Annotated in this window: 24 protein-coding genes (2 of these 24 cut by a window edge); 8 read left to right on the top strand and 16 right to left on the bottom strand. The window is 71.7% G+C overall.

What is annotated here, in order from left to right; all coding sequences use genetic code 11:
* Positions 1-279: the final stretch of a dihydropteroate synthase gene (folP, locus tag ACQVFL_RS03395; protein WP_396692289.1), read on the top strand. It extends 591 nt beyond the left edge of the window; the window shows 279 of its 870 coding nt (coding positions 592-870); the start codon falls outside the window, past its left edge; the stop codon is at positions 277-279.
* Positions 280-310: 31 nt separating this feature from the next.
* Here folP and ACQVFL_RS03390 read toward each other — a convergent pair whose 3' ends face one another.
* Entirely contained in the window at positions 311-688 is a 378-nt protein-coding gene (locus ACQVFL_RS03390; protein WP_431728671.1) for an NADH-quinone oxidoreductase subunit A, read from the bottom strand.
* Positions 689-1,017: 329 nt separating this feature from the next.
* Between ACQVFL_RS03390 and ACQVFL_RS03385 the strand changes: the two genes are divergently transcribed.
* A complete protein-coding gene (locus ACQVFL_RS03385) occupies positions 1,018-2,865 on the top strand; it encodes a 2-oxoacid:acceptor oxidoreductase subunit alpha (RefSeq protein ID WP_396692287.1) in 1,848 nt (615 codons plus the stop codon).
* Positions 2,858-3,892 carry a 2-oxoacid:ferredoxin oxidoreductase subunit beta gene (locus ACQVFL_RS03380; protein WP_396692286.1) on the top strand — a complete coding sequence of 345 codons (1,035 nt, stop codon included), beginning with the start codon at positions 2,858-2,860 and terminating at the stop codon, positions 3,890-3,892. The genes ACQVFL_RS03385 and ACQVFL_RS03380 overlap by 8 nt, the downstream gene beginning before the upstream one ends.
* Before the next feature lie 68 nt (positions 3,893-3,960).
* Here the strand turns inward: ACQVFL_RS03380 and ACQVFL_RS03375 are convergent, their stop codons facing one another.
* Positions 3,961-4,602, bottom strand: a complete 642-nt coding sequence (locus ACQVFL_RS03375) for an FMN-dependent NADH-azoreductase (RefSeq protein WP_396692285.1) — start codon at positions 4,600-4,602, stop codon at positions 3,961-3,963.
* A gap of 83 nt (positions 4,603-4,685) precedes the next feature.
* Between ACQVFL_RS03375 and ACQVFL_RS03370 the strand changes: the two genes are divergently transcribed.
* On the top strand, positions 4,686-5,168 hold the full coding sequence (locus tag ACQVFL_RS03370; protein WP_396692284.1) for a MarR family winged helix-turn-helix transcriptional regulator: 483 nt from the start codon (positions 4,686-4,688) through the stop codon (positions 5,166-5,168).
* Positions 5,169-5,181: 13 nt separating this feature from the next.
* Here the strand turns inward: ACQVFL_RS03370 and ACQVFL_RS03365 are convergent, their stop codons facing one another.
* Entirely contained in the window at positions 5,182-6,195 is a 1,014-nt protein-coding gene (locus ACQVFL_RS03365) for a potassium channel family protein (RefSeq protein ID WP_396692733.1), read from the bottom strand.
* A 157-nt stretch (positions 6,196-6,352) separates the two neighbouring features.
* Between ACQVFL_RS03365 and ACQVFL_RS03360 the strand changes: the two genes are divergently transcribed.
* Together ACQVFL_RS03360 and ACQVFL_RS03355 are read left to right on the top strand one after the other, a co-directional pair.
* Positions 6,353-7,000 carry a helix-turn-helix domain-containing protein gene (locus ACQVFL_RS03360; protein ID WP_396692283.1) on the top strand — a complete coding sequence of 216 codons (648 nt, stop codon included), beginning with the start codon at positions 6,353-6,355 and terminating at the stop codon, positions 6,998-7,000.
* A 210-nt stretch (positions 7,001-7,210) separates the two neighbouring features.
* Entirely contained in the window at positions 7,211-7,810 is a 600-nt protein-coding gene (locus tag ACQVFL_RS03355) for a ClpP family protease (protein WP_396692282.1), read from the top strand.
* 63 nt (positions 7,811-7,873) lie between these two features.
* Here the strand turns inward: ACQVFL_RS03355 and ACQVFL_RS03350 are convergent, their stop codons facing one another.
* Positions 7,874-8,251 (bottom strand): winged helix-turn-helix transcriptional regulator, encoded by a 378-nt coding sequence (locus ACQVFL_RS03350; protein WP_431728670.1) that lies wholly within the window; start codon positions 8,249-8,251, stop codon positions 7,874-7,876.
* Positions 8,252-8,356: 105 nt separating this feature from the next.
* Between ACQVFL_RS03350 and ACQVFL_RS03345 the strand changes: the two genes are divergently transcribed.
* On the top strand, positions 8,357-9,205 hold the full coding sequence (locus tag ACQVFL_RS03345) for an SDR family oxidoreductase (RefSeq protein WP_396692280.1): 849 nt from the start codon (positions 8,357-8,359) through the stop codon (positions 9,203-9,205).
* 245 nt (positions 9,206-9,450) lie between these two features.
* Here the strand turns inward: ACQVFL_RS03345 and ACQVFL_RS03340 are convergent, their stop codons facing one another.
* From ACQVFL_RS03340 to ACQVFL_RS03315, 6 genes are all read right to left on the bottom strand, one after another.
* A complete protein-coding gene (locus tag ACQVFL_RS03340) occupies positions 9,451-35,235 on the bottom strand; it encodes a hypothetical protein (RefSeq protein WP_431728669.1) in 25,785 nt (8,594 codons plus the stop codon).
* A gap of 164 nt (positions 35,236-35,399) precedes the next feature.
* On the bottom strand, positions 35,400-36,779 hold the full coding sequence (locus ACQVFL_RS03335) for an EsaB/YukD family protein (RefSeq protein ID WP_396692278.1): 1,380 nt from the start codon (positions 36,777-36,779) through the stop codon (positions 35,400-35,402).
* A gap of 25 nt (positions 36,780-36,804) precedes the next feature.
* Positions 36,805-39,546 (bottom strand): right-handed parallel beta-helix repeat-containing protein, encoded by a 2,742-nt coding sequence (locus tag ACQVFL_RS03330; RefSeq protein ID WP_431728668.1) that lies wholly within the window; start codon positions 39,544-39,546, stop codon positions 36,805-36,807.
* Positions 39,547-39,553: 7 nt separating this feature from the next.
* Entirely contained in the window at positions 39,554-41,194 is a 1,641-nt protein-coding gene (locus ACQVFL_RS03325) for a S8 family serine peptidase (protein ID WP_431728667.1), read from the bottom strand.
* 57 nt (positions 41,195-41,251) lie between these two features.
* Positions 41,252-41,806 carry a sigma-70 family RNA polymerase sigma factor gene (locus ACQVFL_RS03320; protein WP_396692275.1) on the bottom strand — a complete coding sequence of 185 codons (555 nt, stop codon included), beginning with the start codon at positions 41,804-41,806 and terminating at the stop codon, positions 41,252-41,254.
* Between the two features lie 93 nt (positions 41,807-41,899).
* Positions 41,900-44,860 carry a hypothetical protein gene (locus ACQVFL_RS03315; protein WP_431728666.1) on the bottom strand — a complete coding sequence of 987 codons (2,961 nt, stop codon included), beginning with the start codon at positions 44,858-44,860 and terminating at the stop codon, positions 41,900-41,902.
* 163 nt (positions 44,861-45,023) lie between these two features.
* Here ACQVFL_RS03315 and ACQVFL_RS03310 point away from each other — a divergent pair, with 163 nt between their 5' ends.
* Entirely contained in the window at positions 45,024-45,722 is a 699-nt protein-coding gene (locus ACQVFL_RS03310) for a LuxR C-terminal-related transcriptional regulator (protein WP_396692273.1), read from the top strand.
* 10 nt (positions 45,723-45,732) lie between these two features.
* On the opposite strand, the gene ACQVFL_RS03305 is transcribed toward ACQVFL_RS03310, so the two are convergent.
* From ACQVFL_RS03305 to ACQVFL_RS03280, 6 genes are all read right to left on the bottom strand, one after another.
* Positions 45,733-47,184: a hypothetical protein gene (locus ACQVFL_RS03305; RefSeq protein WP_431728665.1), complete on the bottom strand. Its 1,452-nt coding sequence runs from the start codon at positions 47,182-47,184 to the stop codon at positions 45,733-45,735.
* 41 nt (positions 47,185-47,225) lie between these two features.
* Entirely contained in the window at positions 47,226-47,927 is a 702-nt protein-coding gene (locus ACQVFL_RS03300) for a hypothetical protein (protein ID WP_396692271.1), read from the bottom strand.
* Positions 47,928-47,936: 9 nt separating this feature from the next.
* Positions 47,937-48,254, bottom strand: a complete 318-nt coding sequence (locus ACQVFL_RS03295) for a YbaB/EbfC family nucleoid-associated protein (protein WP_431728664.1) — start codon at positions 48,252-48,254, stop codon at positions 47,937-47,939.
* A 620-nt stretch (positions 48,255-48,874) separates the two neighbouring features.
* A complete protein-coding gene (gene eccCb / locus ACQVFL_RS03290) occupies positions 48,875-52,924 on the bottom strand; it encodes a type VII secretion protein EccCb (protein WP_431728663.1) in 4,050 nt (1,349 codons plus the stop codon).
* Positions 52,925-52,997: 73 nt separating this feature from the next.
* The gene (locus ACQVFL_RS03285; protein ID WP_431728662.1) at positions 52,998-55,109 is read right to left on the bottom strand and encodes a hypothetical protein; all 2,112 of its coding nucleotides are present in this window, start codon (positions 55,107-55,109) and stop codon (positions 52,998-53,000) included.
* A 64-nt stretch (positions 55,110-55,173) separates the two neighbouring features.
* Positions 55,174-57,671, bottom strand: the 3' portion of a protein-coding gene (locus ACQVFL_RS03280) for a hypothetical protein (RefSeq protein WP_431728661.1). The gene runs 45,973 nt beyond the window's last position; only the last 2,498 of its 48,471 coding nucleotides appear in the window; its start codon lies off the right edge, out of view — the gene reads right to left on this strand; its stop codon occupies positions 55,174-55,176.

Here is a 57,671-nt window from a genome sequence, read left to right as displayed (position 1 = left end):
CGGCACTCGCTGGAGATCACCAGGCGGCTCGGTGAGCTGGCCGACACCGGGTGGCCGCTGCTGGTGGCCCTGTCGAACAAGGACTTCGTCGGCGAGACGCTGGACCTGCCGGTCGCCGAGCGGCTGGAGGGGACGCTCGCCGCCACGGCGGTCTCCGCCTGGCTGGGCGCGCGGGTCTTCCGGGCCCACCAGGTGCGTCAGACCCGCCGGGTGCTGGACATGGTGGCGTCGATCCGGGGCACCCGCCCGCCCACGGTCACCCGGCGCGGGTTGGCCTGACCCGACCGCGGCGGTGCGGGCCCGGCCGGGGTCAGGTCCAGTCGAGGATCCGGCGACGCCAGGCGTAGAGCAGGCCGAGCGCGAGGACCGCCACGAAGATCGCCATCTCGACGACCGTGACCAGGCCGAACCCGGGCCGGTCGAAGACCACCGCCCAGGGGAAGAGGAACACCGCCTCGACCGCGAACAGCACGTAGAGGTAGGCGTAGACGTAATAACGGATCTGCATCTGCGCCCAGTCGCCGCCGACCGGGTCGACACCGCATTCGTAGTTGGCCCGCTTGCCGGGCGGGTCCGCCGGGCGGGCCGGGCGCAGCACCCGGTTGGCGGCGAAGGCGACGACGAGGAAGAGGACGCCGACGAGCAGCAACAGCCCGAGCGTCGCGTACGAGCCCAGGTAACCGGTCACGATCGGTCAGCCTACCGGCGAGAGCCCTCGGCGGGCCGGGTCAATCCCTGGCGGTCCGCCCGGATTGGGCGGTGATCTGGATTACGGCGTGCCGGGCGAAACCCCCCAAGGGGCCGCATAAACCCCCACAATCCAGTCCCAGTCGGCGGACCTCCTGGGCAGGCGGAGCCTCGATCCGACGTAGGCTCTGGGTGAGGGATGACAGGCGGGCCGGACCTTTCGCGGACGGCCGGTGCAGCGGCGCGTCAAGGAGGTCTCGTGGCCGGGCAAGGCGAGGTCACCATCCAGTTCAGCCGAGCGGGCCACGCACGACGGAGCGGGGTGCGGCCGTGAGCAAGCAGATCCGCCAACTGGAGCGGGTGGTCATCCGGTTCGCCGGGGACTCCGGCGACGGCATGCAGCTGACCGGTGACCGGTTCACCTCCGAGACCGCGCAGTTGGGCAACGACATCTCCACGCTGCCCAACTTCCCGGCCGAGATCCGGGCACCCGCCGGCACCCTGCCGGGTGTGTCGAGCTTCCAGGTGCACTTCGCCGAGTACGACATCCTCACGCCCGGCGACGCGCCGAACGTGCTGGTGGCGATGAACCCGGCAGCGCTCAAGGCCAACCTCGCCGACCTGCCGCGCGGGGCCGACATCATCGTCAACACCGACGAGTTCACCAAGCGCAACCTGGCCAAGGTCGGGTACGCGAGCAACCCGCTCGACGACGACAGCCTCGACGGGTACGCGGTGCACCCGGTGGCACTGACCTCGATGACGATCGGTGCGCTGGCCGAGCAGGACGTGTCCAAGAAGGACGCCGAGCGGGCCAAGAACATGTTCGCCCTCGGGCTGCTGAGCTGGATGTACTCCCGCCCGTACTCCTCCACGCTGCGGTTCCTGGAGCGCAAGTTCGCCAAGCGCCCGGAGCTGGTCGCGGCCAACATCGCCGCGTTCAAGGCGGGCTGGAACTTCGGCGAGACCACCGAGGACTTCGCCGTCCGGTACGAGGTCAAGCCGGCCAAGATGCCCGCCGGGACGTACCGCAACATCACCGGCAACGCCGCGCTCTCGCTCGGCCTCGTCGCCGCCGGGGTCCGCTCCGGCCTGCCGGTGTTCCTCGGGGCGTACCCGATCACCCCGGCCTCGGACATCCTGCACGAGCTGAGCAAGCACAAGCGGTTCGGTGTCACCACCATGCAGGCCGAGGACGAGATCGCCGCGATCGGTGCGGCGCTGGGCGCCTCGTACGGCGGCGCGCTCGGGGTGACCACCACCAGCGGTCCCGGTGTCGCGCTGAAGGGTGAGACGATCTCGCTCGCGGTGGCGCTGGAGCTGCCGCTGGTCATCGTCGACGTGCAGCGGGCCGGGCCGTCGACCGGTATGCCGACCAAGACCGAGCAGGCCGACCTGAACATGGCCCTGTTCGGTCGGCACGGCGAGGCGCCGGTGGCGGTGATCGCCCCGAAGTCGCCGTCGGACTGCTTCCACGCCGCGCTGGAGGCGGCACGGATCGCGTTGACCTACCGGACGCCGGTGATCCTGCTGTCGGACAACTACGTCGCCAACGGCTCCGAGCCGTGGCTGCTGCCCGAGGTGGAGTCCCTGCCCGACCTGCGGGTCGAGTTCGCCACCGCGCCGAACGGCGAGGACGGCACCACCTTCCTGCCCTACCTCCGCGATCCGCAGACGCTGGCCCGGCCGTGGGCGGTGCCCGGCACCCCCGGCCTGGAGCACCGGATCGGCGGACTGGAGAAGGCCGACAAGACCGGCGACATCTCGTACGACCCGACGAACCACGACTTCATGGTGCGGACCCGGGCGGCCCGGATCGAGACCATCCCGGTGCCGGACGTCGAGGTCGAGGACCCGGACGGCGACGCCCGGGTGCTGGTGCTCGGCTGGGGCTCCACGTACGGTCCGATCGGTGCCGCCTGTCGGGCGCTGCGCCAGCGTGGGCTGCCGGTGGCCCAGGCCCACCTGCGGCACCTCGCGCCGATGCCGGCGAACCTCGGCACGGTGCTCGGCGCGTACGACCGGGTGGTCATCCCCGAGATGAACCTCGGCCAGCTCGCGCACGTGATCCGGGCCCGCTACCTGGTCGACGCGATCGGCTACAACCAGGTCCGCGGCCTGCCGTTCACCGCCGCCGAGCTGGAGTCGATGCTGGAAGAGGTCCTGAAGAATGTCTGAGCCCGTCGCTCTCAAGCTCACCGCCAAGGACTTCAAGTCCGACCAGGAGGTGCGCTGGTGCCCCGGCTGCGGTGACTACGCGATCCTCGCGGCCGTCCAGCAGTTCATGCCGGAGCTGAACATCCCCCGGGAGAACATCGTCTTCGTCTCGGGCATCGGCTGCTCGTCGCGCTTCCCGTACTACATGAACACCTACGGGATGCACTCGATCCACGGGCGTGCCCCGGCGATCGCCAGCGGCCTGTCGGTCTCCCGTCCGGACCTGTCGGTCTGGGTGGTCACCGGGGACGGTGACGCGCTCTCCATCGGCGGCAACCACCTGATCCACGCGCTGCGCCGCAACGTCAACCTCAAGATCCTGCTGTTCAACAACCGGATCTACGGTCTGACCAAGGGCCAGTACTCGCCGACCTCGGAGGTCGGCAAGATCACGAAGTCGACGCCGGTCGGATCGGCGGACGCGCCGTTCAACCCGCTGTCGCTGGCGCTGGGCGCGGAGGCCACCTTCGTCGGCCGCACCATCGACTCGGACCGCAAGCACCTCCAGTCGGTGCTGCGGGCGGCGGCCGAGCACGAGGGTTCGGCCTTCGTGGAGATCTACCAGAACTGCAACATCTTCAACGACGGCGCGTTCGAGCAGCTCAAGGACCCGGGTGTCCGGGACGACCACCTGATCCGGCTGGAGCACGGTCAGCCGATCACGTTCGGCAAGGACGGGCAGTTCTGCGTGGTGCACCCGCCGCGCGGCTTCGGCCTGGAGGTCCGCGAGACCACGTCCACCCCGGCGGAGGAGATCGTGGTGCACGACGCCACGGTCGACGACCCGGCGTACGCCTTCGCGCTGTCCCGGCTGCCCGGCTTCGACCTGCGCAACACTCCGATCGGGGTGTTCCGCTCGGTGCGTCGGCCGTCGTACGACAGCGTGGTCCAGGAGCAGGTGGCCGAGGCGCGGGCCACGGTCACCGAAACGCCGGAGCAGCAGCTCGCCGGTCTGCTGGGCAGCGGCGACACCTGGACGATCCTCTGACCCACCGAGTCACCGAAAACGGCCGGGCCGCTCCCTGAGGGGGCGGCCCGGCCGTTGTCCGGACCGGGTCAGACCGTGGCCGGCACCCAGAGCTCGTCGATGCTCCGCTGCGCCACCGTGAGGCTCTCCTCGTGCAGCGGGATCAGCTCGGACATCGCCGGGACGCTCGGCGCCAGGGTCAGCTCGCAGCCGATGAACCTCGGCTCCAGGCCGGTCATCGACAGGCCGTGCGGCAGCCAGGGCGCGGCGTGGTCCCAGCCCTCGCGCGGGGTGCCGGAGCCGTAGCCGCCGCCCCGGGAGGCCAGCACGACGAACTCCCGGCCGCCGAGCAGCCCGGCGCCGGTGGCCGGGTCGTACGACAGGCCGGGCGCGATCAGCAGGTCCACCCAGGTCTTCACGCTGCTCGGCGCGCCGTAGTTGTAGAGCGGCAGCCCGAGCAGCACGGTGTCGGCGGCCTGCACCTCGGCGACCACCTGCTCGGTCAGCTCCCAGATCCGGTGCTGGGCCGGGGTGCGCTGGTCGGCCGGCGTTCTGCGGGCCGTCTCGGCGGCCTCGTCGAGGTGCGGCAGCGGCTCCTTGCCGAGGTTGCGGTAGGTGATCGTGCCGCCGGGGTGCGCGGCCTGCCACGCGGCGGCGGCGCGGGCGGTGAGCCGGCGGCTGACCGACTGCTCTCCCCGGATGCTCGAGTCGATGTGCAACAGGTGCGGCATTGGCTAACCCCTCACAGATGGTTTGTGTAGCGCCAACCATTTATAGCAGGCCAATGTTTCGCGGTGAGGGTAAACTCGGTCACATGACTGCCGGGCCGACCGAGCACAGGGAGCGCCGTTCCGGTGCCCTGCTCGAGTTCCTGGCCCGCCGGATGCGCCTACGGTCCGAGTCGGTGCTGGCACCGCTCGGCCTGCGCCCCCGCCACCTGGTCGCGCTCACCGTGCTGCGGGAGGCCGGCGAGATGAGTCAGCAGGCGTTGGCGGGCAGCCTGCAACTCGACGGCACGAACGTGGTGGGGCTGCTCAACGACCTGGAGACGGCGGAGCTCGTCGAGCGTCGCCGCTCCCCCGAGGACCGCCGTCGACACGTGGTCAGCCTCACCGAGCACGGGACGAAACGGCTCAACGAGGCCGAGTGTGCCCTGGCCGGAGCCGAGGACGACGTGCTCGCCGCACTCGACCCCGCCGAGCGGGACACGCTCTACGACCTGCTGCGGCGGGCCAGCAGCGGCGGGCCGGCGACCTGCACGGAGGCCATCCAGGACAACCCCGACGTCCTCTGCTGACCCGGATCGGCGATCAGGGCAGGGTGTTGGCGGTGGGCCGGTCGTCGCGTACGTGGACCAGCATGTCGCCGGTCTCGACCACCGCGCCCGCCTGGTCGGCCAGGGTGACCACCTTGCCGCGCCGGACCAGGGCGATCACCAGGGATTCCAGTTCGCGCGGATTCCGGCCCACCTCGTTCCGCTCGGCCGAGCGCATGGCCAGCGCCATCCCCTGACCGGGGGTCAGCAGATCCTCCACCACGTCGATCAGCGGCGGCGCGGAGGTCGACAGACCCAGCAGCCGCCCGGCGGTCGCCGACGAGACGATCACGTGGTGGGCACCGCTCTGCTTGAGCAGCGGCGCGTTCTCCGCCTCCCGCGCGGCGGCGATGATCCGGACCTGACCGGCGGTGAGCTGCCGTACGGTCAGCGCCACCAGCACCGACGCGTCGTCGCTGTCGGTCGCGATGATCACTGCCTTGGCGGTCCGGACGTGCGCCTGGTTGAGCACCGAGGACCGGGTGGCGGAGCCCTCGATGGCGACCAGCCCGTTCGAGGTGGCCTGCCGCAGCGCCGCGCTGTTGCGCTCCACCACGACGATCCGGGACTTCTCGAACCCGTTCTCCAGCAGCGCCGAGACCGCGCTACGGCCCTTGGTGCCGTAGCCGCAGATGATGACGTGATCCTTCACTTTTCTCTCCCACCGGTGCAGGCGGCGGCCGGTCCGGTACTGCTCGGTCAGGACTTCCAGGGTGGTGCCGACCAGGATGATCAGGAACAGCACCCGGGCCGGTGTGATGAACAGGACGTTGATCAGCCGTGCCGAGTCGCTGACCGGGGTGATGTCGCCGTACCCGGTGGTGGAGAGCGAGACGACCACGTAGTAGAAGCAGTCGAGCAGCGTGAGGCCGTCCTCGTTGACGTCCCGGTATCCGTCGCGGTCGAGGTAGACCACCGCGACCACGGCGAGCACCAGCCCGACGGCGGCGGCCAGCCGCATGCTCAACGCGCTGAGCGGGCCGCGCCGCTGCGCGGGAAAGTGGATCACCGCGGGGCCCGGCCCGGCTCGGTCGACTGCACGCCCACAAGATAGCCCCTGCTCGCCGATCCGCACGGCCGGGTGGCGCAGCGAGGGGCGGCGCGACGGACGGCGGCCCGGCATGATGGGTACGGTCAGCGCAGACCGGCGAGAGTGAGGCCCCGGCATGACGTTGCTGCGACGGGTGATCGGTACTGTCCTGCGCCGCCAGCGCCAACGACAGCGCCGTACGCTGCGCGAGGTGGCCGAGGCCGCCGGCGTGTCGGTGCCCTACCTCTCCGAGGTCGAGCGGGGGCGCAAGGAAGCCTCCTCCGAGGTGCTCGGCGCCGTCTCCCGGGCGCTCGGCCTTGCGCTTTCGGACCTGCTCGGAGAGGTACGCGACGAGTTGCGCCGGGTCGAGCGACCGACCCCGACCACCCCCCAGGGCGGTTACGTCCCGGCCGTCCGGGGTGGCAACCCCACCGTCTCCGTCCCGCGCGGCACGGACGGCTCCGCCCACCCGGTCGCGCAGTTCGGCGGCATCGGGTTCGGCAGCAGCCTGGTCGACACCGCGTCACTCGGCAACGGCCTGGCCGGCGGGTTCCGGCACAGCGGCGGGACGACGACGATCGGTGGGTTCACGCACCTGGCCGACGAGGTCGGTGCCGGTGGCGCTGGTGGTGTCGTTGCCGGACCGAGCGGCGGATTCGGCTTCGGCGGCGGTCTCCGCATCATCGTCTTCGGCGACACCGCAGAGGTCGACGCGGGAGCCGACGGTCCCGACCAGGCCACATCCGAACCGGCCGGACGTCACCTGCAACCGCTGTCGAGCTGATCCGCCCACGCCCTCATGGGCGTCTGCGTGGCATCCACGAGATCGGCGAGGGTCCGCGCCGCATGCTCGCCAGGGCACGGTCGGTCCGTTCTGCCGTGGGCCGATCTGCCCGGGGCAGAAGTGCTGGGGACCGGCCACCCGACCGGCGCACGCTGGACGGGCCGGTTCCCGAGCGCGGACGTCGCCCACCGGCGGGTGGAGGTGGACGAGATGGTCACGATGCTGGACGACGGTCAGCGGTCCTTCGGCGACCAGGTGTACGAGCGGCTGTTGCGGGAGCGGATCGTCTTCCTCGGCAGCGAGGTGACCGACGAGGTCGCCAACCGGATCAACGCCCAGATGCTGCTGCTCGCGGCGGAGGACCCGGACCGGGACATCCACCTGTACATCAACTCGCCGGGTGGCTCGGTGAGTGCGGGACTGGCGATCTACGACACGATGCGCTTCGTCCGCAACGACGTGGCGACGCTGGCGCTGGGCCTGGCCGCCTCGATGGGCCAGTTCCTGCTCTGCGCGGGTGCCGCCGGCAAGCGGTACGCGCTGCCGCACACCCGGGTGGTGATGCACCAGCCGCACGGCGGCTTCGGCGGCACGGTCAGCGACATCACCATCCAGGCGGAGAACATGCTGCACGTCAAGCGGACCATGCTGGAGCTGATCGCCCGACACAGCGGACGCCCGTTGGAGGAGGTCCAACGCGACTGGGACCGGGACCGCTGGTTCACTGCCGACGAGGCCCGCGAGTACGGCCTGATCGACCAGGTGGTCCGCGCCGCCACCGACCTCCCGACGCCCCTGACCGCCGGCTAGCGCTGCGCCGTCGGCAGGGTCGAGAGCGCAGGGCCACGCGGACCGGCGGGCCGGAAAGGGTGGCTACGCCTGCTGGCGGGCGTCGTAACGGGCGCGGGCGGCCTCCACCTCGGCGAGGTGGTCGGTCGCCCAGGCTTCCAGGCCGGCGACCAGTGATCGCAGGTCGTGTCCCAGGTCGGTGAGCTCGTAGTCGACCCGGGGCGGGACGGTAGCGTGCACGGTACGGGTGACCAGGCCGTCGCGTTCCAGGCCACGCAGCGTCTGGGTGAGCATCTTCTGGCTCACGCCGTCGATCCGCTGGGCCAGCTCGCCGTACCTTTTGGGGCTTTTTGCGAGGGTCAGCACCACCAGGACGCTCCACCGGTCCCCGATCCGGTCGAGGACCTGTCGGCTGCCGCACTTCCGGTCGTACAGGTCGGGTTCCACCCTATTACTCTCCATCAGGATGTGGCGCACTTCAAGGTGCCTACTCTCCAACGGGAAGTGGTCAGGCGATCTTCCGGTTGCCTCCGACGTCAGGCAGTTTCCGTGGAAGGAGCAGTACCCATGTCCATCGTCGTCACCGGTGCCACCGGGCACCTCGGCCGGCTCATCGTCACCTCGCTGCTGGACCGGGGCGTACCGGCCGGGGAGATCGTGGCGCTCGGCCGGGACACCGCCCGCCTCGCCGACCTGGCCGGGCGTGGCGTCACCGTCCGGCAGGCCGACTACGACGATCCCGAGTCGCTGCGGGCCGCGTTCGCCGGTGCCGAGAAGCTGATGTTCGTCTCCGGCAGCGAGGTGGGCCGGCGGGTGGCGCAGCACCGCAACGTGGTCGCCGCCGCCACGGAGGCCGGCGTCGGGCTGGTCGTCTACACCAGCATTCCGAAGGCCGACACGTCCAGCCTGATCCTCGCCACCGAGCATCGCGCCACCGAGCAGGAGATCGTCGCCTCCGGGCTGCCGTACGTCCTGCTGCGCAACGGCTGGTACCTGGAGAACTATCTCCCGCAGGTGCCGACGTACCTGGAGCACGGGGTGGCGGGTGCGGCGGGTGACGGCCGGATCAGCGCCGCCGCCCGCGCGGACTTCGCGGAGGCCGCCGCCGTGGTGCTCACCGGCGAGGGACACACCAACCGGGTGTACGAGCTGGGCGGTCCGGCGTTCACCCTGGGCGAGCTGGCCGCCGAGCTGTCCCGGCAGAGTGGTCGGGAGGTGGGCTACCTCGACCTGCCGGTGAAGAAGTACGTGGAGGTGCTGGTCGGTGCCGGGCTGCCGCAGGGGTACGCGGAGGTGCTGGCCGACGGCGACCGGGGTGCCGCCGAGGGTGAGCTGTACGTCGAGGGCGACGACCTGGCCACCCTGATCGGACGGCCGCCGGTGAGCCTCGCCGAGGCGATCCGCACCGCGCTCTGACCAAGGACGGCCCGCCGTCGCCGTCGGTGGCGGCGGGCCGTCGTCATCGCTGGTGGCGAGTCCGTCAGCGGCGGCACCGGGAGTTCGACTACCTGCACCTCTTCGTCACCACACAGGAGGAGATGCGGCACCGTTTCCCGGTCCTTCGACTTCGGGCTGGTCGAAAGCACCTGCCTGCGGGTGGACAAGGTGTTGGCCGGCCTGAGGTTCACCCACCCCAAGCCGGGCAAGGTCTACCGCAACAGCTACGGCATCCTGCCCGGCTCCTGACGGCCGGTCAGCAGTTGGCCAGGGTTGCAGTTGGCCATGGTGTCGGTGATCGCCTCCACCAGATCCGCGTAGTGCTTCGCCGACTCGTCCCTGTGGCCCAGGATATTGTGGTCGTGGATCTCGCGGCGGAGTTCGTCCATGCGGGGCACCCAGTACATGCGGTGGGTGGGGTTCGCCTCGCAGCAGGCGACGTCCTCCAGTGCCTTGAGCCAGGCGTCGACGACGCCGGTGCGGGCTTCCATATCCATGGTCTTGCGCCAGGCGTAGACGACGCCGGCTTCCTCCCGGGTCATCCGCAGCACGAGGGCGACCGCGCCGAACACGGTGGCGTTCCAGCGTCCGTCGTCGACGCGGTCCTGTTGTTCGCCGACGACCCCGGCGGCCAGGGCGGCGGCCAGCGCGCGGGCCCGGTCGTCGGTGTACATGAGGCGGAGCAGGCGGTCGTCCCAGGGTTTGCGGGACAGCGCATCCGGCTTCGGTTCGAGGTAGTCGAGGGCGAAGGTGACCGTCATCGGACCCTGCACACTGGTGCGGGGTTCCATGGCGAACTTCTGGATCGGCTCGCTCGGCTGGTAGCGGGACTCGGCCGGGTCGATCACCCCGTTCGCCGCCTCGACCAGTTCGAGCACCGCCTTGTGGGCGGAGAGCAGTCGGTTGTCCGGGTCCCGCGCCTGGAGGTGAGCCAGCTCGTCCACGAGGTCCGGGTGCCGCAGTTCTGCGACGTTCTCGCGGAGGTACTTCTCTGCGGTGGGCCAGTCGGGCTGCCCCAGCCACTCGGAGAGGGTCACCGATCCGGACCTGGCGACCGGGCCCGTGGTGACCTGACCGGCAGTGGTGAGAAGCGTCGGGACGAACGCCGACGTCGACCAGCGTTGCGCACCGTCCGGCCCGGTGACCTGCCAGCCGGCGTCCGCGGCGGTGGTCTCTGGACTGATCAGCGCAAGGTCGTAGCGGTTCACCAGTGCGGTCAGGGCCGCGTTGGGCGCGGTGGCGACCACGATCGGTTGCAGGTGCCGTTCGCCGAGCTTGATCAGCGTCATGCCGAGCACGGTCAGCACGGCACTTCGTTCGTCGACTCCGGCACCGACCTCGACCACCACCACCGGACGCCGCACCGGGCGGGCCGCCCGCGCGACCGCCTCGGCGACCGGTCGCTGCCGCCACCTGTCGACGTCGCCCACCACCAGCAACCCGCCGTCGTACGCGGCACCCCGGGGTGCGTCGATCCGTGGCGGTCCGAACGGCACCGGGTGCCGCTGGAACGCATCGTGCACGCCCGACGGGTAGCCGATCACCAGCAGCGCCATCATCGACGCGTCGGCCGACGCGTCGAGCAACTCCGGCGGAGGCTTGGGGTCCGACTCCCTCCCCGGCTCCGGCTGCCGGAACCGGACGAACGCACCCGCTGGCTCGACCATCGGCGCACCCACGACGTCGGCGGTGAGCGTGCCCAACCGCACGTCCCCGTCTCCGGGCAGGATGTGGGCGGTCCCGACCGACACCGTCACGTCGGTGCGGCGCGCCTCCTGCACTCGCTCCCCGAAGCGGGACAGGGCCTTGAGTTCTGCTTCGGTGCCCTCCGCATCGCCGGGCAGGAAGAGCACCAACAGCAACGCGCCCTCGTACCTGGCGTTGCTGCGCGCCAACTCGCGGGTGAAGTTCCGGGGGCCGTACCGTCCGTTGCGGGTGACCACCTCGCCCGTCTGTGGATCCAGCGTGGCGTAGACCGACCACACCCCCGGCCGGAAGTCGGGCATCCGCCGCACCGCGTGGAACGTGTCCAGGGTGTCCGCAGGGTGCGGGTAGTAGATCTTCGAGGTGAGATCGTACCGGGAATCGATCCGTCCCCGGCTGCTGTACACGCTCGACCTGACCGGTTCGCGCACCTGGTCGGCGATGAGCCGGGCCACATCGCGCAACCACCGGTCCAGATGATCAAGCAGGCCGAGACGGCCTGACGAGTACCGGCCGGAGAGACCGTCCAACGCCCAGGTGCCGGTCTGCGGATCCCGACGCAGGTTCCCGGCCACCCCGGCCCGGGTCAGTCTCGCGGTGCCGTCGCCCTCGAACCGCGCGGCCAGCGAGGGATGTCCGGGACCGTCGAGCATGTCCCGGACATCGGCCAGGGTGACGGTCGGGTCGACCTTCCGCATCGACGTGAGCAGGTCGTCGAGCTGCGCCGGCGACATCGCGTCGGTCGCGGTCTCCGAGCCGACGAACACCAGGAGGTCGCGGGCGTCCTCACCCTCCTGGGCCTCGGCGTACGACCCGCGTTCCAGGACGAGGAAGAGCCAGTCGTGGTCCGGACGCCCGGCCCAGACCTCGGGTGTGAAGTCGGCCAGCGGCATCCACAACGGGTTGAGCCGGACGTCGAGCCCGTCCGTTTTCTCGCCCCGCACCACACCGCTCTGCGGCGCCTGCTCGATCTCCGGCACCACGCCGGCTCCGACGTTCTCCGGCCGGTCGTACCACCGTGAGGCGGTCGGATCGACGGGTCCGTCGGTGGGAAGCACCACCGGCGCCGGGTCCGCCGCGCGGTGCTGCACGAGGAACCAGCCGTCGCCCGCCTCCTCGACGAACCGGGCCCAGGACAGTCGCTCGGTGGAGGTGTCGCTGCGAGCAGGCCGGTAGGTGAGCAGGTCACCGTTGCGTAGTCGGGTGGCTGCCTGCGCCTGCCCGGAGGCACCGACGAAGATGACGCCGTCGCCTCGTCGCAACGCGGGAAGTCCGTCGTGCACCGTGGTCGCGCGCGGAGACTCCGCAGCGAGCAGCGAGCGCATCCGGTAGGGCACGTCCATCATCGCCATCTGCTGCTCGTGCAACCGGGTGGCCTGCTCGGCGGCGACCTGGAGGTCCGGCTGCTCCAGGGCCGACGGGTCGATTCCGTCGACCGGTCCGCCGGCCATCAGCCAGCGCAGGGCGAGCAGCGGCGACGCGTCGCCGAGCGGCCACCAGCCCTCCGGAGGCGAGGCGAAACGACCGAGCCGGACCGCGCCGTCGCCGTCCACGAACAGCCTCGGGGGCGGCACGTCGTCGCCGGGAGGAGGTACGGGCCGCAGCGCCAGCGCGGTACGCACCTCGCCGGTCGTCGGCAGGCCCGCCATGAGCCGCAGGCCGACCGTGGCCGCACCGGTCACCAGGTCACCGCCGAGCGGTATGGCAGTACCGCCGTCGGCGGGGAAGTACCAGAACTCCGAGGGCTGTGCGTCGTGGAGATCGACCGTGCCGTCGGGACGCCGGTCCGCCCGCACCGCCGACACCCGTCCCTGCGGGTCGAGTGCGATGTCGTCGAGGGGAGCGACCACGCCCTGCCGCAGACGGTCCCGGAAGCGATCCGCCAACGGGCCGTGCGTGCCGCCGCCACGGGCGGCACCACCCACCAGCAGGACCAGCGGCGCCGAGGTGTCCGGTGCCCGCGCCGCCCAGCGGTCGATCAGGTCTGCTCCGGTGAACCGGGCGGTCACGTCCCGGTGGCGTCGGCCGTCGAGCACCACCGGCACGCGCGCCACGTCCGTGGTCGGGTCGTACTCGGCGAGCAGGGTCGGCGACGGGCCGAAGGCGGCCGGCTGACCCCACGAGCCGGTCGGTCGGTACGACTGGAAGACGTCTCCGCTCACCCGGCGTACGAACAGTGTCGGGCCGCCGCCGGGGTACGTGCGGGCGTCCTCGTCGCCCAGCACGACCAAGTCGACTCCCAGTACGACGGCGAACACCGCGGCGACCTCGTCGAGGATGGCGGAGTTCCACATCCGGGGCGCACCGATCGCCGCGACCAGCAGCGCGGCGGCATCCCGGGCGGGGTTCGCCTCGGGTGACCCCGCTCGCACCAGCGCCCCCGCCGCGTCGGCGTCCGGAGTGAGCAACGTGGTGCCGAGGAACCGGTACAGGCGGGTCGTGTCCTCGTCCGCCATCGTGACCAACCGGGTGCGCAGCGACGGCTCACCGGGGTACGGCTCGTTCAGGCCCAGTGCCCCGGCGAGCAGGGTGACCGCCTCGTCCGCCAGGCTGCCGATGATCAGCTCACCGATGGACCGGATCGTGAACCGGTGCGGATCGGCGCGGACGACCTGTCCGGCGTGCTGGAGCAGGGTGGCTTCGTCCCGTACGTGCGCCGGCAGCGTCAGCCCCTGCGCGCGGGCGCTGTCGAGCACCGCCCGGATCAGGCTGCCCGGCTCGCTGCCCAGGTCCCGGGCACCCAGGTGGTACTCCCACTCGGCGGCGACAGTGGGATCGCCGTCGTCCAGCGGCCCGGTCGTGAGCGGCTCCACCCGACCCACGGGGGCGAGAGGCGCGGACTGCCGTTCCCGCCAGATGGCCGCCAGCATGATCACGGCGCGAATCGACGGGTTCGCCACCCGCGCGAAGGAAGCGAGGGCCAGCGGTGGCACCGCGCTGACCCGGCGGTCCAGTCGATTGTGGTCGTAGGGGGCGAACTCGTATCCGAGGTGAGCCAGCAGGTCGGGATGACGAGCTGGCCCGCCGGGCAGCCCGTGGATCGCGGCCAACGCACCGAAGACCGGTCCTACGGTGTCCACCTCCGCCACCCGGATGACGTCGCCGGCCGGGGTCTTGAAGGACACGGAGACCATCGTGGTCCCGGCGCCGTGCAGTCGGCTCAGTTCGGCGTTGACGGACCGCCGGTCGGGCTCGCGTTCCAGATCCCAGCCGCGGGACTCCGGCTCCGCACCGGTGGCCCCGGGCAGGTCGACGTCGATCCGGACCCCGGTCAGTGCGACGTCCGTCCACATGAGGTTCCGCTGGTCGAACCGGCTGTCGGCGGCGTACTCGACGAGTTCTTTCAGCCGACTGAACATCGCCCCGACGTCGCGGCCGTACCCGACGGTGATGCTCCGGAACTCGACGTCCAGTTTGAGGGCCATCGACAGGGCCGTGAGCACCCGCTCCGCGTCGTCGACCGACAGCGCCGAGAGGTCTTCGAGGGTCCAGCCGGCGTCCCGCGCGCCCCAGAGGACCTCAGCGACGTCGCCGTCGAAGTCCTGGATGCCGTCCAACCGGGCGACCCACTCCCGGAGCCGGGTCGCCGTCACCTCGGGCGTTTCAGGGGCCGACGGTAGCTCGGCGGCACCGCGTGCCGCCGCACCGTCCGCGCCGGACTGGAGGTGGCCCGCCGCCATGGTGATGAACTCCAGCGCCACGTCCAGCGTGACCTCGGCCAGTTCCGCGACCGTGAGGGCGTCCTCGATGGGCGTACCCACGAGCTGGTACTGCTCCCTGAGGTGGAGCAACTTGAGTTCCTCCGCGTCGCTGACTCCCAGCAGACGACGGGTGAGCGAGTCGCGCGGCGGCACCCCGCCCACGTGCTCACGCAGCAGGGCGGCCAGTTCGTCCAGCACCACGTGCCGAGGACCACCACGGTCGACGTGGACCGCGATCTCGCCACGGATCGGTGCCAGGTCGCGCGCGTCCACCCGACCCCGGTTCGCGAGCAGGAACACCCAGGACCCGTACGGGTCGTCCGACAGCTCCACCGGCACCCGGCCGACCCGTACGCTGTGTCCCAGCACCAGCAGGTAGCTCAGGTCGAGCGCGTCCGCCAGGGATTCGATCTCGTGTCGGCCCCAGGAACCGCCGGGCGTCCTCCCGTCGTGGTATTCACGGATCTTCTCGACGACCCGCGCGAGGTCGTCGAAGCTCGCCGTGCCGATCCGGTCCAGGTCCGACGGGTCCATGCCCAGAACGTCGGCGGTCCACTGCCGGTCCGCAGAGTCCAGTTCGCGCCCGGTCACCGGCTGGTTGGCGTCGAAGCCGAGGTCGGTCAGGAAGGCCAGGTGCCGGCTCGGCTCCTCGATGACCGTTCCTGCCCGTTGCGCCATGTCACTGAGAACGCCCCGGATCCAGGCCGCATCGGAATGCGCCGCCACCCCACCGGCCCGCAGGAAGGGTTGCAACAGCCGCACCGGCACCTGCAGATCCAGGGCCGACTGGTAGACCGCCTCGTACGGCGGCTGCACACCCCATGCCCGGAGCCGGTCGGGGGTCCGCTCGGACAGATGTTCCTGCGCCCTGGCCTGCCGGTAGACCAGCCCCGACGGCACCTGCTCCTCGACTGCCAGCGCGTACACCATCTCGGGGTCCAGCCACGAACGCTCGCGTCGGTCACCCTCGATGTCGTGCTGATGGACAGCGAACAGCGTGGCCCAGGACGCGGCCAGCAGGTTGTCCACGAACTGCGCGGGCGGGAGATCGTCGGCACCGGGCGGAGCTTCCGCCGTCGCCGACACCTCCGCTGCCGACATACCGCCGGTCAATCGGTTCCACGTCCGCATCGCCGTCGCGAGTTGTCGAGCCGCCTCGACCACCTGGTCCGCCACCGCAGCCGTGATCAGCGACGCCGACGGCGACGCGGCGGCACCGGCCGCCACCAGCAGTCGGGTGACGTGCACCGCCGCCGTACGGATCACCAGGTCGGCGCTGCGGTGGCTGTGCCAGGTGGGGCCGGGTCGGCTCAGCGGTTCGAGTCGGGCGTGCATCTCGGCCAGCATCTGCACGGCCGCGTCCCGTCGCCCGCCCGGCTTCGGCCCGGGTAGCGCAGCCGCCAGGTCGGCGAGACCAGCCGGCGTGGTCGTCTCGTCCACGCCGGGTATCGATCGGTCGGCGTGGTGCTCCGTCCACCACCGGACGGCGGCGGTCAGGGCACCGGCCGCGCGGGTGGCTGCCTGGATCACGTCGCCCGGGTCGGCGACGGGGTGATGGAGCGTCAGGGTCACGGAGCGGGCCGTACCGACGATGATCGCCGCCTGCCGGGTCAACGCTCCGACGTACGGATCGTCCGCGACCGCGTCGACCTCCTGCCACACCGCGCTCGGGTCGGCCACGGCGACATCCCGCGACCGGCGCAACTGCTCGACATCGCGTGTCAGTTCCGCGACGTGTACGGCCCGGAGGCGATCGGCGAGGTGCAGTCCCCCGCCCTGCTGACCGGTGCCGGCGCCGGCGAACCGCAGCAGTTCCCGGACGTACCGTGGCCGCTGATCGTCGGCGGCGGACTCGCTGATGATCGACGCGTCGCTCCGGTCCGGCCGCTCCTGCGCGTCACCGCCGCCGTCGCCACGCGCTCCCGGCCGGCCGAGCGCGGCCCACCGGGTGACGAGTTCCTCGATCTGTCCCGGATTGGGCCATACCTCGGAGGGCATCTTCCGGATCCGGTCGAACAGCGGGCGCAGCGACAGCAGCCCGCGCGGGTCCGTCTCCCAGGTGGCCGCCAGCCAGACCACCGCGTACGGGAGCTGCATCTGGCCGAGCCGGTAGGCGATCCAGAGCAGCTCGACCGGTACCCGACGGGTCACCTCGACCAGTCGTACCAACGCCGGTGCCTGCGTGGCCGACAGCCCGAGGCGGTCGGCCAACCCCGACAGGGGCGCGCCGTCGACTCCCGGCAGTGCCGTCACCCGACGGAGATAGGCGACCCGCACACCGAGTCGCTCCGCCCACTGTGTCAGGTCGGTCGGGTCGGGCGCGGGAACGTCCAGCTTCCGGGCGAGGGCCCGAGTCAGCTCGGCCGTGGTCGCCGTCTCGGGTGCCACCGGCACAAGGGCATCGGCCACCCGCTCGCTCGGCACGTCGCCCAGGGCGGCCCAGACCGACTCCGCGATCGCCGGGGAGTCCACCAGCGGACGGAGTTGCTCGACGGGGAACCCGAGGCGCGCGGTCCACCGCACCCATCTGACGACGTCGGCGCCCGCCGGCAGCAGCGCCGACACCGCCTCGGCGACCCGCTGCCCCTGCCGGCGCAGCAGCGCCGTGTCCTCCGGGCTGTCGACGGGCACCGATGCGGCGGCCACCCGGAGCTGGTCCCCCAGGGCCAGCGCCAGTTCGACGGGGGGTACGCCGAACCGCTCGGCCGCCGCTTCCAGAGCCGCCGGGCCGGCGAGGCCCGACTCCGAGGCCAACGTCGCCAGGCTCCCGGCCGCCCGGCTTCGGCCGGTCAGCGCCGCACGCACGTGGGCGGTGGGCAGCTCGTGCAGCAGTTCCAGCGGTACGCCGAGTTCGCGCAGCTCCCCCAGCGCGGACCGGTCGGCGGGGGACAGCTTCGACCGGCGGACCAGTCGCATCAACCACACCAAATCGCTGTCGGTGCGGACGCCCTCCCCGGCCAGCTCCGTGCGCAGCAGGTCGACCCAGGACCCCTCGTCCGGCTCGATCTCGCGGGAGCCCGCCGCGACGCGCGCCAGCGCGTCCCCCACCGTCACCACGAGTTCCGGCAGCACCCCCAGGTCGCGGACCACACCGAACAGCGGCCCAGGTCCGGCGAGCCCGATCCCTCGCGCGTGGGTGCCCAGGTCGAGCGGCACCGTGCCGAGCACCTCGACCAGGTTCACCAGTTCGGCGACCTCGTCGCCCGCCATGGCCAGCCGCTGCGCCAGCCGGTCGACCTCGGCCCGGTCGAACGGCAGTTCCCCGTCGTCCAGCAGGCGAGCCGCCTGAGGGCCGGTGATCCCGACACCCTGCAACCATCGCGCGTCCTCGGTGGCCGTCGCGCGGCCGTCGGGGCCGTCGTCCTCGGTGGCCGTCGCGCGGCCGTCGGGGTCGGACTCCGCTCCGGGGGCGACCAGTACGACCGGGAAGTCCGTCTCGGGCACGACGGGCAGCGACGCGACGGCGTCGTCACCCCCCGACGGGTCGGTCGTCGGCGGCGCCAGGTAGGGCAGGTCCAGTGCCACCAACCGCTCGTGCATGCGCTGGTAGCTGGTGGTGCGATCCGCCTCGGAGACCTGCGGGGCCGGGCCGTGGGCAGCTCCGAACAACACGCGCAGGTGTGCGTCCACGGCTGCCGAGGCCGCACCGGCCCCGGGATGGCCCTCGGCAGCCAGCCGCCGCAGGGCCGCCAGCCGATCCGGTATCGCCCAGGCGACGAATCGCACCTGGGCCTCGGTCGTGGCGAGTGCGCCTGGCAGATCGGACGCTGACGGCGAGGCGGCACCAGCCGCCCCACGGGGTGGCAGCGGGCCGGCATCGGCCACTACGCCGGGCGCCGCCGGGGGCGCGCTCGTCCCGGCCGGTGCCGTGTCGGTCCGGCTCGCGGTCGGCGCCTCGACGGACGCGTCACGGATCGCACCGGGTGCGCCACCGCGCAGGCGGGGCAGCCACTGCCGGCTCGCGGTCAGGAAGTAGTCGGCGGTCCGTTCACCGGTCTCCGGGTGCCGGCCGTGCACGCCGGTGTCGTCGATAAGCACCGGCACGAGCAGCCACCGATCGGCGCCCGACACCGACTGCTCGACCCAGATGTGGCTGGTCAAGCCCTCCGGTGTCGCCTCGACCGGCTGGTGCCGGACGATCTCGCTCAGCTCGGTCGCGCGTTCCCGCAGGCTGCGGATCTCCTTCTGCGCGCGGTCGATCTTGTCCGACAGCTCGGCCATTTGGGCAGCGACTGCCGTGAGTGTGAGTTCTCCCGAGTCGACGTCATGCTGAAGAGCCGCGCGGTCGGCGTTCAGCTTCCTGAAGGCCTTCGCCCTGTCGACCAAGGCACGCTGCACCTCGCCGAGGCGGATGCGACCGGCGCTCGTCGACTCAGCCGAGGGGGCCGCGTCCACCAAGCGGTGCGGCACCGGCGCTTCCTCGGCCTTCGGGGCGACGACGTCGAACTGGTCCAGCGAACCGCTCGTGAGCCACGGATTTGTCGGTTGGGCCGTCGGTTCCTCGGCCTCCGAGGCGACGACGTCGAACTGGTCCCGCGACGCGCTCGTAAGCCACGGGTTGGCCGGTTGAGCCGTCGGTCGATCCGGTTGAGCCGGCGGTCGATCGGGTCGGGCCGCCAGGACGGTCACCCCGACGTCGGGGATCGGGAGGTTCACCACGATTCGCAGCCCGAGCGAGTCCCCACCCACCGCGAGGTCGTCTCCGAGCGGCTCCGACCCGTCTCCGACCGGCGGGAAGTAGCGGAACTCGCCGGGCTGCGTCCGAGCGTGGTCGACGGTTCCGTCCGGGGCGCGGACCACGGAGGCTGCCGAGACCCTTCCGTCGGCACCCAGGATGATGTCGACGGTGCTGGCGATCACCGGGGTGGCGAAACGGTCCCGGAAGCGGCGGGCGAGCGCACCGTGCGGGCCGGACTCGTCGGCGGCCCCGCCCATGACCAGGAGCAGCGGCGGTGATTCCCCGGCGGGATGGACCGCCCAGCGGTCGATCAGTTCCTGGCCGGTGAGGTCGGCGGTCAGGTCGCTCAGGCGCCGGCCGTCCAGCCCCGTCACCACGAGTGGCAGACGCGCCGAGTCGGTGGCCGCGTCGTACTCGCCGAAGATCACGTGCGCGGGTTCGATCGCGGTGAGTTGGGCCGGCACCGGGGCGGGGTGGTAGGCCCGGAACAGGTCCCGCTCGACCCGGAGCAGGTGGAGGGTGGAGTGTCGTCCGCCCGAGAACCGGCGGGCAACCTCGTCCTCCACCACGACCAGGTCGACTTCCAGCGCGACGGCGATCGCGCCGATGACCTCGTCGATCAGCGCGGAGTCCCACAGGGCCGGGTCGCCGATCGCCTCGGGCAACAGGTGTGCGAGGTGGCTGGCACCCGTGGTGCCGTTCCCACCCACACGGCGCAGTATCCATGCCGCGCCGCTGCCCGGCACGGCGACGGCGGTGCTGAGAAGTCTCCGTAGACGCGGGTCGCGCTCGTTGACCAGTTGGGTGATCCTCCGCCGCAGGACGGCCGAATCCAGAGGTCTCTTCGACGTGACCGGCAGTGCCTCCGCCAGGCCGAGGAGCGCCCGGTCGTCGAGGTCTTCGGCGACCAGCTCCCCGATGGTCCGCAACGGGAACCTGCTCGGGTCGTCCTGGACCACCTGCCGTACGTGCCGGATCAGGTCGTCCTCGTCGCGCACCTGCGACGGTAGCCGCAGCCCCTGGGCGCGGGCGCCGTCGAGAACGGCCCGGACCAGGCTGCCGGGTGCGTCACCCACGTCCTTCGGCACCAGGTGGTGCTCGTCGGCACCGACGAATGCGGGATCCTCGCCGTCGAAGAACCAGGTGAGGGTCGTAGTCGGGCGGGCAGCGGCGACCAGGGGCCCCGGCTGCCGCAGGCGCGCGATCGCCGCCGCCATGACGACGGCAACGGTCGGCAGATGGTCGATCGACCAGAACGGGTCGACGCGAATCGGCTCAGGTCGGCTGACCCGACGATCCAGTCGCGTCGAGTCGTGCGGGTCGACCTCGTACCCCAGATAGCCCAGCAGCTCGGGGTACCTCGTCAGGCCGCCCGGGCGTAAGATCACCGCGAGCAACGCGCTGACGGCCAGTGGCGTCAGGTCCAGTTCCGCGATCCGCGCGACCGGTTCGGAGAAATCGGAGTCGAAGACGGTCGCGGCAGCGACACGGGTCCCGTCCCGTTGGAGCGCACGCAGGCCCTCCTCCATCTCCTTCCAGGTGTCGGGCTCATCGGTGAGGAACCATTCCCGCCGCGTCTCGATACTCGCGAACGCAGCGAAGTCAGCGTCGACCGGTTGTGGCACGCGAACGTTCACGCGCACACCGGAATAGAGCTCAGCCCATTGCGGCATCGGCAGCTCGATGCGAGCGTCGGCGACCCTGTCGACGAATCCGGTCAGCGCCTGGAGCAGGTCTTCGGCGTCGTGGTCGTGCCGCGAGACGGTGTCGTGGTAGTCCCCGATGAGCCCCGCCTCCGTGGCGGACGCCGCGAGGGCTTCAAGGACCTTCGCCCGTTCGTCCGCGGGCAGCGCCGACAGTTCGTCGAACGTCCAGCCGACCCACCGCGCCTGTGCGGTGATCGCCGGATACAGGCGTGGGGACGCTGCGGCGATTCCGCCGAGCCAGTCGACCCACTCCTTGACCATGCGTGGCAGTACCGCGAGGTCGCCGGTGATGCGGGGCACCTCGGCCTCCGGCCGGTCCTGGGGTACGGGACGGGAGCCCGCCGTCAGTCCGATGGCGTCGGCGGTCAGCCAGAGGTCGACCTCGCCGGCCTGGTATGCCGTCTCGACCAGCTCCATCGCGGAAAGACCGGCCTGCTGCGCGAGGAGTCCCAGGTGTCGCGGTACGAAGTCGTTCGAGGCCACACCGATCCGGAGCAGTTTGCCGGTGAGGGACTCCCTGGGCGCCAGGTTCTGCCCCTTCGCCCGGATCCGCGCGATCGTCCGGTCCACCACGACCTGCCGGGGCAGCGAACGCGAACCCTCCACCATTTCGGTCAACTGCGTTCGGACGGGCTTCGGCACCTCACGCGAGTCCACACGGAGTGCGTTGGCGAGCAGGAACAGGTAGCCGCCGTCGCGTTTCGCCGCCAGCTCCACCGGCACCCGGCCCATCCGGACACTGTGGCCGGTGACCAGGTACCTGCTCAGTCCGAGCGCGTCCGCCAGGGACTCGATGTCGTGTGGTTCCCAGTTGCCGTCGGGTTCCCGTGCGGCGAACTCGCGGCGTACCAGGTCGACGAGATCGAGAAGCGACCGGAGCGAGACCCCGTCGGCGCCGTCCAGATCCTCGGGGTCCATGCCGAGGATGTCGGCCTCCCACCGGTGAGCCCACTCCTCGAGTTGGCCGGGAGAGAGCTCGGCGAGGGCCGTCGTGCGCACGTCGACGTCGGTGAGGAAGGCAAGCCGACGCCGAGGTGACTTCGCGATCCGGTCAGGTAGCTCGACGCGTTCCAGGGAGCGCTTCACCTGCCGTGGATCGGTGGTCCGGGTCCGTGCGTTCAGCAGGGTCCGGAGCGGCGAGAGCAACCGCACCGGCACCGACTCCTCGTTCGCCAGGCGGTAGATGCCCTCGGGCTTCCGTCCCAGGTTCCAGGTACTCAGCAGCTCCGGTACACGCTTGGAGAGGTACTCGTTGCGCCGGGCGTACTCGTAGAGCACGGCGGGGGGCATCTGGATCCGGTCAGCCGTCTGGAGGACTGCCAGGTGGTCCAACCAGGGACGAAGATATCTGTCGTCTTCGATCTCCCTCTCGGGTACGTCGATGAGCGTGGCCCACTTCGGGGCGAGGACGATGTCCGCGCTCCGCTCGTCGGTCTCCGCTCGGCTTCGGGCCTCCGCCTGACCGTCGGTCACGGCTGCGGCCAGTTCGGCCGCGGAGAGGCCACCGGCCAGCCGGTCCCAGGCCGCCACAGTCGCGGTGAGCCGCGCAGCGGCCTCGACCGCCTGGGCCACGACCGCGTTCGCGATCAACGCCGCCCCGGGCGGAGCGGTGGTGCCGGCCCCCACCACCAGACGGGCGATGTGCGTGGCCGCGACCTCGATCACCATGGCAGCCGTCCGATAGACGTGGCCCACCTCGGTCGTCCGAGTCAACGCGTGGAGCAGTGCGCGTACCCCGGTCAACATCGCGGCCAGGTCGTCCCGACCGGCGGGCACCGGGGTCCGCGCCCCGCTGGGTGGCAGCGCCCGCACCAGGTCGGGGACCCGCACCGGCCGTGCCGGATCGTCTCCGGCCGACGGTATCGGCCGGTCGGGATACCGTTCGGTCCAGGCGCGTACGGCGTCGACCACAGCGTCGGCGGCCTGGACGGCTCCCCGAACCACCTCCGCCACGTCGGGTGAGGTGATGTGACGGGTCAGCGCGGGCACTGCCGCCGTCGCCGCCGAAGCGACGATCGTCGCCTGCCGGGTCAGCGTCCCCAGGTCAGGGTCGGCGGCGACCTTCTCGGTGTCCCGCCACAGTTCCTCGGCCTCGACGAAACTGATCTCCGCCCACCGACGCAGCTTGTCACGACGATCGCGGACCGCCGTCGGCACGAACGTCCGGAGGTGATCCAGGACCGCCAGCCCGGCCCCCTCCGGGCCTGACCCGAGACCGGCTGCCCAGAACAGTGCGGAGGCGTTCCGGCGACTCCGGCCGGCACCGTCCGTCCTGGTCCAGGTTGAGCGACCGCTGTAGACGAGCGCGGCCAGGCTCGTGTGCTGTACCTGCTGCTCGTCATCGTCCAAGTCGGACAGGAGGCTACGTGAGCGGTGCGACTCGGACGACGAGCTGCGGTCCGAGTCGTCGTCGCTGTCAGTTGCGGTCCGGGTGTCGGCCTGGGGCCCGCGTACGCTGGCCGCCGTCTCCTCGGCGGTGGGCCACATCTGGAACTGGTCGTCGTTGTCGAAGGTGTCGTGCCGGTCGAGCAGCAGTCCGTCCGTGAGGTCGGCAGCGGGCTCTGCGTGGTACCCCGCGCCCGCGCGGCCCGGGTCCGCCCAACGACCGACCAGCTCCTCGATCTCCTGCATTGGCGGTCGCCCCTGACGGGGCATCTGCGCGATCCGTGCGAACAGCGGACGCAACGGCATCAGCCTGCGCGGATGGATCTCCCAGTAGCTGGCGAGCCAGACCAGCAGATAGGGACCCTCTGGCACGCCCAGCCGGTGGGCGAACATGAGCAGGTCGTCCGCCGACACCCGACCGGTGACCTCGACCAGCCGGACCAGTGCGGCGGCTTGGTCCGGGGGCAACGCGAGGCGGTCGGCCAACGCCGGCAGCGCTCGCCCGTCGACGCCGGGCATGACCAGCACCCGCCGCAGGTAGTAGTCGGGCACACCGAGTCTTGCCGACCACGCGGCCAACTCGTCCGGGGTGGGCACAGCGGTGTGCTGGGCAGCGATCGGCGCCGGGGCTGCCACCTCCGGCACCAGCGGGACGAGAACCTCGGCGACCCGGCCCCCGGGCACGTCCCCCAGGGCCTCCCAGATGAGACCTTCGAGCATCGGAATCTCGGCCAGCGGGCGGAGCCGGTCCACCGGGAAGCCGAGCCGCGCACTCCAGCGCACCCACCGGTCGAGTCCGGGTCCGGTCGACGCGACCTGGGCCAGAACGCGATCGGCGACCTGCTGCCCCTGCTCCCGGAGGTCGTCCGGCCCCGCGTCCGACAGCGGTGGAGCATCGGACACGGCCGCCCGCAGCCGGTCGCCGAGGGCCAGGGCCAGGTCGACCGGGGGTACGCCGAGTCGCTCGGCCGCCGCCTCCACCGCGGCCGGGCCGCCGAGGCCGGTGTCGGCGACCAGCCCCGCAAGACCGGTGTCGGCCCGACGCCGGCCGTCCAGCGCCGCCCGGACGTACTCGTCGGGCAGCTCGTGCAGCAGTTCCAGCGGTACCCCGAGGTCGCGCAGCTCGCCCAACCACCTGCGGTCGGCGGGGGCCAGGCCCATCCGGCGGGTCAGCCGCATCAGCCACACCAGGTCGCTGTTGGTCCGGACCCCCGCGTCGGCCAGTGCCGGCCGGAGCCGGTCGACCCAGGTGCCCTCGTCCGGATCGACCGTGGACGAGCCGTCCGCCACCCGGGCCAGCACGTCGCCGAGCACCGCTACGTCTGCGGGGGACACCGCCAGTTCACGGACCACACCGAACAGCGGACCGGGCCCGGCGAGCCCCGCCGCCTCGGACCGTTCCCGCAGGTCGAGCGGTACCGTGCCGAGGACCTCGACCAGGTCGACCAGTTGCCGGGCGTCTGCCCCCGCGCCCAGCATCCGCACCGCCTGGTCGACCTGTCCCGGGTCGAAGCGCAGACGTCCGCCGGTCACCAGGCGCGCGACCTGGTGGGGTGGGATGGTGTTCGAGGTCAGCCACTCCCGCGTCGCCGGGTCGGCCACCAGGTCGGCGATCGTGGGTGCCTTCTTGGAACCGGCTGCCTCCTCTGACCCGGGTGCCTCCTCGGACCCAGGTGCCTCCTCGGACCCAGGTGCCTTCTTGGACCCGGGTACCTTCTTGGAACCGGGTGGCACCAGTTCCACCGGGAAGGCCGGCACGGGCACCGCGTCGACCGGCACGGTGCCGTCGTCGGCCGCGACGGAAGGTGGGCCGGGCGGTGCCAGGTGCGGCAGGTCCAGCGCCGACGCCAACGCCGTCAACCGGTCGTGCACGACCCGATAGGCGGTCGCCACCGCAGCGACATCCCACCGCGCGCTGTCGGACTGTTGCTGATCCGGTGCGGTGGTCCGCGCCAACACCTCGCGGTACTTCTCCAGGTCGGCCAGCGCCTCGCCAGCACCCGGGCGGCCCTCGTCGGCCAACCGCCGCAGCTCGACGAGCCGGTCCGGCACCGCCCAACTGACCAGCCGTGCCTGCGCCCGGGTCACGACCAGCTCGTCCTCGACCCCGCTCGTCCGGCCGGGAACGGACGGCGGGGCGGTCGGTGCCGGACGAGACTCCCGGCTGGTTGCACCGACCGACACCGGCTCCTCATCGGGATCCACCGGGCTGCCGGTCCACTCCGACGGATAGTCCGGAAACATCGATTCGTCCGGGGCTCGCCAACCGTAAGGCCGCCCCACCGTGGCCGCTGTCTCGTCCAGGTTCATCTGCGCGAATGCCGCGTCGACGTCGACGTCGGTCGGATCCAGGACGACCGGCTCGGCCATCGTCGCGTCGAGAGACAGCCGATCGCTGAGCTCGGTCAGCCCGGACCGCCACACGTCGGTCTGTACCGGTCCGGCCGTGACCGGTACCAGCAGAACCGGCTTCTGCCGCTCGGAACGGGGAACCTCACGCCGCAGCCGCCTGACCAACTTCGCGAGCAACGCGGCTCCGCCCGGCACCGGCAGCTCCACCGGCATCAGGCGGCTGTCGGCCGCGTACGCGACCACGAGCGACCCCGCGACCGGAGCCACCAGGCGTGGGGGGACAGCCGATCCGATCCACCACACGCCGCCGCTGAGGGACGGCCCGGGGCGGGACAACATCTCGTCAATCCATATGTCGTCGCTATCGACCGCCGACTCGACGAGGTCCTCGGTGAGGCCGTTGGCAGTCCAACTCGGTCCCAGACCCTCGCTCCACTCGATCAGTCGGGCGAGCCGCTCCTTCATCTTGCGCTCGTCTGTGGTGTCCACCAGCTCGCGGAGCTGCGAGACCTCGTAGTGACCGATCGGATCATCGTCCAGCCGCGGCAGGGCGCGCAGGGTTTGCGTCACGGCGAACAGTCGAGGCACGGTGACATGACCGATGCCGTACGCGAGCGCCGTCACGTGGCCGATCGGCAGCAGCTCGCTGCGAGTCACCCCGAGCTGACCGGCGAGCCGGTGCAGAATGTTGACGATCTCCGCTCGCGTCAGCCCGTCCGTCTGGGGTTGCTCCGCCCCCACGAGAGCCGCAGTCAGCAGATACTCGTCGATAGCGACATCGGATTGTGTCGACTCGTATCGATATTCGGAGGCATAGGGCTCGTCGGCGTAGGCGATGCTGAGCAGATCAGCGTCCCAGGGGGCCACACCCCCGTCCTGCGGCATCTCACTCAGTTCGGGTCGCCGTGCTGCCGGCCAGTGCACCTGCACGAGGCTCGCATCGGATCTGGCGTCAACTCTGCCGGTCAGGTATTCGGCAAACGCGTAGCCGAACTGGACCACCGCCCACGGCGTCTCCCGGTCCGGACTGCCGACGACGATCCTCGGTAGGCCGTCTTCGGCATTCGTCGCGACCGGGCTCGCCGTGTCGGCGGAATCCGGAGGACGGATCCACAGCGTCTCGCCCACCGTGACGATCTGCCAGTCCGGCTGGCGCTCACGCTCGAAGACACCGCCGCCGAGATTGATCAGATGCGGTAGGCCGGGCAAATTCCGCATGTTCGGGAATTGGGCGTCACGGTGCACGGTGTAGTAATCGGCGAAGGGACTCATCGACTGCTTGTGCCACGACAGGTACGGCACGAAATGATCGAAGAGGATTTCTTCAGGGGTGATCGAGAAATCCGGTGTGGCGCGAATCGCCAGGACACGCTCCGCCCCGACAAGTCCCGCCAGCTCCACCGCCTGTGTCGGCGTGAGCTGGTCCCTGGTCACCAACTCGACCATTGCGGTCTCCGGCAGCCGCCTCGCCAGAGCGGTCAGTTTCTCAGCAGCAGTCGCGGCACGACCGATCTCCACCACCACGATCGGACGAGAGGGATGCGCGAATCGCTCGCCGTCATCTCGCGGCGAACGCGAGGCCGACCACAGATGCGTCCCGGATGCGCTGCCCTCCGCCTGGTAACCGGAGATTCGCGGCACCTTCGCCTCGGAGACCGCACGCCAGTCCCGCACCGAGCCGCCGCTTGCATAGATCCTCGCCGCCTGGTACGCCGGCGCCTCGACTCCGACGTGGGAGACAAGCATGTGCAACACGTTCGCCCAGTAGGCGTCCCGATACAGCCGACTGCGAAGCAGATCGGCCACCGACTGGCTGAAGCCAGGGGCGTCCGCCTTCTCGAGCGAGAAAACTCCTCCCCCCACCGCCTGCTTCGCCACCGTGAACATCGATCCATAGTTCGCCGTCAAATCGACGTTGAAATGCCACCAGGCGTCCAGCGCAACGGCATAGCGCGGATCATCGGGCGAGAGCGGATGCCGCCACCACTTCTCCGACACATCGTTGCGATCGGTGACCAACCGGAGCACCTCGCGAGAGTTGCTCCATCCTGCGGCCAGCCGAGCCGCCAGCATGTACTGCTCGGCATGCACGCCCTCGTGGACGAACGTCTCGTGCACATCGTCGACGGTGCGATCCAGCCGTAGGGCCATCGACCACGCGTAGGAAGAGAAGCTGCCCTCATACTCGCTGCCGGAAGGTTCCGGAACGAAGTCGATGGAAGGCATGCGACCCGCTCTGTCCGCATTGCGGTTCAGTGTCGTCGTCAGATGGTCGGTCATCTCCTGCCAGGCGCGCTGCTGCCGATCCGTCCCACGCTGGCCGGTCAGGGTGCGATAGCGACTTCGCGCGTGGCGCCGCAGTTCGTCCCAGTACATCGGGTCGGTGGTCCGTAGCGTCTGATCGCCTGCGGTCATACTCGGGCGCCACTCCGGACCACCATCCAAAGTGAGCGTCATTCTCTGCTTCGCTGCCAGGTCCCCGAGCATCGAGGAGAGAGCGCTGTCCAGACCGTCCGGATCGGGAGGCGTCACCGGCTCCCCGTCCTGGTCCCGCACCTCGAAGAACGGATTCGCGACCACCGGTCCCAGTGCGACCGTGCCGGTCTCCGAGTCCACCGCAACCTGCCACTCGGCGACGACATTCGCCCCAGCGAACTGGCCCAGCACGTCGGGCCCGGTCTGAGACACCCCCGCGAGCCCGGGGCTGTTCCGGACGTCCACACCGCCGTCCGCCACGACCGCGTACACCGTCTCACCATCGGCTGGCATCCGGCGCAACCGGCCTGCACCGAACGCCACCAGCCCGTTCGACATGCCCTCGGCACCGTCGAACACCGACTGCATGTCATTCGGATCGTCACTGCGGTTCACCCGCCGCTGTAGACCTGTGGTGAAGCCCAACTGTGGGGGTATCGCGACGGAGGCCCAGAGAATCTGCGTCGCCCAGTCCGACGGCAGTCTCTCCCGAAACAGGTCGGGCCGACTGCGCAGCAGAGCCTCGGCCGTCAGCCCGGACGGCACCCAAGGGGCCGTGGGCGCACTCGGCGCAGATCTGGACGCAGACCGTGCCGACGCGGACCCAGACGCCGCGCGCCGCCCCGACGAGCCGGGCGCACCACCCAACAGCCGGCGCGTCCACTCACCGTTGACCAGACGGAGGTCACCGGTCGCTTCACCGGTCTCCGGATGCAGGCCGTGCACTCCCGAGTCGTCGAAGGTAACCGGGATGTCGACCCGATCCATGCGGCCGTCCACCCACTGCCGCACCGTGACCCGACCGCGAAGTCCTCCGTTCGATGCCGCCACCGGGGCGTGGGCCACGATCGCGGTCAGTTCGGTGATGCGCTCCCGCAACCGGTCGATCTCCGACTGGACCTGCGCAACCTGATGCGGCACGTCAGCGCCCGCACCGTCCGCACGCAGCCGCGTCAGATCCTCCGCCCGCCGGATGAGAAGGCCCCGCATCGCGGCCAGGCGCACCTGACCGACGTCCTCGGGCTGCTGCCCGGTCGCCGGGCCGGCCACGCTCTCGTCGGGGTCCGCCGGAGCGGAAGCCGCATCACCCGGCACGGCGGCGACGACCGGCTCGGCCATCGTCACCCTGAAGCCCAGCCGGTTCTCCCACTCCGTCAACTCGGCCCGCAGCCGGTCGCTCTCGGCTGGCGCAGAGGTCACCGGCACGAACAGGACCGGATTGTCCGGCTTCTTCACTGGTAGCTGCTGGCGCACCAGTTGACCCACCTGCACCAGCAGCGCCGCACCCCCCGGGACCGACAACCCCAACGGCAGAAGATCAGCATCGGCCTCGTACGCGAACACGAGCGCACCCTCGACCGGAGCGACGAGGTCTCGCTGGCCCACCGGCCCCAACCACCAGACCCCACTGTCATCCGGCGTACGCCGCGACAGCACCTGGTCGACCCAGCTCGTGTCCTGACCGACGACCTGCTGCACGTACTCGGAGGTCAGTCCCTCGGCGGGCCAGGTCGTGTCCGGATGGGCGAGCCATTCCAGGAGCCGGGCGAGCTCCTGCTTGGCGCGACGCTCGTCGCCCGCCGTGACCAGTTCTTCGAAGTCCCGGATGAGCCAGCTCTCGATCGGCCCCCCGGTGGCCCAGGGCGTGCTCGACTGGTATCCGTCACCGAAATCGAGGTAGGACCGATAGCCGTTCACGTTCTGCAGGGCCCGCGTAACCACGGCCAGGCGTGGCACGGTGACATGGCCGATACCGAAGGCGTACGCCGTGGCGAAGCCCACCGGAAGCAGTTCCGCACGGGTGACGCCGAGCCTGGCGGCGAGGCCGTCGAGCACCTCGACGAGTTGGACCTCCGACAACGCCTGTGGTGCCGCTTCCACCGCGTCCACCAGGGCGGCCGTCAGCACGAACGGGTCGATGTCGAAGTCGCCAGCACCCGATTTGTGCTTGAGCTGCGAATCGTCGACGGCGCCCTCGCCGAAGGCGTTGATCAGGAGTTGTCTCGTCCATGGCTCGGCAGCGTCACCAGAGGTCAGGTCGACCCACTCGGGTGGGTCGAGGACGGGCCGGTGGATCTGCACCAGATCCGGGTCGACGCGACCGTCCGGGATGGCCATGAGCCGCTCGGCCAGCAACAGTCCGAGCTGCGCGATCTCCCACGGGGTGTCCCGGTCGGGAGCGCCGACGATGATCCTCGGCATGCCGCGATCGGGCTCCACCGCCACTGGCACCGCCGCCGACGGCTCATCGGTGGCGTGTACCCAGAGCGTCCGTCCCACCGGCCTGATCCGCCAGTCGTCCTGGTTCGGCCGGTGGAAGACACCACGCCCGAGATTGGTCAGATCTGCGACCGGGACCCCGAGGTGGAACGTGGGCCGTCGCGGCTCCGTGTGCACGGTGACGTAGTCGGCGAAGAGGCTCATCGACTGTGTGTGCCACCGCGAGTACGGGACGAAGTGGTCGAACAGCGGATCGGCCGGATCGATCTGGAAGCCGGCCGAAACGGGAAGAGCCAGCATCTGACCCGTGCCGACCGTCGCCGCCAGTTCCACGGCCTGCGCCAGCGTCAGAGGGCTGGAGGTCACCACCTCCACCAGGGCGTCCGCCGGCAGTCGAGGCACGATGCCGGCAAGACGCGCCAGTGCATTCTCGGCGCGGCCCACCTCCGCCACCACGATCGGGCGGGAATGGTGGACCAGTCGCGCGACGCTGTCCTGCGGCTCCTGTCGTTCCCGCCACAGGTGTGTGCCGACCTCGCTCGTCCGGGCCTGGTAGCCGGAGATCGGCGGCACCAGGGCGGACGAGACTTTCTCCCAGTCCCGCACGGAGCCCTCGGCCGGGAACTCCAGACTCGCACGGTACGCCGGACCTTCCAGACCGAGCCGAACGATCATGGTGTGCAGTAAGGACGCAGGTGCCGCCCGGCCGATCCTCCGCGCTTCCAGCAGTTCCCGCACGGACGGACTGAACTGCCCGATCTTTCTGACTCTGACTGCCTGGTCCAAGCTCCTGACGGCCAGCATCACTGCCTGCTCGGCCTCGCGGTGGAGTTCCTCGTCGAGGCCCAGGCGCATCAGCCACCACAGGTGCAATGCCAACGGATAGCGCGGATCATCGCGCCAAAGTGGCTGGTCCCACAGATCGTCGCGCACGGGGTCGGCCATGGTGATCTGATCCATGGCACTGGGGTCGTTGGTGGCACCGGCCACCAGCCGGCCCATCAGCACCCGCTGCTCGGCATGGACCCCCTCGTGCGACAGGAGCCGGAGCTTCTCGTCAACGGATTCCGGCCGTGGGAGCGACATGGACCAGCTCATGCCGTGGAAGGCGGCCTGGCTGTCCTCGCCCGACGTGTTCCGGACGTCGGTGACAGCCGACGAAAAGCCATAAGGGGTGCCGGTGCCGAGATGCGCGAAGAGCAGGTCGGTCTGACGCTGCCAGGCTGCTGTCTGGCCGCGCGCGGCGCCCAGGGTGTCGTATTCCTCCCGGGCCTGACGTCGCAGATCGGCCCAGTAGTCCCGGCTCACCGCTCGATGCAACTCGTAGTCGGCGGCGACCCTGCCCGGCTTCCACTCCTCACCGCCGCGAACCAGCGTCGCACCACGTTTCGTCGCGAGGTCGCCGACCATGGTCGCCAGCGCACGATCCAGTTCGGCAAGCTCGGAATCGGATGCCCGGGGGACGTACTCGCCCCTGTCGCGCACCGAGAAGCCGGGGTTCCTCGCCACCTTGTGCAAGGTGACCTCACCGGTCTCCGGGTTTACCGAGACCTGCCACCCGGCGACGACGTTCTCTCCCGCGAACTGACCCAGTACGTCGGGTGCGGTAGTCGGTGACGCCGCTTTGGTGGCCCGGCTTTCCCTCGCGTCGATGCCACCGTGCGCCACCACGGCGTACACCATCTCGCCGTCGGCTGGCATCCGGTGCAACCGGTCGACGCCGAAGCCCACCCACCCGTCCGCCATGCCCGCAGTGCCGTCGAACACCGGCATGATGCCGTCCGGAGTGTCGACTACCCGTTGCTGTAGGCCGATGGAGAAGGCAAGCTCCGGCGGGATCGGCACGGCGGCCCAGAGCGTCTCCGTCTTCCAGCCCGGCCGCCGGCTCTCGGCAAACAAGTCCGGCAGCTCGCTGCGTAGTTGCCTCTCGGTGAACTCCGAAGGCGCCACGATTTCGGGAACGTCCGGTGCCGAGTCGGCCTCAGCCGTTTCCGCCGAAGGCGATCCCGACCCATCCCGCCGTGACGACGAGCCGGGCGCGCCGCCCAGCACCCGGGGCATCCACTCGCCGTTGACCAGGCGCAGGTCGACCGTCAGCTCGTTGGTCTCCGGGTGCAGGCCGTGTACCCCGGAGCCGTCGATGAACACCGGGATCTCGACCCGCTGGAAGCGGCCCTCCATCCACTGCCGCACGGAGACGCGACCGACAAGCCCACTCCCCGTCGCCGTGACCGGACCGTACGCCACGACCTCGGTCAGCTCGGTGATGCGCTCCCGCAACCGGTCGATCTCCGACTGGGCCCGCGCCACCTCTTCCCCACTACCGGCGCTGCCGCTCGGCCCGGCCGTATTCAGTCCGCTCAGTTGCTGACCCCACCCGATGAGATCCCGCCGCAACGCCGCCAAGGCGACCTCACCGGCGTTCTCGGACGACTGCGTGAGCGCCGGATCGGCCACACCCTCGTCGAGACTCATCGCGTCGGATCCCGCACCGGTCACGGCGGCCGGCAGGACGACCGGCTCGGCCATCGTCACCCCGAGGCCCAGCCGGTCCTCGATCTCCGCCAGGTCCGCCCGCAACCAGTGGTATTCGACCGGCGTCGAGGTCACCGGCACCAGCAGCACCGGCGCTTCGCGCTCGTCCTCGGGCAGCGCCCGCCGCATCAGTTGACCCACCCGCACCAGCAGCGCCGCACCACCGGGAACCGGCAACCCCACCGGAAGAAGATCAGCCTCGGCCTTGTACGCGAGCACGAGAGCGCCCTCGACCGGACCCACGAGCTGCCGCTGCACCGCCGGCCCCAGCCACCAGACACCGGTACCGTCCGGCTGCGACAGCGACCGGTCGATCCAGTTCCGGTCCATACCGAAGATCTGGCTCACGTTCTCGGCGGTCAACCCCGCAGGCGGCCAGGTCGTGCCCGGGTGCCCGAGCCACTCCAGAAGCCGCATGAGTCCCTGCTTGGCGCGACGTTCGTCGCCGTCGGGAACCAGGCGGCGGAACTCGTCCACGAGCCGGCGGTCGATCGGATCCTCGGCCCGCTTACCGGGCAGGGCCAGCAGAGCCCGCTTCGTCACGGTCAGGCGCGGCACGGTGACGTGGTCGACACCGAAGGCGTACGCCGTGGCGAAGCCGACCGCGAGCAACTCCGCACGGTCGACGCCGAGCCCGGCGGCCAGGCCGTTCAGCACATCGACGATCTGGGACTGCGACATCGCCTGCGGTTCCGACTCCAGAGCACCCACCAGGGCGGCCGTCACCATGAACGGATCGATGTCGAAGTCGTCCACGTCCGATCCCCGCCGGGTTGACGACGAACCCGCCCGTCGCTGGGACGAGCCGGGCGCGCCGCCCAGCACCCGGGGCATCCACTCGCCGTTGACCAGGCGAAGGTCACCGGTCAGCTCGCCCGTGTCCGGGTGGATGCTGTGCACCCCCGCCTCGTCGACGCGCACCGGGATCCGGACGTATCCGGGGCGGCCCTGCACCGCCTGCCGTACCCAGACGTGGCCGTGCAGGACGCCGTCCGACGTCTCCTCGATCGGCTCGTGCTCAGTGATCTTGGTCAGCTCGGCGATTCGCGTCCGCTGACGATCGACCTCGGCAGCGATCTTCCACTCCCGTGCCGCCACGTCGGCAGCTCCGGCGGAGGTCGTCGATTCCTCGGCGTCGCGGCCCCGGTCGACGGCGCTCGGCGCGGAGCGCAACTCCCGGAGCTCGGTGCCCGTCTCGATGAATACGCGCCGCATCTCGGCCAGGCGCGCCTCCACCTCTGTGGAACGCTGGGCGATCACCGGCGGGTGATCCGCCCACTCTTCGACAGTGTCGCCGGACAGGGCAGGTGCGGGCGAGGTGTCGACGTCCACGCCGACCGGCCGATGGTCCGCGTCGAGCAGCACCACCGTGGTGGCGTCGTCGCGCAGCGCCACCATCCGCCAGTCGTCGGTGACCCGGGTGACGATCGGCGCTCCGTCCGACTCAGGCGACCCGATCCAGAGCACGTCCTCGCCATCCGGCAGCAGCCACGCCACCGTCGGCCCGCCGTTGGGTGCCAGGAACGACACCAGCGCAGCCGAGTCCGGGGTGTTGCGCAGGGCATCGAGGAGCACGTCGGCGGCGATCGGCTGTGCGGTGCCGCCGACCAGATCCGGCAGGTCCGAGGCGGCGACCGGCAGCACCTTCCGGGCCAGGGTCTCCGCGTCGGCCTCGTTGCCCGCCCGGGCCAGGTGCACGGCAGCGGCCAGGCTCCCGGGCGGAATCGTGTCCCGCAGCGCCAGTTGGATCTCCGCCAGGCCCGCCAACAGGGCGTCGACCCGCTGGCGGCCCGGCTTCTCCCCGGCCCTGATCCGTCCGTACGCACTCTGCAGCCCTGCCCGCCCGGCCACGTGTGACCACGGCAGCACCCGTACCGACGTGGCGTCGTCCCAGGACGCCTCCCGGCCGTGCGCGTCGACCGGCACCAGTTGCGGTCCACGCGCCTCACCCACCGGCACCTGCACCTGGAGGCGGTAGAGGTCGGCGAGGCGACCGAGGCCCTCCGGGTCGTCCGGAAGCGGCTGCCCCCCGGTGGCCCAGCGGTCGAGCTCCCACGGCACCAGCACCAGGGCATCGGGGAACGGCTGTACACGCAGGTAGTTCAGGCCGGCGGCGGAGCGCGGCGTCTCCTCGATCAGGTAGACCAGCGTGCCGTCGTCCGGCGTCGGGGTGGCGACCGCGACCGCCCGGGCGAGGGGGTGCTCCTGCTGGGTCATCGCGCCGGTGAGCACGAATCGGCCCGGAACGGCCATGATCTCCTTGCAACCGTCGCCGCCGGGCACCTGATACCTCGCCTCGTCGCCACTTCATGCGGGTCGCCGCCACTGCGGCACGCCGCACCCGTCGTACACCATGGCACCCCTAAGCGGGATGCCCGAAAGTCCCCATTCGGGCTGTGGTCCCGTCCCCCTGGGGGTCAGAAAATGTTGCGACCCACCTCGACCATGTGTCGGAACGCGCCGAGCACGCCCAGCGCCAACGGCACCATGAGCAGACTGGTGATCACCCCGAACACCTCGGCCCGGCTGCGGCGACGGGCCGAGGGGTGCACCATCGGCCCGTCGCGTGGCGGCTCGGGTGTCGAGGGACGCAACAGGCTCAGCGCCACCCCGGCTCCGGCGACGCCGAGCCCGGCCAGCACGAGCACGACCAGGGTCGCGCCGGGGCCCGCGCCGAGCATCCCGACGACCGCGAGGATCAGGCTGAAGCAGCCGACCAGTGCGGCGGTGCCGAGCAGGAGCAGTTCGGCGGAGAACGCCACCAGCCGGCAGCGGGCCATCAGGGCGATGCTGGCCACCGCGGTCAACGCGACCGCCCAGCCGCCGCCGTTCGAGGCCAGCACCGGAAGCGCGGCGGTCAGCGCCAGCGCCGGACCGACGAGCACCACCGAGAGTAGTCGGTGGGAGCGGTCGACCAGCCCGATCGTGACCGGCAGGGCGGCCGACTGGTCCGGCGGTCGGCGCTGTCCCCACGACGCCACGGTGGCGGCGATCCGCCGGGCCACCGCGATGATCCCCATCGCCGTCACGGTGACCACCGCGGCGGCACCGGCGCGGTCGGTGTCCAGCGCCCGGATCAGGGACACCAGCGCCAGGCCGACGGTCAGGTGCAACTGCACCACGACCAATGCGGCGGTCGGGATGACCACCAGCGCCATCAGCGCGGCCAGGCAGGCGCCGAACACCGCGCCGTCCCAGCGGTACGCCGTCGCGCCGAGCACCCGGGTCACCAGCATGCCGGCCGCCGCCAGACACGGCACCGAGGTCAACGCGACCGCCATCCGCAGCCAGTCCGGCACCACCTCGCGGTGCTGGGTGAGGCTCCACGCTCCGGCGAGCAGGCCCAACGCGGCCAGGACGAGCCCGGCGGCGGTGCCGGCACCGCCCTCGAACCGGAGTCCCGCGGTGATCGCGGCCACCGTCGTCCACAACAGACCAAGGCCGAGGACGGTCGTGCCACCCCGGAGTCGCTGCTGGCGATGCCGGTGGGTCTCGTCGGCGACGAGTTCCTCGATCTCCTCCACCAGTGGCGCGTCGTTCGGCTCCTGGGCGGCGTCGCGGAGGTACAGCACCTGGCCGTCGACCACGCCGACATCGAGCAGGGTGGCGTCCAGCGGCAGCGGCGGATGACCGGCGGGAGCCAGGGACCAGGCCGGCGGAAGCACGTCGGCCCGGTCCTGGCCGCACATCTCGGCCAGGCGGGCCGAGTACTCGCCGACCGGTGCCCCGGACGGCACCGACACGTCCAGTCGGCGGCGGGTGCCGACCACCGTGATCCGGCTCCGCTCGCCGCTCATCGGCCCTCCCGGCACCCGAGCCGTGTCATCCGGCCACCTCCAGGTCGTCGGCGTGCAGGTCGTCGGCCTCCAACGTGCTCAGCTCGGCGGTGCTGGGCGCGTCCATCTCGGCGATCCGGGCGGCATGCCGCTCGGTCATCATCTGGAAGACCTTGCGGGCGAACCGGCCGTTGCCGAAGCCCTCGCCCCGCAGGACGCCGTCGAAGTAGGTGAGCAGTGCGGCACGGCCGCCCTCCGCGACGTGGTACTGGTGTCGGCTCGCCTGCTTCTCCACGATCTGGACCAGTTCCACGGACGAGTAGTCCTCGAAGCTGAGCGTCCGGGAGAAGCGCGAGGACAGGCCCGGGTTGGCCGCGACGAACTGCCGCATCTCGTCCGGGTAACCGGCGACGATCACCACCACCTCGTCCCGGTGGTCCTCCATCAGCTTCACCAGCGTCGAGATCGCCTCCTGGCCGAAGTCCGTCCCGCCCCCGGTGGGTACCAGGGCGTACGCCTCGTCGATGAAGAGCACCCCGCCGAGGGCCTTGCGGAAGGCCGCCTGGGTCTTCGGTGCGGTGTGGCCCACGTACTCGCCGACCAGCGTGCCCCGGTCCACCTCGACCAGGTGTCCACGTTCGAGCATGCCCAGCGCGGCGAGCAACTGCCCGTAGAGCCGGGCCACGGTCGTCTTGCCGGTGCCGGGGTTGCCGGCGAAGACCAGGTGCCGGGACATCGGCGGCGGTGCGAGACCGGCCTCCCGACGACGTTTGACGGTCTGCACCAGCTTGACCATGGTGCCCACGTCCCGCTTGACCCGGGCCATCCCGACCAGGTCGTCGAGCTGGCCGAGCAGGTCGGCCAACTCCGGCACCTTGCTGGTGGCACCGGCTCGGGGTGCGGCGGCGGGGCGACGCGGACCGGGACCGGCCGGCACCGCGCGGGCGGCGACCGGCTCGGTCGGCAGGGTCGCCTCGGCGACGTCGGTGCTCCAGCACTCCTCGAAGGTCGCCCGGCCCTGGTCGGTCTGGTCGACGTCGGCCCCGGCGTCGTGCACGTGGCAGCGCAACAACGCCGGATCGGCGTCGGCGCCGACGTGCACGGCGGGGTAGTCGGTCCGGGAGATGTCGCAGTCGGTGAGGCTGCCGTGCGCGCCGTCGCCGACGTACACGCCGTTCTTGCGGCACTCCCGCACGGTCAGGCTGCGGATCATCGGCTCGGCGCCCTCCCAGAGCACCAGCCCGCTGCCGCCGATGTCGGTGATCTCGCACTCTTCGAGCGTCGGTGTGGCGTACGCGTCGACGAGCACTCCGGCCGCGCCGCAGGAGGCGATCCGGCAGTTCCGGGCCAGCAGCGCGGCGTGCGGGGCGACCTCGATCCCGGTCTGCTCGACGTCGCGGACCTCGCAGTCGGTCAGCAGCGGGCGGTGCGGGGTGTCCACGCGTACGCCGGCCCGGGAGTCGGTGACGGTCAGCCCGCGCAACTCGGCGTCGGCGCCACCGTCGATCTGCACGCCGCCGAGTCCGGCACCGGTGATGGTGCCGCCCTCCACCCGAAGCAGGGCCCGGTCCGAGGCGCGTACCCCGAACTCGGGGGTGTCCGCGATGGTGCACTCGACCAGCGCGGCACTGGCCGTACCGGTGAGGTGCACCGCGCTGTACTCGGAGCGCCGCACCTCGCTGCCGTGCATCAGGATCCGCCCGTCGTCGGCGGCGTAGAGCCCGTTGGCGGCCGAGTCGGCGAAGGTGCCCCCGGTGAGGCGGACCTCGGCGCGGTCCCGGACGGCGAGCGCGGTCTGACCGGCCTGGTTGATCCGGCTGCCGGCCATCGAGAGCCGGCTGTCGCCGCCGGCCAGCACGCCCGGACCTCGGGCGGCGTCCACGGTCGACTCGTCCAGGTGCAGGTGGCCGTACCCGGCGAGGAGCACTCCGGCGGAGGCCGCACGGCTGATCGTGCACCGCCGGACGAGCACCCCGCCGGTCTCGCCGGTCTCCCCCGTGCCCGAGGTCCCGGCGTGTTCGGGCCGCAGCGGCGGCCACCAGTCCGGACCAAAGGTCGCGCTGCCGCTGACCCGCAGCCCCTCGGCGGCCAGGTCGTGCAGTTGGCAGTCGGTCAGTCGGGCCTGCCCGCCGCCGCTGACCTCGACACCCACCCCGCCGCTGGGCCCGATCTCGCACCGGGTGAGCGTCAGCGTGGCGTTGTCCGCCACCAGCGCACCGGCGCCGACACCGCCCATCCGGCTGTCGGCCAGGGTGACCCGGGCACTACCGGCGGCCTCGACGGCGGCGCCCCCGGTCTCGGTCATCTCGACCGAGGTGCCCTCCACCGTCGCCTGGTCGGCGGCGATGAGCCCGGGAGCCGCCCCGGTACGCAGGATGGCGCAGTCCCGCAGGGTCGCCGAGGCGTCCCCGCTGACCTGGACCGCGCCTCCGGTGACCGTGGTCGACTCCAGCGCGATCCGGCCGGTGGCGGCGACCACCACGGCACCGGAGCCGCTGAGCACGAACCCGCGGACGGTGGCCGACCCGGACCGTACGGCGAGCGCCGGACCGTGCGGCGCGACCAGCTCGACCGCGCCGCCGTCGTTCTCGGCCACCAGCGTCACCGACTTGTCCACGGTCAACGACTCGCGGTACACGCCGGCCACCACCGACACCACGCCGCCGTCACGGGCCGCCCGGATCGCCGAGGAGATGGTGCGGTGCCGGCTCCACGGGCGGGTGGAGACCCGTTCGATGCGGCCGGACGGCGCGCTGGCCGGGACGGAGACCGCTGGCTGCCCCGTCACTTGGCGATCACCTCAACCGCTGCGCATCGGAGGGGTCGGCCGGACGCATCGCGGGCGCGTCGAGCTCCGGTTCGGGGTCCTTGCGGTCGTCGGAGCGCAGCACGGTCCGCAGCCGCATCACCGACAGCACCGTCACCGCCACCAGCACCAACCCGATGAGCACGAAGATGGCCACCTGGCCGCCGCTGGTCGACGAGTCGCTGTCACCGGCCGGCGGGCCGTTCGGGGCAGCCGCCCCGCCGTCGCTCTCCATCGCCGCGTTCACCGAGGTGAAGGGGTCGATGACGCCGTCGCCGTAGGAGGCGGGATCCTCCGAGGTCTCCGCGGTGCGGCTGGCCGTGCTGCGGATCCGCTCGGTCACCTGAGCGGCCGACAGGTTCGGGTACGCGGACCGGACCAGCGCGGCCTGACCCGCCGCGTACGCCACCGCGTACTGGGTGCCGCTGCCGACGAACTCGCCCGCACCGCCGATGCCGAGGCTCGCCACGTCCACGGCGGGCGCGACCACGTCCACGCCCCCGGCACGGTAGCTGGCCGCCATCTTGCCGTCGCCGTCGATGCCGCCGACCCGCAGCATGCCCCGGTCCGGCAGCCCCGACTCCGGGTCGCTCGACTCCAGGTCGGCGGCGGAGACCACGACGATGTCGTGCTTGACGGCGGTGGCGATCGCCTCGGCGACCGCCGGGACGTTCGGGTCCACGTACGACCCGAGCGCGATCACGGTGGCACCGGCGGCCACCGCAACCTCGATACCGGCCGCCTGGTCCGCCGGCTGCGACTCGGCCTTGGTGGTGACGACCCGGACCGGCATCACGGTCGCCTCCGGAGCCACTCCCGTCACCTTGCCCTTCGAGCCGGACTGGGCGATGGCGATACCGGCCATCGCGGTGCCGGTACCGAGGCAGTCGACGTCGCCCCGGCCGCTACCGGCCACCACGTCCATGCCCTGGGTGACCCGGCCGCGCAGCTCGGCGAGGCTGCCGTCCACACCGGAGTCCACGATCGCGATCATCTGGCCCTCGCCCCGGCTCCGGGACCACGCCCGCTCCGGTGACATCCGCCGCTCCGCCCAGTCCGCGCGGTCCTTGTCGCCCCGTGTCGCAGTGCCGCACTTGGCGCCCCCCGAACCGGGCTTGTTGGTCCCGCTCGGACTCGGGGTGGGGCTGGGGCTGGGAATGGTGGGGCGGGGCAGCGGGTTCGTCGCGGGTGGTGCGGCGGAGGCCCCGCCCGACGGTGGACGGGCCGACGGCGACGACGGGGACGGCAGCGAGCCGCGCTCCACCCCGTCACCGACCGCGTCCCACGGCAGCACCAGGTGCCAGCCGGCACGCAGTTGACTCGGGTCAGTGAGGGCACCGCCGCCGGGCTGGGCCCGGCCGACGTTCAGGTTGAAGATCTCCTCCGCGCGGTCCCGGGTGCCGAGGAAACGCTCGGCGATGTCGCGCAGACCCTCCGGCTTGCCCGCGTACGCGGACTCCACCGTGTAGTACTTGACGTACGGTGCGGCCTGGGCGCGGGCCGGGAGGACGGGCAGTGCGGCCAGCAGCACGCCGAGCACCACCACCACGTACCGTCCCACCCGTGACGGGTACCGGCTGACCAACATCTCCCTCGCCCCCTCGTCGTGCCCGTCCGGGTCCGGACTCACGACTCCACGACGGTCCCGGTCGCCACGACGTTCAGTCGCCGCGTCGGGAGTTTCCGATCACGCCGCCAGTGCGCCGGGCCCGCCGATGATGCCCCGCGCGGCGCGCAGAGCGTAGAACGACCGCGATCGTACGGTCCCCTCCGGGATGCCGATCCGGGCCGCCGCCTCGGCCACCGAGACGTCGCCGTAGTAGAGCTCGACCAGCACCGCACGGTGTTCGGGGGTGAGCTTGCGCAGCACGTCGGCCAGGGCGAACCGGTCGAGCAGGCCGTCGAACTCGTCGTCCGGCGAGTGGGCCCAGCTCACGTCCATCCCGTAGACCTCGGTGGGTCGGGCGGCCCGCGCACGGGCGGTGTCGATCGAGAGGTTCCGCGCCACGATGAACAGCCACCGGCGGATCGTGGCGTCGTCGGCGGGCAGTTCGCTCAGCCGGGACCAGGCCCGCAGCATGGTCTCCTGCAACAGGTCCTCGGCGAGCTGGCCCTGCCCCCGGGTCAGCCGCAGCAGGTAGTAGTACAACGGTTGGGCGTTGTCCGCGAAGACACGCCGCATCCGGTGATCGAGGTCGACATCTGTCTCGACCCGCTCCTGCACACCAACGTTGGCACCCATCGCTGCAGCCCTCCCCAGGACCCGGACCCTTGCCCCGCACCGCTCAATCGGGACGCTAGTGATTCGGGCGGCGGGCGGCGTGAGCCGAAGGACTCAGTGGGGCCCAGGTCTGGTCCCAGCAGTGCTGCCCGGCCGGGTGGTGGTGTCGGCCCGGCTGGCGAGGAAGTCGGCCAACGACATCTCCGGTTCGCCCACCGTCCGCCAACCGAATCGGCCCGCCGAGAGCAGCCGGACGACCTCGACCTCCTCGTTCGCCTCCCGGGGCAGCAGCAGGCCCGCGCCGGCCTCCAGCATCGAACCGGCCGCCGACCGGATCTGCGGCAGGTCGCCGATCTGCGCCACGGTCGCCCGTACGTCGACCGCGCACCGCCACGGCACCCGCACCTGCACCAGCAGCCGCCCCCGACGGGCACGCGGCCGGTTGCGCAGCAGCACCAGTCCCTGGTTCCGGATCGTCGACCCGGGATCGCGCACCAGCGCGTAGGCGAGCGCGTCGGCCTCGTACGGCCAGCGGGGCAGGTCGGCCGGCAACCCCTCGACGCCGTGCCCGGCACCGGTGCAGCGCAGCGCCAACGGCGGCGTGGACGGGGCGACCGGCTGCTCCACGTACCGCCCGGACGCGTCGACACCGAACCCGGCGACGAGTTGGGTTCGGTCCAGCAGACCACCCGGGAGCAGGTACGACTCGTCCCGGTCGACGAGCAGTTCGTGCAGGGCCGGCGGCTCGTGCACGGTGATCGAGGACATGTCCACCGCGCCACCGGCGAGGACGCGTACCCGCAGCAGGTGTTCGTCCGCCCGCAGCGCGGCGGGCACCGGCGGGCGGAGCGTGCCGACCAGGAACAGGTTCGCGGTGGGTACGCCGGTGCCGGTGGCCTCGGTCGGCGAGCAGCCGGCGACCACGTACAGCTCGACCGGATCGGCGTTCACGGTCGGTCGCTCGGCGATCCAGTAGATCGCGTGCGACACCGGCCGACGTACCGTGCCGAGCTTAGGTGCGGCGCTGACCGGAAGCTCCGGCCCGGGCGGCGGGGCGGGCCGGTCGGGCCGCCCCGACCCGGGCTCCATCACCGGGCCGCTACCGGGCCGTCGCGGCGTCCCCGGCCCGGGCTCCACGACCGGACCAGGGCGTCGCTCCGCTCGCGGATCGGGTTCCCGTACCGGACCGGCCTCGACGCGCGGCCCGCTCGCCGGACGCGGGCCCGCCACCGGTCCGACCAGCGGTCGTGGTGGCCCGACCTGCCGCTCGACGCGCCTCGGCTCGGTCCGGTTGGGCTGGGCCCAGCCGCCCGCCCGGGTCGGTGCAGGCGAAGAAGTGGACGGCGGAGGTGGGGTGAACGGCGGCGGGGGCGGGGGCGACTCCGGGGCCGGGGGCAGCTCCGGGGCCGGGGGCAGCTCCGGGGCCGGGGGCAGCTCCGGGGCCGGGGACGTCGGCACGGGCAGGGGCAGGGCGGCGTGCACCGGGACCGGGGGCACCGGGTCCGACGTCACCGCCGGCACGCGGCCCACCGACGACGGCGCCGGGTACGCCCGGACGTCGGAGGCCGAGGCCACAGCCGACGCCCCGGGCTCACCCGCCTGCTGCCGGTCGACCGACGGTGTCACCTCGACGGTGGTGCTCCGGCTGTTGCTCTCCGCCGTGACCAGCACACCGTCGTCGCTCTGCCAGCGGCGCTGCGAGTCGTCCTGGTCGAGGCGCTGCCAGTCGACCGGACGACCCCGCTCGTCGACCGCGCGGGCCGTACCGTCGACGCTGTCGAAGGCGGCCCCCGGCGGCAGCACCCACACCTCGGCGCGCAGCCCCTCCACCAACCGGCTGCCGTAGTGGCGGACCCCGGCCTCGGCGGAGGCCGGATAGCTCGCCAGCAGCAACAGGTCCTCCCCCTGCCACCCGGCGGTGCGCAGCATCCGTTGCAGCACCCGTGGCCCGAGCGCGTGCGGCCCGGAGTCGGCGTACTGCACCGCCCACCGGCCGTCGTTGAGGATGGTCAGGTCGATCCGGAACAGCCCGTGCTGGGCCTGGAGGCTGCTGTACCGCGAGTTCATCGCCCGTTGGCGGGCGGGTGCGACGCTGACCAGGGGTGCGCCCGGATAGGGCGTGACGACCATCCGCCCGGCCGGGGACAGCCGACCATCCTGGTCCGGCTCGAAGCGCGGCGAGGCGGCCATCGGCGGCAGATAGGTACGCCACTCGGCCGGGCCGCCGGCCCGGTCCACCGCACTGAGGTCCTGGCAGCTCTCCAGGACCTCCAGGGCGGCGGTACGCTCCGGCGCCCAGACGATCGCCCCGGTGTTGTCCGCGAACGCGGCCAGATTGGCGTGCAGGCGCTGCCGCTCCTCCGGGTCGGAGGGCCAGTGCAGCCACATCCGGATCTCGCTGCCGTACAACGGCACGTCGGAAAGGGCAGCGGCGAGCTGACGCCCACCGGTCACCCGATAGGAGCCGGTGTAGTCGCCGACCACGAAGCCACCGCCCCGGACCGACACCCCGATCGTGGTCAGTTCCGGGTGCCCCGGGGCCAGGTCCACCGCAGCGGCCCGGCGGGCCACGAAGTCGGCGCGGGTGGCCAGCGTCAGCCCACCGGGCAGTGGCGCGGCGACGACACCGGACCGGGGGCGCAGCACGCCGCCGGTCGTCTCGTACCAGCCGGGCAGGTCGGTGGCCATCGCCGGGGGTTGGACGACGAGCCACTCCACCGGTCGCCCGGTCCGGGCGTCCACCAGGCTGGGCTCCGGCTCCCGGTCCCCGTCGAAACGCAGCATGCTGCCGACCGGACTGATCAGCACATCCCGCCCGAGGATCCCGGCCAGCTCGGCGAAGATCTCCGCGTGATCCTCGGCACCGTCCATCATGATCCGGACGTCGTCGCCCGCTCCACCGCCCCGGCGCACCAGGTCGGCGAGCTGTCCGGCGTCGAGCGGCGTCCCACTGCCGCGCAGCGCGACCGGGAGACCGTCCGGGCCGGTACGCAGCCAGATGTCGTAGAGCCCGTCGATTCGGCGGTGTTCCGGGCGGGCCCGGGTGGCCGGTGTCGGCGGCAGCCTGCCGGTCATGACGCTCGTCCGTTCCTCGATGTCCCCCCTTGCACGTCCTCTCAACGGACGGCGGTGCCTGGTTTTCTCAATCCGACGTCGGCGAGTCCGTGCCATCACCCCGCTGAACACGGCGGGTCCCGCGTCCGTCGTGTGATGCACCGGGCAGAGAAGGGGTACGGCCATGGAACAGGATCTGGGTACGGTCGCGATCGTGTGCGACCAGCCGTTGTCGCGGGTCGGGATGGAACGTCTGGTGCAGGACGAGCCGGGTCTCGCGCTCGGCCCCTCGGTCGGCTCGGCCGGTGAGCTGGAGCAGGCCGGACCGGCCGACTACCGGGTCATCTTCATCGACCTGCCGGCGCTGCCCGGTGCGAGCGTGCTGGAGCTGATCGGGAAGCTCGCCACCCGTGGCGCCCCGCTGGTCTGCGCCACCTGGGAGCAGCCGCCGGGCCTGCTCTCCGCCGTCCGGGCCGGGGCCCGCGGCGTGATCACCCGGTACGCCGAGCAACCCGACGTGCGCCTGGCGTTGCGGGTGGTCGCCACCGGCGGGCTGCATATCGGTGCGGAGTTGGCCGACCGGTTCACGGCGGACCTGTCGCGCCCGGCCGACGCCGACGAGAACGGACTGGCCCCACGCGAGGTGGAGACGCTGCGCTGGATCGCGCTCGGGCTCACCCACGCGCAGATCGCCACCCGGATGGGGCTGTCCCAGGCGACCGTCAACACGTACGCCAAGCGGATCCGGGCCAAGCTCAACGTGACCAACAAGGCGGAGCTGACCCGGATGGCGATCGAGCTGGGCCACGTGACCCAGGGACGCGTGGCGCACGGCCGGTTGACCCACGGTCACCTGAGCCACGGCTGGCGCGCCGCCTCCTAGCCCGCTCCACTCAGGACAGCTCGGCATCGGGCTCCCTCGTCGGCCGCACCGAGATCGACCAGCGGGACGGCGTCACCTCACCGAGCACCACCGGCACCTGGACTCCGGCTGTCCGCAACTCGCGGGCCACCCGTGCGTCGCCGCCGCCGAGCCGGGCGCAGACCACGATGCCCGGGGTCGGCGAGGGCTCCACGTCGGACAGTTGCGCCGCCCGGTTGCAGCCGTTCGGGAGGGAGTCGCCGAGCACGTCCCCGACCACGGTCACCTCGTTGCCGTCGGCCAGGGCCTGCCGGATCAGCCGACGTGCGTACCGCTGCCCGTCGGGCATGTTGCCGGCGACGGTGAGCACGTCCGGGCAGCGGACCAGGTCGACGTAGAGCCGCCAGCCGTCGCGGTCACCGAGCAGCAGCGGCAGGGTGGCGGCCGGTGGTGCCTCACCCGGGCCGTACCAGCCGAACGGCGCTGCCGCCGCGTCCCGGGCCCCGTTCAGGGACACGCTCAGGTTGAGCCCCTCGACCCGCAGGTCGGCGCTGAGCTCGGTGGCGTCGCCGACCTCCGGCCGCTCCGGTCCGGCGGACGGCTCCGACAGCGGCACCGGGGCCGGCGTCGGCGTCCGGCGCGGCAGTTCGGGAGAGGGCGGTCCCATCGGCCGCAGGCGACCGCCCAGCGAGGGACGGGCCGGACGCTCGGGGGCCGTCGGCCGTTCCGGCGCCACCGGTCGCTCAGGCGCTGTCGGCGGCAGGTGCGGTGCCCGTGACGTGGCGGTCGCCGGGTACGGGTCCACGACCGGCGGCGCGGAGGAGTGGGCACCGGCCAGCACCAGCTCGCGCTCGGCGTCGGTCGGCGGCGGGCCGGACCGGCCCGGGCGACCGGGTGCCGGTGGCGCATCCGACGACGCGGGTGGGTCGGACAGCGGCGGCGGGTCCGACAACGGCGGCGGCCCAGCGGACACCGCCTGCGCGGTGACTCCCCTTGTGCCCCGTCCACCACGGAGTACCGCCACCGCCACCGCGAACAGCATGACGGCCGCGAACACGCCGATGGCCTCGAAGATGGGGGCGCCCTGCCGTCCCGGAGTCGCCGAGTCCCGGGCCGCCGGGGGCGCCGCCTGGGTCGCCACCGGGTACTCGTCGTAGACGCCGGGGCCGCTGGCGTCGGCGGGCAGCGTCAGGATCCACCCGGGTTTCAGGACCATCGGGTCGGTGAGGTTCCCACCGTCCGGCTGCGGACGGCCCTTGGTCAGCTCGAAGATCTCCAGGTGCCGTCGGCCGGTGCCGAGGGTGCGGGCGGCGATCTCGTACAGCGACTCGCGCTGGCCGGCGACCGGCTCACCGACGATGTAGTACTTGGACCCGGCCGGGGCGGGCGGAGGATCGGCCGGGGCGGCGTGGACCGGCCCGACCGGTCCGAGCACGGCCAGGGCGGTCAGGCACACCACGACGATCCGACGCAGCCCTCGCACTGTTCCCCTCCCTCTTCCGACTCGCTGCCCGAAGGCGACCGTCACCGGCCGCAGGTGGCCCGGACTGCGGAGACCGCGAGCCGGGCGTCGGCCTCTCCCGCCGCCTGCGCCGTCACGCGTACCGCCAACTCGCTGCCGCGCAGCGGGAACGCGCCGACGTCCACCCAGCGTCCGGTGTTCTGCGCCTGGTTCACCTCGAACTCGGCGTACCCGGCACCGCCGCGCCCGGCCAGCACCTCGTAGCGGACGCTGGTCACCCAGGTGCCGGCACTGGACAGGTCACGCGGCACGTACACCTCGACGCGGCACTGCCCGCCGTTGGACGGGACGAACCACCACTGGACGAACTGGTCGGTGCCGGTGCTGATCGGCAGGGTCTGGAAGGTGCCCCGGCAGCCGCCCTCGGACCATCCGCCGTCCGCCACCGTACGCCACTGGTCGGTGCGACCCTGCACGTCGAACCCGTGCCGGTCGCTGGTGTCGCAGCCCCAGCCCGCAGTCGCCGTGTAGCCCGGGTCGGCTGCCCCGGCCTTGGAGCGCGGGCTGATGAGCTGCCAGAAGATCCCCACCACCAGGGAGATCAGCACGCACACCGCAGTCACCGTGATCAGCGTCGGCACACTGACCGACAGCCGGTCACTGGCCGGCTTCGACCCGGCGTGCTCGACGAACGCGGTGACGAAGTCCGATCGCCACCGCACCGTCCGCCGGGCCGGCGTCTGCGTCGCCTCGGTGGGGTCCACGATCGGTTGCTACCCGGCCAGCCTGTTGATCGACTCGGTCAGCAGCGCCATCCGTTCGGCAGCCTTCACCCGCAACTGCTCGGTCCCGTCCCGCAGCGCCGCCAGCACCAGGTCGCCGAGTTCGTCGGCGTCGCAGGTCTCCATCACGCGCGGGTCGATGTGCACCGCCTGGAACTCGTTGTCGGCCAACGTGACCGTCACGCCCCCGCCGACCGCCGACCCGACCACCTCGGAGTTGCTCATCGACTGCGCCAGCTCGGCGACCTCGTGCTCAAGCGCCTGGGTCCGAGCCAACATCTCGCTGAAATCCGCCTGCCCGCTGACCACAGCAACCCCTTCCTCGCCGTTCCGCCTCCGCACGACCGCGCACGGCCGTCGGCGACGATGGCCCCAGCCTCGCAGGCCGCACGGAGCAGCCGGTAGTCCCTCATCCGGCACCCACTCCGGCAAGGCGTGGCACCGCACGCTCATCCGGGGGCTATGCCGACGTCCCGGAATGGGGACGCCAGACCTCCCCCTCCCCGGCTCTCGCGCCCGAGGCTGGGATCGGAGGCTCGCCTGTGCCCTGCTTCACTCCACGCAACACTTCCGGTTCACCCCACGCAACACCTCCGGCGAGTTGCGCGGTCTCACGCCGAGATCCGGCGACGACCGCGCCACGTCTGCTCACGGCCGCGCCACGTCCACTGACGACCGCGCCACGTCCACTTTCAGGTGTCGCCCTGTCGAGCTGAACCGTCTACGCCGTCGGGCAGGGTGACTCGTTGCCGCTATCAGCTCGACAGGGCGGCGAGAGGGACCATCCGCCCTCGGCTCGTCGTCGGCCGACGACGAGCCGCTGCCGACACCCGGCAATTCACGCGTCCACGCCACGCCGACCGTCCACGCCGGGACGACGCGTCCGGCCACCGCCGGTTGAGCAACACGGGCTGGGTGCGTCGGGGCGGTCACGCCGGGGCGGTGTCGGTTTCGTCCTGTTCGGGGGTCTCGGCAACGGGCGGCGGGAGCGCGACCTGGATCAGGCGGCCCGGTTGGGCCCGCTCGACGAGCGTGCCCCGACCGGGCGGGCGGGCGGCGGCGCGCTCGCTGCCCAGCACGACGCCCTCGCGGCTGTCGCCGGAGAGGATCAGGCCACTGCAACCCATCTCCTTGACCCGGTTGAGCAACGGATCGGCCATGGCCCGCGCCATGCCGCTGACCCGGCGGGCCAACACCAGGTGCAGGCCGATGTCGCGGGCCTGCGGCAGGAAGCGGGACAGCGGGGCGAGCGGGGCTGCGGAGCCGGTGGGCAGCAGGTCGTAGTCGTCGGCCACCACGTAGATGTCCGGGCCCTCCCACCAGTCCCGCTGGCGTAGCCGCTGCGGGCTGATCCCGGCCGGTGGCAGCCGCTCGGTGAGCTTCGCGACCACCTGCTGGACGTAGGCGCTGGCGGTGTCCGGGTCACCGGCGTAGGCGGCCAGATGGTCCTGCGGCACGGCGTCGAGCAGCGAGAGACGCGTGTCGAGCAGCACCACCCGCGCGTCCCAGGCGGACTGTCGTGCGCAGAGCGCCGCCAGCCAGGTACGCAGGGCCGACGACTTGCCGGAACCGGCATCGCCGAAGACGAGGAAGTGCGGGTCGTCGCGGATCAGGTCGATGGTCACCGGCTTCAGGTCGGACTCGCCGATCCCGATGGGTACGGCGGTCGGCGCGGCGTCCGGCGGCGCAGGCACGTCGGCGGCGTCGATCCGTGCCGGGAGCAGGCGTACCGGCGGGGCCGGGGGGCCGGACCAGCCGGCGGCGATCTTGCCGAGGACGTCCTGCTGGGCCGCGCGTAGACCGTCGACGCTGTCCTGGCCGTCCATCCGGGGCAGGACGAGCTGGAAGTAGACGCCGGGCTGGCTCAGACCCCGACCGGGCACCTTCGCCGGCACCCGGGCGGCGAGGCGGCGGTTCACCTCGGACTCGGCGGGATCGTTGAGACGCAGCTCGATCCGGGTGCCGATGCTGTCCCGCAGGGCGGGGCGGATGTCGTTCCACCGGCCGGTCGTGATGATCAGGTGTACGCCCACGCCGAGTCCCCGGGCGGCAATCTCGTTGATCACCGGGTCGGCCCAGTCGAACTCGGTCCGCAACGCGCCCCAGTTGTCGACGAAGAGGAAGACGTCGGCGGCGCGTACCCCCTCGGGCAGTTTGCCGGCGCGGCGAAGGTCGCGCAGGTCGGCGATGGAGTCCAGGCCGAGGGCGCGGAGCAGTTGCTCCCGTTCGCTGATCAGCGACCGTACCTCGACGATCATCCGACTCACCAGGTCACGGTCGCTGCGACCGGCCACCGAGCCGACGTGCGGCGCCTCGGCCATCGTGTGCAGCGTGCCGCCGCCGAAGTCCACGCAGTAGAACTGCATCTCGTCGGGGCTGTGGGTGAGCATCCCGGCGAGCATCAGGGTCCGCAGCAGCGTGCTGCGCCCGGTCTGGGGTGCGCCGACGATCGCGATGTTGCCGTGTGCCCCGCCGAAGTCCATCATCAGCGTTTCCTGCTCCTGCTTCAGCGGCAGGTCGAGCAGGCCGATGGGGACGGCCAACGAACCGGTCATCGGCCAGTGCTTCGCGCTGTAGCCCCGGCCGGGGTGGTGGGCGACCGGGCCGAGCAGGTGGTCCAGGGCGAGCGCCTTCGGCAACGGCGGCAGCCAGACCTGGTGCACCGGGCTGATGACCGAGGTGAGCCGGTTCACCACGATGCCCAGCTCGGTCTGGCCACCCCGCTCCGCTGCCGGTGGCGGCTCGTCCAGCTCTTCCTCGGTCATCCGGGTCATTCCCCGCAGCGGGAACTGCGCGACGGTGTTGCGGGGCTTCGCACCGCTGGCCCGTTCCCGTTCCTCGGCCGAGACGTAGCCAGCGGAGACGTGCGCGACCCGGAACCGCTGGTAGATCGACTCGTCCACCTTGAGGTACGCGGAGCCGGGAATCGGTGGCAGGTTGTACGCGTCGGTGGTGCCGATCACCGTACGGCTCTCGCTGGCGCTGAACGTACGCAGGCAGATGCGGTAGGACAGGTGGGAGTCCAGCCCGCGCAGTCGCCCCTCCTCCAGCCGCTGGGTGGCCATCAGCAGGTGCATGCCGAGGCTTCGACCGACCCGGCCGATCTGCACGAACAGCTCGGCGAAGTCCGGCCGACCGGAGAGCAGTTCACCGAACTCGTCCACCACGATCAGCAGGTACGGCAGCGGGTCGAGCGGACGGCCGTCGGTGCCGACGGCACCCTCCGCGCGGCGGCTCTGGTACTCGCGTACCGAGTCGATGTTGCCGGCGTCGCGCAGCATGCGTTGCCGGCGTTGCTGCTCACCCATCAGCGCGGCGAGCACCCGGTCGATCATCGCGGCGTCGTCGGCCAGGTTGGTGATCAGACCGGCGACGTGCGGCAGCCCGGTCAACGGGGCGAACGCGGCACCGCCCTTGAAGTCGATCAGCACGAAGCTGAGCAGCTCCGGCGGGTGGGTCAGGGCCAGGCCGGTGACGAGCGTACGCAGCAACTCGCTCTTGCCGGAGCCGGTGGCACCGACGATCAGGCCGTGCGGGCCCGAGCCGCCCTGCGCCGACTCCTTGATGTCCAGCACCAACGGGTGGCCGTCCCCGTCGGTGCCGATCGGCGCGCGCAGCAGCCGTGGGTCGCCGGCACCGATCCAGCGGCTGGTGATCTCGGAGTTCATCGGGTCGCCGCCGAGCACCATCTCGGTGAGCGAGACGGTGCGGGCGAGGACCTGCTCCCGTTCGTCGCTGAGCCGTAGCGGTGCCAGGGTCCGGGCGACCAGCTCGGCCATGCCCAGACTCACCCGGTCGACGTGGCAGTCGGTGGCGGGCGTGACGACCAGCTCCGCCCTGCCCTCCGTGGTGAGCTGGCCGTCCGCTCCACAGCGCAGCCGCAGGTTGACCCGGCTCGGTTCGTCGGACTCGCGCTGGACCAGGAAGACGAGCGTGATGCCGAGATGCGGACCGGCCCCGGCCAGCAGGGCGGCCATCAGCTCGCCACGCCCCCACTCGGAGAACGGGTCGAAGCTGGTGAACACCAGGATCAGCCGGGGCAGGGTCGGTCCGCCGGTGGTCGGGCGCCGGTTGCCCTGCTGGTCGAGTCGCCGCCGGAGTTCGGCCTCCAGGTAGTCGGTGAGCGCGGCCGGGCTCTCCCCGACCAGCGACAGCTCCCCCGCCTCGCCGCGCAGTTCCGGGTCGATGGTGTGCGGCAGCCACTTCGCCCACTGCCACTGGTCGTCCCCGCCGGCCTCCACCGCGACGAGCACGTCGTCCGGCGCGTGGAAGACGCTGACCTGGCAGAGCAGAGCGCGGGCGACCTCGGCGGTGGCCGGCGGCGGGCCGAGCAGGCTGATCACCCCGGCCCGGCCGATGTCGACCACCATCGGCTGCTCGGGTACCACGCCGAGTCGTTCCACCAGTCGTTCGGCGGCCTCCTGCGACTCCCAGTCGTAGTCGGTGAGCGGGTCGATCTTGGCGTCGAGCTCGATCGGGGTGGTCAGTCGGACCGTACCCCGGCCGAGCCGGACCTGGAGGAAGTCGGCGTCGTCGCGACGGCGTTCCCAGACGCGGTGGCCGCCGACGCCGATCGACCAGAGTCGGGCCGGCTCGGGGTTGGCCAGCGCGGAGGCGGCGCGTTGCGCGTTGGCGCTCTGTCGCGCCTGGTCCCGCACGAGCCGCAGGTGGCTGCGGTACCGGCGGCGCTGTTTGCGGGCCGTGACCCCTCGGGTACGCCGCTGCCCGAGGAAGAGGAAGACGACGGCGGCGATCGAGGAGAAGAAGAAGACCGAGCCGAGGATGATGGTCGCCGGCTGCCCGAAGCTGACCATGTACGCGGCCATACCGACACTGCTGATCAGCGGCAGGACCAGGTTCCAGGCGTGCGAACCGGTCGAGGCGTCCGGCACCTCGGGAGGCACGGGCAGCACGATCCGGTCCGTCGGCAGCGCCGGCAGGATGTGGCGGGCCGGACGGTGGAAGGCCACCCGGCTCATCCGGCCACGCTCCGCTCGTTCATGTCCTCCACGACGGGCCGGGGTGACCTCCCGTTCAGTCGCCGGGACGGGCTCATCTGTCCGGGTCGGGACAGGTCATGATCGCTGTCTGGATCTGCGCGAGGGGTTCCCGGTGCCCCTCGGACACCAACGGCACGAGCGCGTTGATCTTGCGGATCCAGTTCGGCCGGACCCCACCCGTGCTCGGCAGGTCGTCCTTGAACTCCCAGATGGCGGTCGTCACCTCCTCGGCCGACCGGTTGCCCTCGATCAGGTCGCCGATCGCGCCCAGGATCGCGTGGCTGGCCCGGTCGTCGAACGACACACCGGCGAGGTCGGCGAGCATCGGTGCCATCGCGCCGAGCTGCGCTGCGGAGCCGGCGGCACCGGCCGCGCCACCGGCACCGGCCGCACCCCGGGTGCCAGCCGCGCCGCCGGGCCGGGCCGGGCCGTCGAGGAGCAGAGGCTTGGTCAGGCTGAGCACCGCGTGGTAGCCAGCGAGCGACGGGACCCGGTTCACCGCATCGCGCAACTGGGAGTGCTGGTCGGGCAGGGCCGGTCCGGCGCGGTCCAGCCCGGACACGATGGCCTGCGGATCGGTCAGCGAGGCGGACAGGAACGACACCACCGGGACGGTCGGCGGCGTGAACGCGGGCGCCCGGCGCAGACCGGTGGCCGCCTCGATCAGGTCCACGCTGAGCGCGTCCTCGACGGGCGGCGCGGCCCGGCCGTCCCCGGCCGGGTTGCCACCCGGTCGCCGAACGGTCCAGGCACTGCCCAGGTTCAGCATCGGCATCCCGCCGCCGGAGGCGGACAGCCCGGGCGCCTCGTACACCAGCGGCGCGCCGTACTCGTCCAGCAACCGGGTGAGTTCCGGCGACGCGGAGGCGCGGGTGTAGACGACCGGCACCGGATCGTGACCGCCGGCCAGCACCGACTGACCCAGGTGCACGAAGAGGCGCCGGTTCAGCAGCGACACCTGCTCCGGGGAGGGCTTCCGACCGGGCCGTTCGGTGGCCAGCACGATGATCGGCTGGTCGAGGTACTCGGCCGCCTCCGCCAGTACGCCCAGGTGGGGCGTGGAGACCGCCGCCGCCGGGCCGATGATCTCCAGTACCCGGCCCGTGCCGTCGGCCGCCTGCCAGGTGTAGGGCGTCACCTCGTTGCGGGTGGTCTCCGCCCAGGAGGGGCCGATGGACACCGCGGCCGAGCTACCGGTCGAAGCCGCAGCGATCTGGATCAGTCGCTCCTCGACGCTCATCGGCTCCCCGGGGTACCGGGCGAGTCGGATCCGGCCGGATTCGGTGGCGGGCAGCAGCACCGACCCGTCCGGGCCGAGCAGCGAGAGGCTGCGGGCCTCATCGTTGACCGCCAGATGGATCGACTCGCCGTCCGGGCCGTCCACGACGACCACGGCGTGCGCGCCGGCACCGGCCTGGTCCATCCGGTAGGCCAGGTCGACGTACCCGGTCGGCTCGTCCACCCGCTCGGCGCCGGTCGCCGCGAGGGCGTCGTCGCCGGACCCGCCGAACCGCAGGCCGTGGGCACGCAGTGCCGCGCGGTACCGGTGGTTGGTCAGGGCAGCCGGCAGGCCGACCTCGACACCGTCGGCGGAGAAGACGATCCGCCCGGACAGGTACGGCTTCCCCGACAGCATCTCCAACGCCTCGGCGGGTACGTCCGCCCAGGGCGACGGCTCGCGATGTGACATCGGCGCCAGCCGCACCGTGACGCCGGTGCCGGGGGCGGTGATCCGGCCCTCGGCGTCCAGGTCGACGACGCGATGCGGGCCGTACGGCACCGGCTCGTCCGTCGTGCCGTCGCCGTGGAGCTGGGTGCGCAGCACCTGCGCCGGTAGTCGCAGGTCGTCGGCCCACTTCGCCAGAGCCGGCAGGTTCACCGGCCCGGCTGACTCCGGCCAGTGCACCGGAGTCAGATCGAGGTCTTCGGCCGACTGCCGGGCCAGCATGCGACGCAGCAGCTCCGAGTCCTCCTGCGGGAACAGCGGTGTGGCCAGCGGGCCGGAGAGCCTGGCAGCGGCAGCGGCCCACTGGAGGAACGGGTCGTCGGCCGTGGGGATCTCGTCGGTTACGACCGCCATCGCCCCGCCGGGCAGGAACACCGTACGTCCGTCGGCGCACAGCTCCGCCATCGGACGGGTGATCAGGGGAAGGTGGGTGACCACGCCACGGCTCCTCATCGTCTCCCCGTCACCGTGGCATCCCGGACGGGACGCGCGACAGTCCCCGTTATGGCCGCGGGGACGTCCCCGGCGGGCAGACGAAGAGCGATCGACTGAGCGCGGCCAACTGTTCGTCGTGCTCCGGCATGCGTGACCCCAGCGTGCGGAGGTACCGGCTCGCGTCCAGCTTGTGCGGTTCGAGAGCGACGACGAGGTCGACCGGCATGACGTGGAGGCCCGGCCGACCGTCGAGGATGGCACCCACCCGATCCAGCAACGCGACGGCTGCCCGTTCGACGCTCGTCGGGCCCGCGTCGTGGACCCGATCGGAGAGCATCCGGATCGTGGCCGTATCACCACCACCGATGGAGCGGACCAGCAGATTGGCGCGGGCTGCGGCATCCCCCGACCCGGGGGAACCGGACCGGGGAACGGAGGCGACGGTTCCCGCCGCGGCTGTCGGAGACACGGGACGCCGGGTCGGCGAGGCTGCCCGGAGGTCTACCAGCGTCGCGAGGTCCCCGCCACGCGCCGACCTCCCCAGTGCCTGTCGGGCGAAGGTGATGAGGTCGACCAGTTCGGGATAGGCGTCCGCATCGCGCCTGTCGGCATCACCTACCACGTCCGTGAGTGCCTCCAGATCGACGTGATTCGCCGTAAGGGCGAGACCGTTCGCCCGTACCCACAGTGTGGTCATCTCCACCAGCACGGGCTGGCGGGCGGTGGCAACGGGACGGAGAACCTGGGTGAGGCGGCTCACCCCGAACACGTCCTCCGCATTCGCCCGGTGCCCGAAGACGAAGATGATGTCATCGGCGAGGAAATCGATCTCCTCGGCGACATCACCCCGCGGCTGGATGAGAAGACGACTCAGCGAGCGGAGGTGTACCGGCCGGATCTCGCCGAGCATCGGCAGACGCCGCCGCAGCAGGTCGACGACCGCCCGCTGCAACGCGGAGGGCTGGTCCAGCGGCAGCCCCTGCGGCAGGACGGTGAACAACCGCGCCAGACCGACCAGGTCCGGCTCTCGGAGATACGTCCCGAAGACGGCCTGACTCAGCCGCTCCATTTGCAGGAATCGGCTCTTCACCTCGGTGGGCATCATGGGTTTGCGGAACGTCGCGACGACGTCGATGGCGACCCTCGCTCGGCTGGCCTCGGCCGCATTCAGGTCACCGACCAGAAGTCCCTGCGCCAACAGGACCGGCACGGCACGGCTGAGTCGCGAGATGTCTCCCGCCTTGAACTCGCCACCGAAGATCATCTCGGCTCTGGTCACGTGGTTGCGGAGAGCTGCCCGATTCCGTTTCGGCGAGTCGGTGGGGCTCATCAACGCCTCCAGTGCCGCCAGGTCGCCAAACGACAAGGTGACCGGAGGCGTACGCACACCGAGCAGACGACCGACCGAGTCCTCGACCTGGTCCCACGTGTACGGACGGTGATCGCGGCCCAGCACCAGCAGGAGTCGGCTCATCCGCACCAGGTCGTTCGTGGTGAACCTAGGCCCGAAGACGGGAGCGGTGAAGTAGGCGATGTCGTACAGCACCTGTTCCGCATCCGCGTCGCCGGGCGGATCGGCCTCCACCCCCAGGTTCCGGGCCAATTCCGTGATCCGGTGCGCGCCCCCGGCCACGTCCGCCAGCCGATCGGCAACCTGCCGGACCGGCACCCGCTCCGGTGCGGTGTTCGCCCCACGGAACCGGTCACTGGGCTGCGCCCGCCGCAGTGGCGGCCACAGTTGGTCGTCCGCTACCCGGACCCAGGCATTCGGGAACCACCGCTGGACCTTGTACGCGGCCGGTCCGGCCAGGTCTGCTCCGCGCACGTCCACCATGGTGATCCGCCGTCGTAGCGCCGGGTCCAGTCGCAGGTTCACGCTCTCCAGCAGGCCCATCGCCAGAACCGGTCGACGTTCCTCCGGGACCTGCGCCAACAACGGCGCGACCACCGACAGGGAGAGCCGGCCGGGTTGGTCCTGGAGGCCTTCCACCAACCGCAACGTGCCCTGCCAGATGCGTCGCAGGTCGGTCGCCTCTCGGCCCGCCTCCTCGGCCGAACGGTCCAGTGACGCCAGTTGACGGACGAGATCGCTCTCCACCTCGACGAGATCGACCGCGCTGAACAACTTCTGCACCGAGCGTTCGAGGACGATCCGCCGGTAGCCTCTACGCACCCTCCGTCGGAGCCACTCCTCGTCCTGCTCGACCTCGGCGCGGAACCATGGCCTGTAATGGCCGAAGCCCCGGCCCTCCCCGACCCGCAACGCCACGTGGGTCAGATGCCCTTCGTTGGTGTCGACCGTGGTGAACTCCGTGGTGATGCCAAGCGCCTCGGCCACTCCGATGATCCGGCCGGGATTCGGGCGAAGGACGTTGTCCAGCAGATCCCGCACCGTGAACCTTCCGCCCGGCATCCGGTCGTCCAGCAGGTTCCGCAACCCACCCGGGGGCACGTTCAGGTCCAGCTTGCCCCCGTAGTGCCGACGATAGTGGTCGGCGAACAGGCGTTGGATCCGTGCGGCGTTCGTCGCCAGGTACTGCCGCAACTCCTGTGGAAGCGCCATCA

This window comes from Verrucosispora sp. TAA-831, from assembly GCF_050780145.1.
GTDB lineage: Bacteria > Actinomycetota > Actinomycetes > Mycobacteriales > Micromonosporaceae > Micromonospora.
This window is presented reverse-complemented; position numbering and strand designations above follow the sequence as displayed.

Bases quoted from the DNA above. Each gene is read 5' to 3' on its own strand.
- ACQVFL_RS03310 (WP_396692273.1), top strand. From the start codon at position 45,024: ATGGAACAGGATCTGGGTACGGTCGCGATCGTGTGCGACCAGCCGTTG.
- ACQVFL_RS03335 (WP_396692278.1), bottom strand. From the start codon at position 36,779: ATGAGCGGCGAGCGGAGCCGGATCACGGTGGTCGGCACCCGCCGCCGA.
- eccCb (WP_431728663.1), bottom strand. From the start codon at position 52,924: ATGAGCCGGGTGGCCTTCCACCGTCCGGCCCGCCACATCCTGCCGGCG.
- ACQVFL_RS03320 (WP_396692275.1), bottom strand. From the start codon at position 41,806: ATGGGTGCCAACGTTGGTGTGCAGGAGCGGGTCGAGACAGATGTCGAC.
- ACQVFL_RS03370 (WP_396692284.1), top strand. From the start codon at position 4,686: ATGACTGCCGGGCCGACCGAGCACAGGGAGCGCCGTTCCGGTGCCCTG.
- ACQVFL_RS03350 (WP_431728670.1), bottom strand. From the start codon at position 8,251: ATGGAGAGTAATAGGGTGGAACCCGACCTGTACGACCGGAAGTGCGGC.
- ACQVFL_RS03380 (WP_396692286.1), top strand. From the start codon at position 2,858: ATGTCTGAGCCCGTCGCTCTCAAGCTCACCGCCAAGGACTTCAAGTCC.
- ACQVFL_RS03315 (WP_431728666.1), bottom strand. From the start codon at position 44,860: ATGACCGGCAGGCTGCCGCCGACACCGGCCACCCGGGCCCGCCCGGAA.
- ACQVFL_RS03345 (WP_396692280.1), top strand. From the start codon at position 8,357: ATGTCCATCGTCGTCACCGGTGCCACCGGGCACCTCGGCCGGCTCATC.
- ACQVFL_RS03375 (WP_396692285.1), bottom strand. From the start codon at position 4,602: ATGCCGCACCTGTTGCACATCGACTCGAGCATCCGGGGAGAGCAGTCG.
- ACQVFL_RS03355 (WP_396692282.1), top strand. From the start codon at position 7,211: ATGGTCACGATGCTGGACGACGGTCAGCGGTCCTTCGGCGACCAGGTG.
- ACQVFL_RS03360 (WP_396692283.1), top strand. From the start codon at position 6,353: ATGACGTTGCTGCGACGGGTGATCGGTACTGTCCTGCGCCGCCAGCGC.
- ACQVFL_RS03340 (WP_431728669.1), bottom strand. From the start codon at position 35,235: ATGGCCGTTCCGGGCCGATTCGTGCTCACCGGCGCGATGACCCAGCAG.